Source organism: Bradyrhizobium sp. HKCCYLS1011 (genome assembly GCF_051167795.1).
GTDB lineage: Bacteria > Pseudomonadota > Alphaproteobacteria > Rhizobiales > Xanthobacteraceae > Bradyrhizobium.
Map to the genome: position 1 here is coordinate 1 of NZ_JBNPTT010000014.1, position 57,296 is coordinate 57,296.

50 protein-coding genes (1 of these 50 running past the window's edge) are annotated in these 57,296 nt (G+C 64.6%); 24 read left to right on the top strand and 26 right to left on the bottom strand.

Annotated features, from left to right (window positions below):
• The first annotated feature begins 81 nt into the window (after positions 1–81).
• The gene (locus ACQR1W_RS35420) at positions 82–462 is read left to right on the top strand and encodes a response regulator (RefSeq protein WP_434855113.1); all 381 of its coding nucleotides are present in this window, start codon (positions 82–84) and stop codon (positions 460–462) included.
• Positions 463–496: 34 nt separating this feature from the next.
• On the opposite strand, the gene ACQR1W_RS35425 is transcribed toward ACQR1W_RS35420, so the two are convergent.
• Complete coding sequence (locus ACQR1W_RS35425) at positions 497–1,930, bottom strand: DUF5939 domain-containing protein (protein WP_434855114.1); 1,434 nt, start codon at positions 1,928–1,930, stop codon at positions 497–499.
• A 126-nt stretch (positions 1,931–2,056) separates the two neighbouring features.
• On the bottom strand, positions 2,057–3,457 hold the full coding sequence (locus ACQR1W_RS35430) for a hypothetical protein (RefSeq protein WP_434855115.1): 1,401 nt from the start codon (positions 3,455–3,457) through the stop codon (positions 2,057–2,059).
• Positions 3,458–3,814: 357 nt separating this feature from the next.
• Here ACQR1W_RS35430 and ACQR1W_RS35435 point away from each other — a divergent pair, with 357 nt between their 5' ends.
• From ACQR1W_RS35435 to ACQR1W_RS35445, 3 genes are all read left to right on the top strand, one after another.
• Positions 3,815–4,642, top strand: a complete 828-nt coding sequence (locus ACQR1W_RS35435; RefSeq protein WP_434855116.1) for an EfeM/EfeO family lipoprotein — start codon at positions 3,815–3,817, stop codon at positions 4,640–4,642.
• Positions 4,643–4,726: 84 nt separating this feature from the next.
• Positions 4,727–6,166 (top strand): cytochrome c peroxidase, encoded by a 1,440-nt coding sequence (locus tag ACQR1W_RS35440; protein WP_434855117.1) that lies wholly within the window; start codon positions 4,727–4,729, stop codon positions 6,164–6,166.
• Between the two features lie 262 nt (positions 6,167–6,428).
• Positions 6,429–8,438, top strand: a complete 2,010-nt coding sequence (locus ACQR1W_RS35445) for a phospholipase C (protein ID WP_434855118.1) — start codon at positions 6,429–6,431, stop codon at positions 8,436–8,438.
• Between the two features lie 90 nt (positions 8,439–8,528).
• On the opposite strand, the gene ACQR1W_RS35450 is transcribed toward ACQR1W_RS35445, so the two are convergent.
• The 4 genes from ACQR1W_RS35450 to ACQR1W_RS35465 form a co-directional block, all read right to left on the bottom strand.
• Positions 8,529–8,996: a metallophosphoesterase family protein gene (locus ACQR1W_RS35450; RefSeq protein ID WP_434855119.1), complete on the bottom strand. Its 468-nt coding sequence runs from the start codon at positions 8,994–8,996 to the stop codon at positions 8,529–8,531.
• 7 nt (positions 8,997–9,003) lie between these two features.
• Positions 9,004–10,734, bottom strand: a complete 1,731-nt coding sequence (gene poxB, locus ACQR1W_RS35455) for a ubiquinone-dependent pyruvate dehydrogenase (RefSeq protein ID WP_434855120.1) — start codon at positions 10,732–10,734, stop codon at positions 9,004–9,006.
• 201 nt (positions 10,735–10,935) lie between these two features.
• Positions 10,936–11,442, bottom strand: a complete 507-nt coding sequence (locus ACQR1W_RS35460; RefSeq protein WP_434855121.1) for a lipocalin-like domain-containing protein — start codon at positions 11,440–11,442, stop codon at positions 10,936–10,938.
• A gap of 32 nt (positions 11,443–11,474) precedes the next feature.
• Positions 11,475–12,341, bottom strand: coding sequence for an SDR family oxidoreductase (locus ACQR1W_RS35465; RefSeq protein ID WP_434855122.1), 867 nt, complete (start codon positions 12,339–12,341; stop codon positions 11,475–11,477).
• A 99-nt stretch (positions 12,342–12,440) separates the two neighbouring features.
• Between ACQR1W_RS35465 and ACQR1W_RS35470 the strand changes: the two genes are divergently transcribed.
• Complete coding sequence (locus ACQR1W_RS35470) at positions 12,441–13,343, top strand: LysR family transcriptional regulator (protein WP_434855123.1); 903 nt, start codon at positions 12,441–12,443, stop codon at positions 13,341–13,343.
• Positions 13,344–13,370: 27 nt separating this feature from the next.
• On the opposite strand, the gene ACQR1W_RS35475 is transcribed toward ACQR1W_RS35470, so the two are convergent.
• On the bottom strand, positions 13,371–15,446 hold the full coding sequence (locus ACQR1W_RS35475) for a methyl-accepting chemotaxis protein (protein ID WP_434855124.1): 2,076 nt from the start codon (positions 15,444–15,446) through the stop codon (positions 13,371–13,373).
• Between the two features lie 141 nt (positions 15,447–15,587).
• Positions 15,588–16,445 (bottom strand): alpha/beta fold hydrolase, encoded by an 858-nt coding sequence (locus tag ACQR1W_RS35480; RefSeq protein ID WP_434855125.1) that lies wholly within the window; start codon positions 16,443–16,445, stop codon positions 15,588–15,590.
• A 167-nt stretch (positions 16,446–16,612) separates the two neighbouring features.
• Here ACQR1W_RS35480 and ACQR1W_RS35485 point away from each other — a divergent pair, with 167 nt between their 5' ends.
• Complete coding sequence (locus ACQR1W_RS35485) at positions 16,613–17,314, top strand: alpha/beta fold hydrolase (RefSeq protein ID WP_434855126.1); 702 nt, start codon at positions 16,613–16,615, stop codon at positions 17,312–17,314.
• Here ACQR1W_RS35485 and ACQR1W_RS35490 read toward each other — a convergent pair.
• From ACQR1W_RS35490 to ACQR1W_RS35505, 4 genes are all read right to left on the bottom strand, one after another.
• Positions 17,311–17,508 (bottom strand): hypothetical protein, encoded by a 198-nt coding sequence (locus ACQR1W_RS35490; RefSeq protein WP_434855127.1) that lies wholly within the window; start codon positions 17,506–17,508, stop codon positions 17,311–17,313. The genes ACQR1W_RS35485 and ACQR1W_RS35490 overlap by 4 nt on opposite strands.
• Positions 17,509–17,569: 61 nt before the next feature.
• Positions 17,570–17,905, bottom strand: coding sequence for a hypothetical protein (locus ACQR1W_RS35495; RefSeq protein ID WP_434855128.1), 336 nt, complete (start codon positions 17,903–17,905; stop codon positions 17,570–17,572).
• A 49-nt stretch (positions 17,906–17,954) separates the two neighbouring features.
• Positions 17,955–18,281 carry a hypothetical protein gene (locus ACQR1W_RS35500; protein ID WP_434855129.1) on the bottom strand — a complete coding sequence of 109 codons (327 nt, stop codon included), beginning with the start codon at positions 18,279–18,281 and terminating at the stop codon, positions 17,955–17,957.
• Positions 18,282–18,366: 85 nt separating this feature from the next.
• Complete coding sequence (locus ACQR1W_RS35505; RefSeq protein WP_434855130.1) at positions 18,367–18,948, bottom strand: TetR/AcrR family transcriptional regulator; 582 nt, start codon at positions 18,946–18,948, stop codon at positions 18,367–18,369.
• A gap of 191 nt (positions 18,949–19,139) precedes the next feature.
• On the opposite strand from ACQR1W_RS35505, the gene ACQR1W_RS35510 reads away from it, so the two are divergent.
• Genes ACQR1W_RS35510 through ACQR1W_RS35520 form a run of 3 tightly spaced genes read left to right on the top strand, consistent with a single transcriptional unit; the run spans position 19,140 to position 22,949 of the window.
• Positions 19,140–19,637 (top strand): (2Fe-2S)-binding protein, encoded by a 498-nt coding sequence (locus ACQR1W_RS35510; protein WP_434855131.1) that lies wholly within the window; start codon positions 19,140–19,142, stop codon positions 19,635–19,637.
• Complete coding sequence (locus ACQR1W_RS35515) at positions 19,634–20,692, top strand: FAD binding domain-containing protein (protein ID WP_434855132.1); 1,059 nt, start codon at positions 19,634–19,636, stop codon at positions 20,690–20,692. The genes ACQR1W_RS35510 and ACQR1W_RS35515 overlap by 4 nt, the downstream gene beginning before the upstream one ends.
• Positions 20,682–22,949 (top strand): xanthine dehydrogenase family protein molybdopterin-binding subunit, encoded by a 2,268-nt coding sequence (locus ACQR1W_RS35520; protein WP_434855133.1) that lies wholly within the window; start codon positions 20,682–20,684, stop codon positions 22,947–22,949. Before ACQR1W_RS35515 ends, ACQR1W_RS35520 begins: the two co-directional genes overlap by 11 nt.
• A gap of 141 nt (positions 22,950–23,090) precedes the next feature.
• Here ACQR1W_RS35520 and ACQR1W_RS35525 read toward each other — a convergent pair whose 3' ends face one another.
• Positions 23,091–25,079 (bottom strand): methyl-accepting chemotaxis protein, encoded by a 1,989-nt coding sequence (locus tag ACQR1W_RS35525; protein ID WP_434855134.1) that lies wholly within the window; start codon positions 25,077–25,079, stop codon positions 23,091–23,093.
• Positions 25,080–25,361: 282 nt separating this feature from the next.
• Between ACQR1W_RS35525 and ACQR1W_RS35530 the strand changes: the two genes are divergently transcribed.
• The 7 genes from ACQR1W_RS35530 (at position 25,362) to ACQR1W_RS35560 (ending at position 36,958) form a co-directional block, all read left to right on the top strand.
• Complete coding sequence (locus ACQR1W_RS35530) at positions 25,362–25,670, top strand: hypothetical protein (protein ID WP_434855135.1); 309 nt, start codon at positions 25,362–25,364, stop codon at positions 25,668–25,670.
• Between the two features lie 215 nt (positions 25,671–25,885).
• The gene (locus tag ACQR1W_RS35535; RefSeq protein ID WP_434855136.1) at positions 25,886–26,620 is read left to right on the top strand and encodes an outer membrane protein; all 735 of its coding nucleotides are present in this window, start codon (positions 25,886–25,888) and stop codon (positions 26,618–26,620) included.
• Positions 26,621–26,898: 278 nt separating this feature from the next.
• A complete protein-coding gene (locus tag ACQR1W_RS35540) occupies positions 26,899–29,037 on the top strand; it encodes a methyl-accepting chemotaxis protein (protein ID WP_434855137.1) in 2,139 nt (712 codons plus the stop codon).
• A gap of 268 nt (positions 29,038–29,305) precedes the next feature.
• On the top strand, positions 29,306–30,367 hold the full coding sequence (locus ACQR1W_RS35545; protein WP_434855138.1) for an MBL fold metallo-hydrolase: 1,062 nt from the start codon (positions 29,306–29,308) through the stop codon (positions 30,365–30,367).
• A 225-nt stretch (positions 30,368–30,592) separates the two neighbouring features.
• Entirely contained in the window at positions 30,593–31,822 is a 1,230-nt protein-coding gene (gene hemA, locus ACQR1W_RS35550) for a 5-aminolevulinate synthase (RefSeq protein ID WP_008966807.1), read from the top strand.
• Positions 31,823–32,276: 454 nt separating this feature from the next.
• On the top strand, positions 32,277–35,783 hold the full coding sequence (locus ACQR1W_RS35555) for a PAS domain-containing hybrid sensor histidine kinase/response regulator (protein ID WP_434855139.1): 3,507 nt from the start codon (positions 32,277–32,279) through the stop codon (positions 35,781–35,783).
• A gap of 254 nt (positions 35,784–36,037) precedes the next feature.
• A complete protein-coding gene (locus tag ACQR1W_RS35560) occupies positions 36,038–36,958 on the top strand; it encodes a LysR family transcriptional regulator (RefSeq protein ID WP_434855140.1) in 921 nt (306 codons plus the stop codon).
• Between the two features lie 227 nt (positions 36,959–37,185).
• Here the strand turns inward: ACQR1W_RS35560 and ACQR1W_RS35565 are convergent, their stop codons facing one another.
• The 4 genes from ACQR1W_RS35565 to ACQR1W_RS35580 all read right to left on the bottom strand — a co-directional run bounded on the left by ACQR1W_RS35565 (position 37,186) and on the right by ACQR1W_RS35580 (position 40,788).
• A complete protein-coding gene (locus tag ACQR1W_RS35565) occupies positions 37,186–37,944 on the bottom strand; it encodes an alpha/beta fold hydrolase (protein WP_434855141.1) in 759 nt (252 codons plus the stop codon).
• 28 nt (positions 37,945–37,972) lie between these two features.
• Entirely contained in the window at positions 37,973–39,355 is a 1,383-nt protein-coding gene (locus tag ACQR1W_RS35570) for an FAD-containing oxidoreductase (RefSeq protein ID WP_434855142.1), read from the bottom strand.
• A gap of 257 nt (positions 39,356–39,612) precedes the next feature.
• Positions 39,613–40,038, bottom strand: a complete 426-nt coding sequence (locus ACQR1W_RS35575) for an organic hydroperoxide resistance protein (protein ID WP_434855143.1) — start codon at positions 40,036–40,038, stop codon at positions 39,613–39,615.
• A 165-nt stretch (positions 40,039–40,203) separates the two neighbouring features.
• Positions 40,204–40,788: a DUF308 domain-containing protein gene (locus ACQR1W_RS35580; RefSeq protein WP_434855144.1), complete on the bottom strand. Its 585-nt coding sequence runs from the start codon at positions 40,786–40,788 to the stop codon at positions 40,204–40,206.
• Between the two features lie 189 nt (positions 40,789–40,977).
• Here ACQR1W_RS35580 and ACQR1W_RS35585 point away from each other — a divergent pair, with 189 nt between their 5' ends.
• Entirely contained in the window at positions 40,978–41,166 is a 189-nt protein-coding gene (locus ACQR1W_RS35585) for a hypothetical protein (protein WP_434855145.1), read from the top strand.
• A 772-nt stretch (positions 41,167–41,938) separates the two neighbouring features.
• Here ACQR1W_RS35585 and ACQR1W_RS35590 read toward each other — a convergent pair.
• On the bottom strand, positions 41,939–42,613 hold the full coding sequence (locus ACQR1W_RS35590) for a response regulator (protein WP_035980500.1): 675 nt from the start codon (positions 42,611–42,613) through the stop codon (positions 41,939–41,941).
• A gap of 401 nt (positions 42,614–43,014) precedes the next feature.
• Between ACQR1W_RS35590 and ACQR1W_RS35595 the strand changes: the two genes are divergently transcribed.
• A complete protein-coding gene (locus ACQR1W_RS35595; RefSeq protein ID WP_434855146.1) occupies positions 43,015–44,640 on the top strand; it encodes an MFS transporter in 1,626 nt (541 codons plus the stop codon).
• Positions 44,641–44,722: 82 nt separating this feature from the next.
• Here the strand turns inward: ACQR1W_RS35595 and ACQR1W_RS35600 are convergent, their stop codons facing one another.
• Entirely contained in the window at positions 44,723–45,190 is a 468-nt protein-coding gene (locus ACQR1W_RS35600) for a secondary thiamine-phosphate synthase enzyme YjbQ (protein ID WP_434855147.1), read from the bottom strand.
• Positions 45,191–45,235: 45 nt separating this feature from the next.
• Positions 45,236–45,805, bottom strand: coding sequence for a hypothetical protein (locus tag ACQR1W_RS35605; protein ID WP_008966815.1), 570 nt, complete (start codon positions 45,803–45,805; stop codon positions 45,236–45,238).
• A 390-nt stretch (positions 45,806–46,195) separates the two neighbouring features.
• Between ACQR1W_RS35605 and ACQR1W_RS35610 the strand changes: the two genes are divergently transcribed.
• The 5 genes from ACQR1W_RS35610 to ACQR1W_RS35630 all read left to right on the top strand — a co-directional run bounded on the left by ACQR1W_RS35610 (position 46,196) and on the right by ACQR1W_RS35630 (position 48,745).
• A complete protein-coding gene (locus tag ACQR1W_RS35610; protein WP_008966816.1) occupies positions 46,196–46,573 on the top strand; it encodes an AtpZ/AtpI family protein in 378 nt (125 codons plus the stop codon).
• A 72-nt stretch (positions 46,574–46,645) separates the two neighbouring features.
• Complete coding sequence (locus tag ACQR1W_RS35615; protein WP_008966817.1) at positions 46,646–47,389, top strand: F0F1 ATP synthase subunit A; 744 nt, start codon at positions 46,646–46,648, stop codon at positions 47,387–47,389.
• Between the two features lie 40 nt (positions 47,390–47,429).
• Positions 47,430–47,657 (top strand): F0F1 ATP synthase subunit C, encoded by a 228-nt coding sequence (locus ACQR1W_RS35620; RefSeq protein WP_006615622.1) that lies wholly within the window; start codon positions 47,430–47,432, stop codon positions 47,655–47,657.
• A 27-nt stretch (positions 47,658–47,684) separates the two neighbouring features.
• Complete coding sequence (locus tag ACQR1W_RS35625) at positions 47,685–48,254, top strand: F0F1 ATP synthase subunit B family protein (protein WP_008966818.1); 570 nt, start codon at positions 47,685–47,687, stop codon at positions 48,252–48,254.
• The gene (locus tag ACQR1W_RS35630) at positions 48,254–48,745 is read left to right on the top strand and encodes a F0F1 ATP synthase subunit B family protein (protein ID WP_434855148.1); all 492 of its coding nucleotides are present in this window, start codon (positions 48,254–48,256) and stop codon (positions 48,743–48,745) included. The genes ACQR1W_RS35625 and ACQR1W_RS35630 overlap by 1 nt, the downstream gene beginning before the upstream one ends.
• 136 nt (positions 48,746–48,881) lie before the next feature.
• Here ACQR1W_RS35630 and ACQR1W_RS35635 read toward each other — a convergent pair whose 3' ends face one another.
• The 4 genes from ACQR1W_RS35635 to thrC all read right to left on the bottom strand — a co-directional run bounded on the left by ACQR1W_RS35635 (position 48,882) and on the right by thrC (position 53,159).
• Positions 48,882–49,535: a hypothetical protein gene (locus ACQR1W_RS35635; protein ID WP_434855149.1), complete on the bottom strand. Its 654-nt coding sequence runs from the start codon at positions 49,533–49,535 to the stop codon at positions 48,882–48,884.
• A gap of 226 nt (positions 49,536–49,761) precedes the next feature.
• Positions 49,762–50,349, bottom strand: a complete 588-nt coding sequence (locus ACQR1W_RS35640; protein ID WP_434855150.1) for a GNAT family N-acetyltransferase — start codon at positions 50,347–50,349, stop codon at positions 49,762–49,764.
• A gap of 101 nt (positions 50,350–50,450) precedes the next feature.
• Complete coding sequence (locus ACQR1W_RS35645) at positions 50,451–51,740, bottom strand: M16 family metallopeptidase (RefSeq protein WP_434855151.1); 1,290 nt, start codon at positions 51,738–51,740, stop codon at positions 50,451–50,453.
• Between the two features lie 3 nt (positions 51,741–51,743).
• Entirely contained in the window at positions 51,744–53,159 is a 1,416-nt protein-coding gene (thrC, locus tag ACQR1W_RS35650; protein WP_434855152.1) for a threonine synthase, read from the bottom strand.
• A gap of 1,017 nt (positions 53,160–54,176) precedes the next feature.
• Between thrC and ACQR1W_RS35655 the strand changes: the two genes are divergently transcribed.
• A complete protein-coding gene (locus ACQR1W_RS35655; RefSeq protein WP_434855153.1) occupies positions 54,177–55,652 on the top strand; it encodes an amidase in 1,476 nt (491 codons plus the stop codon).
• 13 nt (positions 55,653–55,665) lie between these two features.
• On the opposite strand, the gene puuE is transcribed toward ACQR1W_RS35655, so the two are convergent.
• Together puuE and uraH are read right to left on the bottom strand one after the other, a co-directional pair.
• A complete protein-coding gene (puuE, locus tag ACQR1W_RS35660) occupies positions 55,666–57,093 on the bottom strand; it encodes an allantoinase PuuE (RefSeq protein WP_434855154.1) in 1,428 nt (475 codons plus the stop codon).
• A 5-nt stretch (positions 57,094–57,098) separates the two neighbouring features.
• Positions 57,099–57,296, bottom strand: partial view of a hydroxyisourate hydrolase gene (uraH, locus tag ACQR1W_RS35665; protein WP_434855155.1) — the 3' portion only. It continues 159 nt past the right edge of the window; 198 of the gene's 357 nt are visible here — the last part of the coding sequence; its start codon lies off the right edge, out of view — the gene reads right to left on this strand; the stop codon is at positions 57,099–57,101.

Genomic DNA, 57,296 nt, shown 5'->3' on the forward strand with positions numbered 1-57,296 from the left:
GACCACGCCGCCTCGCTGTTCGGGCTGCAGGCGTTCGGCAATATCTATACGCGCATCGGCAATCCGTGATAGGAAACCCGCATGAGCAGTATGCTGCTAGCCGGCCGATCCGTGCTCGTGATCGAGGACGATTACTACCTCGCCGATGATGCACGGCAGACGCTGGAGGACGCCGGCGCGAGCGTCTTGGGACCGGTCAGCAGCATGGAGGACGCGCTCGACCTGCTCGATCAGACCAACCCTGATTGTGCACTGGTGGACATCAACCTCGGCGCCGGCCCCAGCTTTGCGTCGGCCCGGGCGATCAGGTCCCGGAACATCCCGTTGATCTTCCTGACCGGCTATGACGCGAGCACCATTCCGTCTGAGTTCGCCGACGCGCCACGCCTGCAGAAGCCCGTGGACGCGCGAAAGCTCCTGGCTGCCGTCGCCGCACTTGTGGCCTCACTCGACCGGCGATGAATTTATCGTCCCGCGAACCGCGGAAGGGTTCCGACTATGATGTCCGCCGCGCCAGACGATAGACCGACATCGGCTTGCTGACGCCCTTGAGCTCGGCCTCGCTCCTTGTCACCTTGTATGGCGCAATGATCTCGGCCACATCAGGCGCACGAAAGACGTCTTCGGTGAGGCAGATCTCGTCGCCATCGGCAAGGTTCTGCACCCGCGCCGCGATGTTCACCGTCTGACCGAAATAATCCAGCCGCTCGTTGAGCGTGACCGCGATCGATGCGCCGCGATGCACGCCGATCTTGAGGATGAAATCGCGCTGCGGGCGGTCGCGATTGAGCTGATCCACCGCCTCCTGCATCTCGAGCGCCGCCCGCACCGCATCGGCCGAGGTCGAAAACGCGGCCATCACGGCGTCACCGATCGTCTTGGTGACCGCGCCATTGTGCCGCACGGTGACGTCGAGCAGATGCTGGAAGTGTCGTTGCACCTGGATGTAGGCATTGAGGTCGCCGATCCGCTCGTAGAGCGCGGTCGAGCCCTTCAGATCGGTGAACACCAGGGTCACGTCGAGCACCGCGATACCCTCGGTCGCGCTGATCACCTCCGAGCGGAAGAAATCGCGGAAGGTCTGTGTCATCAACAGCCGCTTGCCGGACAGCGACGGCGTGAAGCGGAGCTTCGGGCGCTGATCCGTCGCCGACGGAAGCTGCAGGATGCCGAACACGACCGGCAGCTTGTTCGAGTTGCTGATCTCGAACACGACCTTGCCGGGCGCGATGTTCGCCGCGGCGAGCACGCATGTGCCGGGGTCGAGCATGACCGGCACATGGGACGGCGTGACACTCGCCTCTTGCGTGACCGGGACAACAAACTGCGCGTCGCTGTCGAAATCCTGGCCGAGCAGCACGCCTTCGCTCGCCTCGATCTCGAGACTGGCTGCAGCGCCCGGCTCGATGCGGACGAGCGACCGCACCAGCCCTTTGGCGGTCTCGCTCCAGGGTACGCCGTCGGGCATCAGGCCGCCCGGTGTCATCTTATAATGAAAGACGTAATCCCAGGCCGACAGCGCATCCGGGTCATGGAAACGGATGCGGCGCACGGCGGGCGAGACCGTAAACGTCACCGTGATGTAGTCGTCGAGCGCGGCATCGTAATCGCTTCGGCAGAGATGGCAGTGGAAATGCGTGTGCAGCTTGCGCAGGGTGCGGAAGCTCTCGACCACGTCGGAGCACATCGGACAGACCAGCAGCCAGTCCATATCGAACAGCCCGGCCACGCAGGCATGAAGGAAAAGATCGATCGCTTCAGGCTCGGCAATCGATTTCTCGGTGGCGAACTGGATCGGATTGATGCGGTAGAGCGCCTCGTCCGGGGCCGAGCGCAGCAGCGTCTCCAGCCGCGACACGACGCGCGGGCTCCAGGATTTGGCCGCTTCGAGCGCAACCAGGCGCTCCTCGAGCTTCTTCTCGTCGATCATCGCATCACACCGCGACAAGACCCCAGCGCTTTCAGTCCGCTGCTCGCATCGTATCGCGGCCAAGCACACAAGCAAGAGGGCGGCCAGCGCTTGGCCGGCCGCCCCCCAATTGCTGATCGTCTCTCGTTACTTCTGCGTCACCACGGCGGTGTTGTGCGAGCCGTATTGCGCGGTGAACGAGGCGTTGGACACGTTGGCCCCGGTGGCCTGGGAGATCGTGGCCATGTTGCCGTAACCGGCCTGGAGCGCGACCTGGGTGTTGTTGCCGGCCACCGCCTGCTGGCCGGTGGTCTGGGCGGCGTTGACCACGTTCGAGCCGCCGATCTGGCTGATGAACGAGTTGTTCGCACCGACCGACAGCGGCACCGCCATCGCCTGCGCAACGCTGGCCTTGTTGTCGGCGCCGTGCTGGGAGGTCAGCGCATTGTTGCTGCCATTGCCGGTGCCGAGCGCCTGCGTCTTCTGGGCGACGGTCACCTGGTTGTCATAGCCGGTCTGGAACGTCGCCTGGGTATTGCCGCCGTTCTTCTGGTTGACGTCGGCGCTGTTCAGGGCGCCGCGCTGCCCCACGAACGAGGCGTTGGTGTCGTTGGCGGCCTGATCGGCGGGGGTCTCGCCGAAGTTTCCGGCGGTGCTGCCGCCCTGCTTCACCGTGACCGAGTTGGCCTCGCCGATCTGGACCGTCGCGGAGGCGTTGAACACGCCGGGGCTCGCCGAGAAGTCGCCCGCTTTCGCCGAGCCCTTCTGGTCGATCGTGGCGATGTTGTCGGCACCACGTTGCAGCGCCGTCGACGCGTTGCCGTAACCATTGGCGAAGCCGCCATAGGTGCCGCTCGCATCCGCAGTCTTCTGCGACGCCGTGATCATGTTGTTGTCACCGAACTGCGCGGTGAAGGAGGTATTGGCGCCGCCGACCACCGGCGCGTTGGCGGGCGTGATCGCCTTGTTCGATTGCGTCACCACCGCCATGTTGCCGGTGCCGCCCTGAACCGCGGCCTGGTTGTTCTGGCCGCCGGTCTGTGTAGCGTAGGTGCTGTTGCCGGCGCCGAACTGCGCGCTGAACGCGTTGTTGGCGTAGGCGACGCCGGTCGCCTGGGGATTCGGGGCCGAATTGGTCTGGGTGGTGACGGCGGAGTTGTAGTCACCGACCTGGACGTTACGCGAGTTGTTCTGGCCGTTGGCGAGGTGGCTCACCTGGGTGGTGACCACGCCGTTGGCGTGACCAACCTGGAACGTGCCCTGGGTGTTGTTGCCGTTGGTCTGCGTGATCAGCGCGGTGTTGTCGGTGCCGGTCTGGACGTTGGCCGAATTGTTGCTGCCCGGCTTGCCGCCGGTCTGCGTGCTCAGGACCGAATTGTACTGGCCGGCCTGAAGCGTCGCCTGGTTGTTGTTGCCTTTCTTCTGCGAGACTGTCGCGCTGTTGTAGGAGCCGACCTGCTTGATGAACGACTCATTGTCGAGATTGCCTGCGGCATAGGCCGCCGGCGCGCTCGCCAGCACGAGCGCGAGGGCAGTAAGCGTTTTCATGGGAAGGATGTACTCTCGTTGTCCAAGGTGGGACGGCGACAATCGCCGCCCTCGGGCGGCGTTTAAACATCGTTAACCTATCGGCCAGATGACAGATCGCGGTCTTTCATCGCGACGGGATCTGCGGCCGTGCGTCGACGCGTCCGGCAACCGGACAAGCCCTTTGTCTGACCAACTCATGCAAGTGGTTCCATGCAGCCGCACTTGACCGCGTGTCGTGCCGCACCGGACGACAAAAGGTCGACGTCGACATAATAGTGATAAGGTCCGCGAAGTAGTTTGCCGCGCGTTATCGATCGTTCGCGAGGTGCCCCATGCGCCGGCCGGCGATGCGAGAGGCAGCTGGGAACATCGACGATGCGCGGTCATCGCCTTAACGCCATCCGATCCATCCACGTGCTTTCGGTCTTGAGCGCCGCCGTGCTGTTCACGGCAGTGGCCGGGCTCGGCCCGGTCGCAGCCGACACCGCGCCGACCGCATCGTTCGATGCGGCGGTCGAGCGCTATCGCACGCAGCTCGTTGCAGACGTCGATGGCAGCATCGCCAGCGTCGAGAAGCTGCGCGACAGCGTCGCCGGTGGTGATCTCGCCCTGGCGAAACAAGCCTGGATCGAAGCCCGGGTCGGGTGGGAACGTGCCGAGGTCTTCACCAGCGGCTTTGCGCCCGAGCTCGACCGCGACATCGATGCCTGGCCGAACGGCCCCACCGGATTTCACGCCATCGAAGTGACGCTGTTCAGCGCCGGCCGCGCCGACGTCTCGCCACAGATCGACGCGTTGCTGCGCGACCTGACCGCGATGGCGGCCAAGGCGCGCCAGACCCGATTGACGCCGCAGGGGCTGCTCGACGGCCTCTCACGCCTGGCTTACGAAGTCGGCGAAAGCAAGCTCGATGGCGGCGAGTCCCGCGTCAGCGGCACCTCCCTCAACGACATCAGGCACAACGTCGAGGGCATCGAACAGGCCTACACCACGATCTTCGCCGGCGCGATCGAGAGCCGCGACCCCAAGCTCGACGGAACGGTGCACGGCCGGATCGACGAGCTGAAGCGCATGCTGGTGGCGAGCGATCTCCGGCAGATCGATCAGGATCGGCTTCGCATCGTCAGTGAAGAGCTCGTGATGACGCTGCAAGCCGCGGCGCCCGAGATCGGCCTGACGCCGCCGACGCTTGAACTCCAATAGAGGCGCCGACGGCCTGCCTGACACAGCGGCGGCGCTGCCCGCAGAAACATGGCCAATCGACATAATTCAGGGACCGGTCTGGTGATGAGACGACGAGCGATGTTCGCGGTTGCGATCAATCTGGTCCTGGCATGGGGACTCGGCCGGGTGGCCGCGTTTCCGCTCAGCGGTGATCAGACCGTGCTGCCGCCGGGCACCGAGCTGAACGAAGACGCGATGTATCGGCCCACCGAAGTGTTTCACTCCGAAGCCAGCGGCGGCTTCAAGTCCTACCAGATCGACCTCGGCGATCTCGCCTTCAACTCCCCGACCCTGCTGGGCGGCCCGGCGCGACGCGCCGGCATGAGCTGCGGCAGCTGCCACGTCAACGGCGCCGGCAATGCCAGGCTTTATATACCGGGGATGTCGACCCGGCCCGGCAACTTCGACACCACGGGTCCGCTGTTCAATCCCAAGGCCCATAATGGCGTGCTCGACCCGGTCCGGATTCCGAGCCTGCGCGGCGCGCGCTACCTCGCCCCTTACGGTCACGACGGGCGGATCGCCTCGCTGCGCGAGTTCGTCCGCAACGTCATCGTCAACGAATTTGCCGGCGACGAGCCCTCGCCCGCCATCCTCGACGCCGTGGTCGCTTATATCGAGGACATCGATTTCCTGCGCAACACGAGCCTCGACGCTCGCGGCCGCCTGACCTCGCAATCGAGCGAGGCGGAACGGCGCGGCGAGGCGATTTTCGCGCGGCCGTTTCCGCATGATCCGAACATGAGCTGCGCAACCTGCCATGTTCCGTCCGAAGGTTTCGTCGATCACAAGCAGCACAACATCGGCTCCGGCGGCCTATTCAAGACGCCGACACTGCTGAACGCCGATTTCAATGCGCCCTACTTCCACGATGGCCGCTTCGACCGGCTGGAGCAGGTCGTCGGGCATTTCGAACGCACTTATGAGCTGGCGCTGACGCCGCAGGATCGCTCCGACCTCATCGCCTATCTCGTCGCCGTCGGCGATGGCCTAGTTCCGCTGGACAGAGAGGGCGTGACGGCGCGGCTCAAGGAGATCAATGATTTCGCGACCGTGCTGGACACCGCCATTCCGGCCCATGATGTCGCCGTCATCGATCTTGCGGTGGACACCATCGGCCGCGAACTACGCGATCTGACTGAGCAGTTTCCGGATCGCCGCGACCCCACGGTGAGCGATGGCCTGCACGAACGCCTCGCCGCGCGCGCGATCCTCAAGGACACGGTGATCCTGTTCCGGCGCATCGGCACCGCTGCTGCGGCCGGACATTTCGACGACGCCGCGGCGGAACTGGCAAAATATCGCAAGCTGTCCTTCGCGGCCTTGCCGCAATTGCTCTCGAACGCGCAACAATGGTCGCTGTTCAATCCCGCGATTCACCGGGCGCACTATGCCGCGCTGTGGCAAAACCTCAGGCAGGCGGGCAAGCCGGCGCAAGCGCCGGCGGCTCCTGCGGTCCCGATCGCGGAGACCACGGCAAAGTCCGCCCCGGTCGAGCACTGAGCGGCGGACTGCCATCATTCTTGAAGGATCGTGCCGCGACCGGGCGAGGCCAATGATCAGTTGGACGCAAGAGGGACGAACTGATCCGGACTAAGTAGTCCGGATTATGGACTTCCACGGTTGAGGCGCGCGGCTGACTCGACCGGCGGTACCGGAATGCATAAAACTGTATTTCAACTTTTACATATTTCCAGAGTGTGCGTCATATTGTCCTGCAATGAAGGTATTCCTGAACGATTTGCGTTCACGGAGAAGACCTTCAATGAGTTACGCGCATTCCGGTCGTCGTCGCAGCTGGCGATCGACCACAGCTCTCTATGTTACGGTGGCGACATCGATCCTTGCCATCGCAAATGGTGCGATTGCAGCCACGACAGACCCGGCCGACGCGGTGCGGACCACGAGCCCGATCAAGCATGTCATCATCCTGATCGGTGAAAACCGCGGCTTCGACCACACCTTTGCGACCTACACGCCGAAGGGCAAGGGGCAGACCATCAGCAACCTGCTGTCGAAGGGCATCGTCAATGCCGACGGCAGCCCGGGTCCGAACTACGCGCTGGCTCAGCAATATTCGGTCACGCCGCAGCCGAGCTACTACATCGGCGCGCCGAAGATCGCCAAGACTCCCTACAACAAGTCGCTGCATCCGATGCCGCAGCCGACCACCGGCGGCGCGCCCTCGGGACCGAATGCGTTCTATCCTTACGGCGTCGGCTACTCCGCCCCGTTCTACGGGCCCGATGGCGATCCGAATTGGGCTCAGGAGGCGCAGCTGGTCCATTCCGAGGATCCGGACATCCAGGTCAGCCAGTTCGGTCTGTTGAGCGAAGGCTGGAGCAACCTGCCGCAGGGCATGCTCGATACCCGTATTCCCGGCGCCGGTTCGCTCGCCGGCCCGTTCCCGTTCCAGGGTCCGGATATCAGCGAGCACGACTACACCGGCGACCAGACGCACCGCTTCTTCCAGGCTGCCCAGCAGCAGGATTGCAGCCTGGAGAGCGCGACCCAGGCCAATCCGACCGGCTGCCTGAACGACCTGTTCCCGTTCACGATGCTGGCGACCAACCAGACCTGGGCGCTCGGCAACCCGATGGGCTTCTACAACATGGCCCAGGGACAGGTTCCGTATTTCAAGACGCTGGCCGACCGCTTCACCTTGAGCGACAATTTCCATCAGTCGTTCCTCGGCGGCACCTATCCGAACCACATGATGCTCGCCACTGGCGACGCCCTGTACTATTCCGACGGCCAGGGCCACGCGACGGCGCCGAATCCGTCCTGGGTTGCCAATCCGAACCCCTCGCCAACGCTGCCGGATCCGAACGCGATCAACAACTTCACCAATGACCAGAATTTCGTGAACTGCGCCGACAGCACCCAGCCTGGCGTGGCGCCGATCGTGAACTATCTGGCCAGGCTGCCTTACCCCGCCAAGTCGAACTGCGAAGCCGGTCACTATTATCTGATCAACAACTCGAACCCCGGCTATAACCCGAACGGCGCGTTGAGCGGCAGCGTGCCGCCGTCGTCGCTGCGCAGCATCGGCGACGAACTCAACGAGCACCAGATCACCTGGGCCTGGTTCGGCGCGGGCCTGAAGGACGCCGCCGTCGCGGCGGACAAGAACGAATGGGCCGGCAGCGATCCTGATCATGCTTGGGGCGCGGTCTACTGCGCAATCTGCAACCCGTTCCAGTATCTCAGCGCGATCATGGGCGATGCCGCCCAGCGCTCGGCGCACATGAAGGATACCCGCGACCTGGTCGCCGGGATCCAGAACGACACGCTGCCTTCGGTGTCGTTCGGCAAGCCCGACGGCTATATGGACGGTCATCCGCAGTCATCGAAGATCGACCTGTTCGAGGCCTATGTGCAGAACATCCTGACCGAACTGCAGAAGAACCCCCGCCTCGCCGCGGAAACCGCCGTGTTCATCACCTTCGACGAGGCCGGCGGCTACTACGATTCCGGCTTCGTGCAGCCGATCGACTTCTTCGGCGACGGACCGCGGATTCCCCTGCTGGTGTTGTCTGCCTATTCGAACGGCGGCAAGATTCACCATTCCTATGGTGACCACGTGTCGCTGCTGAAGTTCATCGAGCGCAATTGGATGTTGAGGCCGCTGACCAACCGCAGCCGCGACAACCTGCCGAACCCGCTGAGCATGCCGGCCAATCCCTATGTGCCGGTCAACATGCCCGCGATCGACGATCTGTTCGATGCGTTCGACTTCACGCACGGGCCGACCGCACCGAACTATCTTCCGTAACCGCATCATCGCCTGCCCGACGGGACGACCTGTCGTCCCGTCGGAGCCGCCGCGCGAAGCGGCGGGATCTTGCAGAATGGACCGTCGACCTCAGCCAGCACCGAGATCGTGGATCACCGGCTGCAGATCGCCCGGCCCGAGGTCGAGTGTTGCCAGCGTGATCGGAAGCCGAAACCGCCGCGGGCCGGCGCTTCCCGGATTCAGATAGAGCACGCCGCCGATCGTCTCGATCCGGACCTTATGCGAATGGCCTGAAATGACGGCATCGATTCCGAGCGTGGTGGGATCGATGCTGAGCGCATTGACATCGTGCAGGACATAGAGCGACCGCCCCTCAAGCCGCACCGTCGTCGTCTCGGGATAGTCCCTTGCCCATTCGCCGACATCGACATTGCCCCTGATCGCCGTGACCGGCGCGATCCGGCGAAGTCCGTCCAGCACGTCGGCGCGTCCGATATCGCCGGCGTGGATGATGTGATCGACACCTGCGAGACGATGCACCGCCTCCGGCCTCAGCAGACCGTGCGTATCGGAGATGATGCCCACTTTGAACACCATGCGACCATCACCGCGGCAGCAGGTTCTCCTTGGCGAGATCGATCACCTCGTCGCCGCGGCCGCTCATGACGGCGCGGATCACCCAGACCGAAAAGCCCTTGACCTGTTCCAGCCCGATGGTGGGCGGCATCGACAGCTCCTGCTTGGCGGTGACCACGTCGAGCACGGCCGGGCCGTTGTGGTTGAGAAATTCGGAGACGGCGCCCGGCAGATCGCCGGGATCCTCGACCCACCGACCGTGGATCCCCATCGCGTTCGCCATGGCGGCGAAATCGGGGTTCTCCAGATCGGTGCCGTTCTCGACGAAGCCCGCCGCCTTCATCTCCAGCGCGACGAAGCCGAGCGTGCCGTTGTTGTAGATCACCACCTTCACCGGCAGCTTCATCTGCTTCAGGGTGATGAGATCGCCCATCAGCATCGCAAAGCCACCATCGCCAGAGAGCGAGATTACCTGGCGGCCGGACTGCGCGGCCTGGATGCCGATCGCCTGCGACATCGCGTTCGCCATCGAGCCATGCACCAGCGATCCGACCAGGCGGCGCTTGCCGTTGACGGCGACATAGCGCGCCGCCCAGATGGTGGGCATGCCGACATCGAAGGTGAAGACGGCATCGTCGGTGGCGGCCTCGCTGAGCAGGCGCGTCAGGTATTGCGGATGGATCGGCGGCCGGCCGGGCGTGCCCACGGCGAGGTCGTCGAGCCCGCGCCGCGCCGATTTGTAGCGCGCCAGACTCTCATCGAGATGGCGGCGGTCGGACTTGTTGCTGAGCTTGGGCAACAGCGCGCGAATGGTCTCGCCGACATCACCGACCACGCCGAGATCGAGCCTGGCGCGGCGTCCGAGCTGGTTCGGCCGGATGTCGACCTGGGCGATGCGGACATCGGTCGGGAAGAACTGCTTGTAGGGAAAATCAGTGCCGAGCATCAGCAGCATGTCGCAGGCATGCATGGCGGCGTAGCCGGAGGAGAAGCCGATGAAGCCGGTGAGCCCGACGTCGTAAGGATTGTCGTATTCGACATATTCCTTGCCGCCCAGCGCGTGCACGATCGGGCTCTGCAGCGCGCCGGCCAGCGCCATCAGCTCGGCATGCGCGCCGGCGCAGCCGCGGCCGCAGAACAACGTCACGCGCGGCGCGCTGTTCAACAGCTTGGCCAACGCATCAAGCTCGGCTTCGGCCGGCCGCACCACCGGTTTCGGCGGCAGCAGGCCGGCTGCGGCGGCCGCCGGGCGCTTCGGTGCCGGTTTGAGCGCGACATCGCCAGGAATGACGATCACGGCGACGCCGCGCTCGCCGAGCGCCGCACGGATCGCATTCTCCAGCACGAACGGCATCTGCGAGGAATCCGAGACGAGCTCGCAATAGACGCTGCATTCCCGGAACAGGTTTTGCGGATGCGTCTCCTGGAAATAGCCGCCGCCGATCTCACTGGACGGGATATGGGCCGCGATCGCCAGCACCGGCGTGCGGCTGCGTTGCGCGTCGTAAAGGCCGTTGATGAGATGCAGATTCCCGGGGCCGCATGAGCCGGCGCAGACCGCGAGCCGGCCGGTGATCTGCGACTCGCCCGAGGCCGCGAACGCCGCGGCCTCCTCATGACGGACGTGAATCCAGTCGATGGTCTGCCGCCGCCGCAGCGACTCCGTCAGCCCATTGAGGCTGTCGCCGACGACGCCATAGATCCGCTTGACGCCGGCAAGCTCCAGGGTCTCGACGATATGGTCTGCTATCGTGGCCATCGCGCGGGGTCCTTCTGAAATGGGGGTAAAGCTGCGGCAGTGGAGATAGTTCGTAAAATCGTAGCTACCGCGGCCGAAACGCCCTAGTCAAAATCCCGTGCCGCACAAAGTTCCCGGACCGCAATGGTCAAAACGTGAGCAGAGCGTCCAATTCCGATTTCGGAGCACGCGATGTGTGCAGCCCTGTGATGTCTCGAAGTCTCAGCGCATACGCTGCCAGGTGATGACGATCGTGGTCCCTTCCGGCCGCAGGAAATTCTCAGACATGCGATCGCCGTCCACCTCGAGCCGCAGCTGCTTGCGCGTCCTGATGTCGCCGACCCAGTTCGGGAATGTGGAGCCCTCGACGCGATTGCCGCTGAACTCGCCGTTCTCGTCCACCTCATAGGTGCCGAAAAAGCCGATGCTTCCCGCCATCGCCGCCTGGTTCTCCTCCGCGGTGCCGTGGCCACGCGCATTCGACGCGAATTTCGGAATCGTGGAGTCGGTCAGGACCTCCACGAAATGCATCTCGGCGGTGAACACCAGCAGGCCGTTCGGCGCACGGCCATAGGCCGGCACGTTGCGCCCATCCGGATCGATCTGCGCCGATATCATCCGCCACGTGCCCAGCACCTTGTTGATCGGGGCAGACCGCGCGGATGTGGCCATGAGAACGAGCCCGAGCGAGATGATGATGCGGCGTGACACTGACATCGATACTGACATGGATTGCTCCTGGATTCGTACGCGACAGATGCTCAAGTCACCGCGTGGGACGCGCCGGCGGGCGGCGCCTCTGCATCGCGGTCGGCGGACAAGGCCACATCGCGCTGCGCTTCGATCTCGGTGAGACGGCGCCTCAGTTCGCGGGTGAGATTGACGAAAGCCGTGCTGCCGAGAGCGAGCCGGAACGGCGGCTTGCCGCTATCGGCAGCAGCAATGATCGCCGCGACCGTCCGCCCTGCGTCGCCCTTCAGCTCGAAACTGCGTTCGCTGACCGCGCGTCGCACCGCGCCGGCCGGCGTTGCTTCGTAGGCGGGGATCGGCGGCGCCATCACGATGGCCGCGCCGAAATTGGTCGCCGTGGGCCCAGGCTCGGCGATGATGAAGTCGATGCCGAGCGGGGCGACCTCCTGGGCCACGCTCTCGACAAAGCCTTCGATGCCCCATTTGGTGGCGTGGTAGAGGCTGAACGCCGGATAGGCGATCTGGCCTCCCTCCGACGACACCTGCACAATCCGGCCACCGCCCTGCGCGCGCAGATGCGGCAACACCGCGCGGATGAACTGAATGCCGCCGGTGAGATTGGTTGCGATCTGGCGCTCGATCTGCGCATCCGTCAGTTCCTCCGCGGCTCCGACCAGACCGTAGCCCGCATTGCTGACGACGACATCGATCCACCCCCAACGCCGGAACGCCGCATCGACCGCCCTGCGGATGCTGTCCGTGTCGGTGAGATCGAGCCTGATCACGGTGAGGCTGTCGCGGTGCTGAAGCTGCAGATCGGCCAGCGCATTATCACGCCGGACCGTCGCCACGACGCGGTCGCCGCGATCCAGCAGCTGCTCCATCATTGTGCGACCGAGGCCGGATGAGGCCCCGGTGATAAGCCATGTCCTGCTCATTCCCAATCTCCATGATCTCTCAACATCAGCGAGATAGGCGGGACCAACTGACGCTATAAGGCATTCGGTGTTGGATGACTCCGTGAGGAAATTTCACCAGTGGCCAAACCGACGTTCAATGAACTTGCCGCCTTTGCCGCCGTCGCCGAACATCTCAGCTTCCGCAAGGCTGCCGATGCCCTTGGCGTGTCGCGCTCGGCCCTGAGCCATACGCTGCTGGGCCTGGAGCAAAGTGTCGGCGTGCGGCTGTTGAACCGGACCACGCGCAGCGTGTCGCTGACGGAAGCCGGTGCTCAGCTGCTCGCCGGCATTCGCCCGGTGCTGCTGGACCTGGACGCGGCGCTCGACAGGCTCGCCGAGGCGCGGGGCGCGCCGGCAGGAAAGCTGCGCATCAACGCCAACAAGAGCGCAACGCGGCTGCTGCTGGGCCGGGTGGTTCCTCGGTTCCTGGCGAAATTCCCTGCCGTCGAACTCGATCTCGTCTCCGACGGGCGCCTCATCGACATTGTCGAGACCGGCTTTGATGCCGGCGTCCGCCTGGCCGAGGACGTGCCTCAAGACATGGTGGCCGTGAGGCTCGGCGGCGACGTCCGCTTCGTCGCCGTTGCATCGCCGGCCTACCTGGCGCAACAGCCGGTCCCGAACACACCCGATGACCTTCGGGCGCATCGCTGCATTCGTCATCGGTTGCCGAGCGGCAAGCTCTATCGCTGGGAATTCAGCAAACACGGTGAGGAGATGACGGTGGATGTGCCGGGCGCGCTGACGCTCGATGACAATGATTTCATGGCTCACGCGGCGGCGGATGGATTAGGCATTGCCTATGTGCCGCAGTCGTCTGCGCAACGTTGGCTCGACGCCGGGCAGCTCGTCCTGGTTCTTGCCGATTGGTGTCCGCCGATCCCCGGACTTGCGCTCTATTATCCCCGCAACCGTCACGTCCCCTCGGCGCTGCGTGCGTTCATCGACACCTTGAAAGAGACCAATGCACAGCGTGATTGACCGCTAAGCCTGACATCGGAGACTGGCTCACGCCGCGCGCACGGAATCCAGGAAGCGCGCGACCTCGCTGCGCAGGCGGCTGCTCTGGCCCGCGAGCGATTTCGCCGCCGACAACACCTGCGACGAGGCCGACCCGGTCTGGTCGGCGCCCTGCCGCACATTGGCGATATTGGCCGAGACCTCCTGGGTGCCGTGCGCGGCCTGCTGCACGTTGCGGGAGATTTCGCGCGTCGCCGAGCTCTGCTCCTCGACAGCGGACGCGATCGCCGACGCAATCTCCGACATGCGCGCGATGGTCTCGCCGATCTCCTTGATCGAGCTGACCGACTCCTGGGTCGCGCCCTGGATGCCGCCGATCTGCTGGCCGATCTCGCCGGTCGCCTTCGCGGTCTGCTCGGCCAGTGCCTTCACTTCCGAGGCGACCACGGCAAAGCCGCGGCCGGCCTCGCCGGCGCGGGCGGCCTCGATGGTGGCGTTGAGCGCCAGCAGGTTGGTCTGGCCGGCGATCGCGTTGATCAGCTCGACGACGTCGCCGATCCGCGCCGCCGCCTTGGCGAGCTCGCCGACCCGCTCATTGGTCCGGCGGGCCTGCTCCATCGCCTCGCCGGCGATCTTCGCAGAATCGTGCACCTGGCGGCTGATCTCGTCGACCGACGATGTCATCTGCTCGGCGGCGGCGGCCACCGAATGCACATTGGTCGACGCCTCCTCGGAAGCGCCGGCAACCACGGTGGCAAGCTCCAGCGAGCGGCCGGCCGTCGTGGTCAGCATGCCAGCAGAGCGCTCCAACTCGCCCGCGGCTTCCGAGACCACGCTGATGACCTCGCCGATCGCGGTTTCGAACTCGCGCGTGAAGCGCTCGACCCGCTGGCCGCGCTCGATCTTGGCCTGCGCGTCCTGCGCAGCGGCAGCCTCGGCGGCCTTCTTCGCCAGCAAGGCTTCCTTGAATGTCTCCAGCGACCCCGCCATGGCCGCAATCTCATCGTCGCGACCGCTCGCGGGGATCGCGACATCGTCGCGGCCGTTGGCCATCTCACCGATCACCGTGGTGAGGGTCACGATCGGATTGATGACGCGCCGGCGCAACAGCATGGTGACGCCGACAAGCAGGCCGAGCAAGGCGGCCACGACGGCGGCCGCAAGTGCCAGCATGAGTCGCGCCCGGTCGCGCGAGGCGCTGGCGCGCTCGAGCGCATCCGCGGTCGCCGCATCGCGCACGACAAAGAATTTCTGAATCGGGGGCACCACCACGTCAGCCAGCTGACCGGCGTCGAGCGAAAAATTGGCGTCGCCGAGCCCCGTTGCGATCTCCTTGTCCACGATGACGGCGGCGCGGTCGAAATAGCCCTGCTTGGCGTCCTTCAGCGCATCCGCAAGCCGCGCTGGACTGCCGAGCTGTTCGACTCCGGCCTCGATCCGGTCGCGATCGGACTCGATGCGCCCCTGAGCGCGGTCCATGATGGCCTTCTCGGCGGCCACCACCTGCCGGCGGGCGCTGATCGCCGGCGACAGCGTCGCGGCGCGCGCCCCCGCGGTGACGCGCAAATCCTGAGCCGTGCGGGCGACATCGAGCAGCGTCGTCAATGAAGCGTCGGTGCTTGCGACATCGTTTTGCAAGCGATTCAGGATCGGCTCGATGATCGCCACCACCTGGGCAACCCCAGGCAGGAAGCCTTTCACAACGGCCTGGTCCCGCGCGCTCATCGGCTGCGAGAGCACCCTGTCCGTCGCGGCACGAACCTCGTTCAGCTTCGCCGCGGCCTTGTTGAGGCTGTCGGAGACCGCCTGGGCATCGCTGAGTTCGGCCACCGCGCTCTGCGCCTTGGCCAAAGCCGCGTCGGTCGACTGCTTGATCTTGGTGATGGCGGCGAGCTGCGCTTCGCTGGCCGGCGGTTCGGCAAACAAAGGCGTGATATAGGGCGCGCGGTTGCCGACCACGTTCTGCGAAAACAGCAGGATGGCCTCGAACGCCCCCACCGTCTTGATCGCGTCCGACTTGTCGGCAAGCGTCCGATATTGCCCGACCACGACCTGCGCCGCCGGCAACACCGCCAGCGCCGTCACCGACAGCATCGACACCGCAAAGAGCTGACCGATCTTCATGAGCCCGGCTTCCACCACATGCTTATTGTTGTTTTGAACATGTGACCAGGACAGCTAATATTTGACTAAGCGCCCGTACCACCCGTAATTTTGCGGGCCGGCGGGCGGCGTCTGAACGTCGGTCAGTGCTGGGCGCGGCCGCTATTTGCCGTCGAGGAAGCGCAGCATCGCCGCATTGAACAGCTCCGGATCCTGCAGGAAGGCGAAATGGCTCGCATTCGGCAGGATCAGGAGCCCTGCACGTGGAATGGTGGATGCCAGATATTCGGTATGCTCGCGCTTGATCGCCTCGTCATGATCGCCGTCGACGATCCAGACCGGTGAGGTGATCGACTGTAGCTGCGCGTCGGTCCAGTTCGGCTGCTCGGCCCACATCTTGCTGATTTGGGCGACGAAATCGTCATAGGCGTTGGGCGTGGCGGAGTTGACCTCGTACTCATGTCCTGCGCGTTCGATGAAGGCCGCGAAGGTCGGGTTCTTCTCGACCCCGTCCTTGACGCCTGACGTGACCGAATTGGCGGCAAAGGCAAACACCTTGCCGACGCGATCCTTGTGGCGAAGCGCGAGATCGAGCCCGATGATGCCGCCGTCGCTCCAGCCGACGATATCGGCCTTGGCGATCTTGAGCTCGTCCATCAGCGCCACGACGTCATCGGCCATCAGATCGTAGCCATAGGGGCGCGCGTCGCGAGTGCTCCGGCCATGGCCGCGGCTGTCCATCACCACCACCCTATGATGCGGCGCCAGCGCCTCGACCTGATGGCCCCAATAGTCGGCATTCGCGAGCCCGCCATGCAGCAGGATGACGGGCGTGCCGCCTTGAACCGGGGCGTCGCCATAGACGCGATAATAGATGCTGATGCCGTTGACCGCCGCATGGCCCGCGCGCTGGGTTGCGACCGGCTGCGGCGTCGGCGGCAGCGTCTCCCATCGCTCGGCAGCGAGCGCCGGCAGCGACGCGGCAACACAGAAGAAGAGCACGAGGAACAGGCGGTGCATGGCGATTTCCCGAACTGGCTATGATAGGCTTTATGCAACATGCGATATTGCGACAGAATGTCCGCGGAATGACGCTAGGGTTGCGGCCGTAACACGCCGCCGCATCGCGCCAGAAGCTAGGCCTCTGTCGCCGCCGGATCAAATGGCTCGTGCAAGGGGGAACGCTCATGCCGGATATGCTGCCGATCGTGCTGGTGCCTGGGCTGATCTCATCCCCCCGCATCTATACGCCCGTGATCCCGCCGCTCTGGCAGCTCGGGCCGGTGACGGTGGCGAACCACATCCGTGACGACAGCGTGGGCGCGATCGCGCGCCGCATTCTCAAGGAAGCGCCGCCGCGCTTCGCGCTCGCCGGACATTCGATGGGCGGCTACATCGCCTTCGAGATCATGCGCCAGGCGCCGGAGCGTGTGGCAAGGCTGGCACTGATCAACACCCAGGCGCGACCGGACACGCCGGAGGCCAGCGCGCGCCGCCGCGACATGATCGCGCGGGCGCAAGCCGGCGGCTATCACGCCATCGTCGACGAATTGTTCGCCGGCTTCGTGCATCCGTCGCGCCGTGATGAGGCCGCGCATCGCCGGCTGGTGCACGATATGGCCGACGACGTCGGCGTCGACGGCTTTCTCAAACAACAGGCCGCGATCATGGCCCGGCCCGATTCGCGGCCCACGCTGACGGCGATCCGCTGCCCGACATTGGTGCTGACGAGCGATTCCGACAACACCATCCCGAACAGCCTGTCGCAGGAGATGGCCGACGAGATCGCCGGCTCCTGGCTCGTGATGCTGGAGAATTGCGGCCACCTGCCGCAGGTCGAGCAGCCGGATGCGACCGCGAAGGCGCTGGTGGAGTGGTTAAGGGGTTAAACAGCAAATATCCTGACGTTCGTAGGCGTCGCATTCGCAGCCAACGGCTCGACGACGTCTATCTCGGACAGCGCAACATAGGTTTGAAACAACGTCTTGCAGTCGTCCTCTGCTGACAATAGCCCCGCCTCGTTCAGGCGCTCGACAATCGACCCAAAGCGATCCGGCTTGGCGAAGAGTCCGGCGAGCAACACGGACCATTCTCCGATCACGATACAGTCCACTCCGAGAAACGTCAGGTCGACCTCGGGCGGCTCAGCTCCTTTGAGCTTCTCGAGCTCGGGGGACCAGATCGCGATGATTTCCCGATTTCGCTTCGTCCAATTGCAGCACATCTTGGGCTTGCCCGAAGCTCTTGAGGATTTCTATTCCTGAGAGGTCCCCGTTCAGACGCCGAAACTCCTGCCAAACCGGCTGGACGGCAGCAGGAAGTCGCCGATCGTAGTAGGCATGATTGAAATCTTCCCATGGAAGACGATCAAGACCCCGATAGACCTTATGTCCGATCTTCAGCCTCGGCGTGAGCATTTCCGTGGTGGCGTAGTCGGGCTTGCGGACGACCACGTAGCCGCAGATTCTCTCTCTGATCACCACTAAGCCACCTGTCGGGCCTGCGGAAGCACGGCGGACTATGCTTCGCTCATTCTGCGACCGGGGCAAAACCCGTGCAGATGATTTCGTAGCAGGGACCATCGTCAAAATAAACCATGAGATGTTGCAACGGCGGCGGAGTGGATCGCCGCTTCGAATGGAATTGCTCCACGGATCGCCTGACCTCCTCCAGCCAATCGGTGTCATCGAGTCGCACGATCTGGTCATAGGCCATACGCGCCATCCCGACGTTGCACGCAGTCATGTAGGTGCATCGGTAGGCTTCGACGTTATCGAAAATGACCGCGATCTTACGATCGCCATCGTCGGCTTCGGCGAAATAGGATAGCTCACAACGCCGCTTCGTCAGCGCCACGAAACCCGGCCCCCTCGTCCTCTGCGACGAGGGCGTAGGCAGCCTCCACAGCACGTCATATCCGTGCGACATGATCGGCTCACCGTCAGCCCTTCACCCGCAACCCATCCACAAACACATCCAGCAGCCGTAGCACGCTCTGTTGCCAGCCGGTCTGGTCGTGCATGTAGCACATGCCGATGAGGGCGCGGAGCAGGTCGTCGGCGGTGACATCGTTGCGGACGTCGCCGGCTTCAACGGCGCGCGCGAGCAGGGCGTTGATCGATGCGGTGAGATGCGCGTGGGAATAGGCGGCGAGCTCGGAGTTCGCATTCATGACGATCGCAAGCGCGGCCATCATGCCCTTCTTGGTGGCCACGAACTGCACGGTCGAGCGCAGCCAGCGCCTGAGCGCCTCGACCGGCGATGGCTCGTTCTCGAGCGCCTCGGCCAGCTCGGAGAGCTGCTCGACCTCGCGACGATAGACCGCCTCGAACAGGTCCTCGCGGGTCGGGAAATGCCGATAGAGCGTGCCGATGCCGACGCCGGCCTGCCGCGCCACTGCTTCGAGGCTCGCGCCCGCCCCGCCCGCCGAGAACACGGTCTTGGCCGCCTCCAGCACGCGGTCGCGGTTGCGGAGCGCATCGGCCCGCGGCTTGCGCAGCCGCTCTTGTGATTTGGTCGACATCTCACCAGCTCTTGATTGCCCGTTCGTAATGTCCCCTTGATAAACGGAGGCATCCTCCGTATAAACGGACACGTCACCCGGGGCCAGCCACTCCCTGCCCAGCTCCGCGGGTGCCGGATCGGACGGACCGACAGCCCGTAAGGCGTTTCCGTTGCGATCCGATTAGGCCATAGCTTCGATCGGAACAACGCATGAATTGGACTGTCAGACTCACCGTCAACGGTGAGCCGCGAACCCTTGCGCTCGACGACCCCCGTGTCACGCTGCTCGACCTCCTGCGTGAACGCCTCCACCTCACCGGGACCAAGAAGGGCTGCGACCGCGGCCAATGCGGCGCCTGCACCGTGCTGGTCGACGGCCGCCGCATCAACTCCTGCCTGACCTTGGCCGCGAGCCTCGACGGCGCCGAGATCACCACCATCGAAGGCGTGGCGGATAGCGACCACCTGCACCCGGTGCAGGAGGCCTTCATCGCCCATGACGCGCTGCAATGCGGCTTCTGCACGCCGGGTCAGATCATGAGCGCGATCGGCCTGATCAATGAAGGCCAGGCCGGCGACGAGGCTGAGCGCATCCGTGAGGGCATGAGCGGCAATCTGTGCCGCTGCAGCGCCTATGTCGGCATCGTCGAGGCGGTGCAGGACGCGCAGCAGACCCTGGCGAGCAAGAAGACGGAGCGCGCGGCATGAACCGGTTCGACTATGTGAAGCCGGCCAGCATCGCAGAGGCGATCGCCGCCGCAAGCCAGCCCGGCGCCGCCTATCTCGCCTCCGGCACCAATCTCCTGGACCTGATGAAAGGCAATGTGGTCAGGCCGGCGCGGCTGGTCGACATTTCCCGCCTGCCCGAGCTCAACCGAATCGAACAGCTCGCCAATGGCGATGTCAGGATCGGCGCGCTGGTGCGCAATGCGGACCTCGCCCATCATGCCGACGTCGCGCGCGATTTTCCGGCAGTGGCGGAAGCGCTGCTGTCGGGCGCCTCGGCGCAGTTGCGCAACGCGGCGACGGTTGGCGGCAACCTGCTGCAGCGGACCCGCTGCGCCTATTTCTACGAACCGGCCTCCGCCTGCAACAAGCGCAAGCCCGGCACGGGCTGCGATGCGCTGGACGGCGAGAACAGCCAGCACGCCGTGCTCGGCTGGAGCGAGGCCTGCATCGCCACCAACCCGTCCGATTTCTGCGTACCGCTCGCGGCGTTCGATGCCGTCGTCGAAATCGAGGGCAAGGCTGGAAAACGCGAGGTCGCGCTCGAAGCCCTGCATCTGTTGCCGGGCACGACCCCGGAGCGCGAGACGGTGCTGGAGCCCGGCGAGATGATTGTCGCGGTCAGGCTGCCGGCGGCGGCGCGCAGCTTCGCCAAGCATGCGCGTTACCTGAAAGTGCGCGAGCGCAATTCCTACGCCTTTGCCGTGGTGTCCGTCGCGGCCGGCCTCGTGATCGAGAACGGCGCGATCAAGCAGGCACGGCTCGCGCTCGGCGGCGTCGCGGCGAAACCGTGGCGCCCGCGCGAAGCCGAAGCGCTGCTCGCCGGCCAGCCGGCTGACGCGAGCGCGTTCCAACGCGCCGCCGACGCCGCGCTCGCCGGCGCAAAGCCATCCGGCGACAACGCCTACAAGATTCCGCTGGCGCACAATCTGATCGTGCGCGCGCTGCAAGCCGCTCACCAGGGCACCCCCGCGCGCATGCCGGCGCTGCCCGCCTCGCCCTTCTCCTCCGTTCCCGGAGTTCTTCATGACGCCTGAACTCAATCTCTCCCGCGATCCCGCCCATCTCAGGCACGGCTCGAATATCGGCCAGCCAATCTCCCGCCGCGACGGCGTGCTGAAGGTCACCGGCGCCGCACGCTACGCCGCTGACAGCAATCCGCGCGGCCTGCTCTATGCCGTGCTCGCCGTGAGCAGCATTGCGCGCGGCCGCGTCGCCTCGCTCGATGTCGAGGCCGCGAAAGCGCATCCCGGCGTGGTCGAGGTGATGACACAGGCCAACCGGCCGCCACTCGCCGACGATCCCGACGGCAAGCCCAATCCGTTCGCCTTCAGGTTCGAGGCGCTGCAGAACGATCGCGTGCGCTATGCCAACCAGCCGATCGCACTCGTGATCGCCGAGACGCTGGAGGCCGCGACCGAAGGCGCGGCGCTACTCGCACCCCGCTACGAGGCCGAGCCGGCGCGCATCGGTCTGGACGCCGACAAACCTTACGTCCCGCCGGTCGTCGGCATGGGCTTCCCCGCGGAAAGCCGTCACGGCGACGTCGATGCGGCGCTGGCCTCGGCCGACAAGACGATCGAGGCCGTCTACGAGACGCCGCCGCACTACCACAACGCAATGGAGCCGCATGCGATCGTGGCGGAATGGCAGGGCGACAAGCTCGTGATCGACACGCCGACGCAGGGACTCGTGATGATGCAGGCGCGCATCGCCGGCCTGTTCGGGATTCCGCCTGAGAACATCCTGATCCGCAGCCCGTTCCTCGGCGGCGGCTTCGGGGGCAAGGGCCTGATGGCGGGGCCTCAGGTGCTCGGCATCCTCGCCGCAAAGCTAGTGGGGCGCCCGGTGAAGCTCGTGGTCCGTCGCGAGCAGCTCTATGGCCCGTTCGGCCACCGCTCGCCGACGCGGCAGACGCTGCGCCTGGGCGCGAATGCCGAAGGCCAGCTCTCGGCGATCCATCATCACGCCAGGGTTGTCACCTCCAGCTTCGAGGATTTCTACGAATCCGCGGCGCACCTGACGCATACACTCTACGCCTCGCCGGCCATCGCGACCACTTACGACGCCGTGCGGGTCGACACCGGCACACCGCTGTTCGTGCGTGCGCCCGGCATCGCGCCGGGATCGATCGCGCTGGAAAGCGCCGTCGACGAGATGGCAGAGGCCTGCGGCCTCGATCCGCTCGCCTTCCGCGTCAAAAACTACGCCGAGATCGAGCCCGGCACCGGCAAGCCGTTCTCCTCGAAAGCCCTGCGCGAATGCTACACGCAAGGTGCCCAGCGCTTCGGCTGGTGGGAGCGGCCGCTGAAGCCGCGCATGATGCGCGACAAGGACGGATTCCTGGTCGGCTGGGGCATGGGGACGGCGACCTTCCATGCGCTGATGTTCGCCGGCCAAGCGCGTGCGGTGATCCGCCGCGACGGCACCGGCGCCATGGAAACCGGCTCGCATGACATGGGCCAGGGCGCCTGGACGGCGCTGGCGCAGATTGCCGCAGATGCGCTGGCACTCGATATCGACCAGGTCGCGTACAAGGCCGGCACCTCCGACTTGCCGGACGCCGGCATCGCCGGCGGCTCCGCCCATACGGCGACCGTCGGCACCGCGATCCACAATGCGGGTGCGGCGGTCATCGCCAAGCTGGCCGAGCTTGCGACCTCGGACCAGCGCTCGCCGCTGTTCGGGGCCGGCAATGCCGGCGTGATCGCGCGCAACGGGCGGCTGTTCCGGCGCGACGACGAGAGCCGCGGCGAAGCCTATGGCGATATCCTCGCACGCGCTGGCCTTGCCGAGATCGACGCCTCCGGCACCGGCGCGCCAGATGCGGCGGCCAATGAGCAATATGCCATGCACTCGCACGGCGCGGTGTTTGCCGAGGTCAAGGTCGATCCCGATCTCGGCCAGGTGCGCGTCAGCCGCATGGTCGGCGCGTTTGCTGCGGGCCGGATCATCAACCCCAAGATGGTGCAGAGCCAGTTGCTCGGCGGCATGATCTGGGGCGTGTCGCTGGCGCTGCACGAGGAAGCGATCACCGATCACCGCACCGGGCGCATCATGAACGCCAATCTCGGCGAATATCATGTACCCGTGAATGCCGACATCCCGGCAATGGAGGCCTTCACGGTCGAGGAGCACGACCCATACGTCAACCCGCTCGGCATCAAGGGGGTCGGCGAGATCGGGATCACCGGCTCGGCCGGCGCGGTGGCCAACGCGGTCTGGCACGCCACCGGCGTGCGGGTCCGGCGCTTCCCGGTTCGGATCAGCGATCTGGTCCGGCGGGCCGACTAACAACAAAATTCCGGGACGCCGCTCGCGACAACACGGCAAAGCCATTTTGCCGCAGCGGCGACCCCGGGGCCTGTCATCGGGCGACCTAGAGCGCCGCCCCTTTGAAGCCGCGCTGCAATGACGGACGACAAGACGGCGATCTCACGCCGCCTGCTTCTTGAAGTTGGCGTCGAACCATTTCTGATACGGCAGTTGCTCTACGCCGAGTTCAAACTCGACATGCAGCGCGTCCTGATCGCTGGCGCGTACGACGTAAGGAAGCTGCCGATCGAAACCGTCAATACGGATCGTGCCCGTCGCGCCGATCTCGGGATTGTGCTGACAGCGGATCCAGGCCCCGCCCTCGGAGATGTCGATCAGCACGGCCTTGATCCGACCGGTGCCGGACCCGCTCAGCTCGACCGGCAAATTCGACTTGAACCTCGGCCATTGGCGGCGATTGGCCTCGGCGGTTGTGGTGCGCACCACCTTGGTCAGGGTCGAGCGCAACGAGGACAGGCTGGCGCCGACTTGGCCGATTGCCTGACGAACCTCGGTCGCGCGAGCATCGACCGCCCCGGCGTCCCGGCCGACGTTGGATATCTTGGCCGAGACTTGCTCGGCGCCCGCGGCCGCCGCAGTGACCGAGCGACTGATCTCGGAGGTCGCCGCATGCTGCTCCTCCATCGCCGCCGACACCGATGCTGCGACCTGGTCGATCTCCGAGATCTGGCTGCCCATGTCCTCGACCGCGCTGACCGCAGCGCTGGTGGCGCTCTGCACCTCCGAGATCAGCCGCGCGATCTCGTCGGTCGACTTCGCAGTCTGGTCCGACAACGATTTGACCTCGGCCGCGACCACGGCAAAGCCGCGTCCGGCCTCCCCGGCGCGCGCGGCCTCGATGGTGGCGTTGAGCGCCAGCAGGTTGGTCTGCTCGGCAATGCCGCCGATCATGTTCGAGACTTCCGCGATCTTTGCCACCGCGCTCGACAGCATCTCGATCGTTGTCCTGGCCTTCTCGCGGCCGGCAACGGCGCTCTTGGTGATCGCGCTGGCGCGGGCGACCTGGCCCGAGATCTGGCGAATCGCCGAATCCATCTGTTGGGCCGCCGCGGAGACGCTTTGCGCGTTGGACAGCGACTGCTTGGACGCGGCCGCCACCGCCTGGGCTTCCGAGGACAACGTCCGGGCAAGCCCCGACAACCCCGAGGCAGCCTGTTCGACGTCACGCGAGGCGCCGGCGGCGGCCTCGACCGAGGAGCCGGTTTCGCGCTCGATCACGTCGGCCATGTCGAGCATCGAACGGCGCTTCTGCTCGTCGAGCTCGTTTCGATCCTTGTCCTGGCGCTCCCGCAGCCGCGCATTCTCGATCGCACTGGTCTTGAAGACGGCGAGCGCTCCGGCCATCGCGCCGATCTCGTCGCCGCGCTCGGCGAACGGGATCTGCACGTCGAGATCACCGTCGGCGAGCTGGCGCATGGTCCTGGTCATTTGCGTCAGCGGCCGCACCACGCCGCGGATCAAGCCGCCAAGACCGCCGATCACCAGTACAAAGACAAAACCCGCGACACCCCACACGATCCACGACATCGAATGGTCGCGCTCGGCCGCGGTCGTCTCCATGTCTGCATTGAACTTGTTGGCGCGCGTGACGATGTCGTCGATCACGCTGCGATGCGCCGTGTAAGCCTCCGTCAGCCGGGCATAGGCGACCTCGGCTTTCGCGCCATCCCCGGCACGGAGCGCCGGTAGCAGATCAGAGTCGAGCGCCTGCCAGAACTTGCGTACCTGCGCATCCGACGTCTCAACCAGCATCGTTCTCAAGGACGGCTGCAATGCCGACGACGTCCAATACGCCTTGCGCTCGTCGTAATCCTTCCTCAGCTGGGCCAACTTTGTCTGGTGCGCTTCAAGGTTCTTCGGCTCGCGCAGCGCCAAGGTGGATTCCAGATAGGCCTCGATCACATATTCCGGCGGCGGCAGGATGTCCGCGACCAGATCGTTGCCGAGCTTGATGTCGGAGTAAAGCGGTCCCCCGACCCTGAGCTCGCCGAGCGCATAGGCCCCGGTCAGAACCACGGCGGCCAGTCCGACGGCCACAAGCAGGCCGAATGCAGCGATGACGGCGGAGATCGACAGGCGGGTTTTCATTGCGGACCACAAACACAATTTCGGAGCGGCCGATGCGGCAACCGGCCTCGCTCCTAAAATGGCATTTCCATTCGGCCGACGACGGCCGAGCCGCCATTTCCGAATCGCCGCACGATACTGGCTTCGATTGTCATCCCAACCCGTCTGCAGAAGGGTAAACATTTCATTCCGTAGAATTGCGGAGAAACACGACGGCGCCCAAGCGCCGAACCAGCAGACATGATCTGGCGCAAGGCGGAGCGAAGCGGCTCGGCGATGATGCCGACCTCCAACGAGGGCATCATGTCCAAACCGGTTCCCGACAAGGCCGAGATCGCGCTCGAATATCCCGACAAGTTCTATGTCGGCACCTTCGAGCATTCGTCCCGCTTCCAAGCTCGGCTCGAGCCGACCGGGTTGGCGCTGACCTTGGAACGTCCGGGATCCGAGGACGTCCGCAAATCAGTTCACCTGCATCTCAACTACGGACTGCTGGCCGCGATCCTGCGCGAGATTGCCGCCGATGCAGGCGCGATTCCCAAAGACGACCTGCACCGTGTTCAGTTGGCTGACGCGGTCGCAACCCTTCACGCGGCCCTTAACGAACCTTAACCCTGATGTCTCAAAGCGACACGAGGCGAGCCGATCTTAACGCTCGCTTCAGGCTTCGTTAAACCTCCGCTAACCACGAAAAAACGTTTGCCTGCCAACAGGTTGGGTTGGAGGCCACTGTGTTGCGGCAGTGACAGCATTTGATTCAAAACCGATCTATCAGCTGACGCATCGATTGCGCCGCAGGTGGCGCTTGTATGCGTTGGAGATGTACGATGAAGAAGTTCCTGCTCGCGACTGTCGCGCTCGCGGCCCTGGCCGGAGCTCAGTCCGCTCGCGCCGCCGATCTCGGCGCCCGCTCCTATCCTTATGCGACCAAGGCTCCGGCCTATATGGCGCCGATCTACAACTGGACCGGCTTCTATGTCGGCGCGCATATCGGTGGCGCGTTTTCCAGCGACAACAATTTCTCCGGCCTTGCCACCGGCAACAATTCCAACGGCCGCTTCCTCGGCGGTCTGCAGGTCGGCGCCGACTGGCAGTTCGCCCCGAGCTGGGTGATCGGTGCCGAAGGCCAGTTCAGCTGGGTCGGCGGCAGCGTCGGCGCCGTGTTTCCGGGCGGCTACACCTATAAGAACAGCCAGCGCGGGCTCGGCTCGATCACCGGCCGCTTCGGCTACACCTGGGGCCCGGGCCTGGTCTATGTGAAGGGCGGCTACGCCTATTCCGACAACAATGAGAGCGTGACGCTGGCCGGCCTGCCGGTCGGTTTCGGCACCACCGGCGATCATCGCAACGGCTACACGGTCGGCGCCGGTCTCGAATACATGTTCGCGCCGAGCTGGTCGGCCAAGGTCGAGTATGACTACTACAATTTCGGCAGCGCCAGCTTCACCGCGCCGCCGGCGCTGGTGCCGACCGGCAGCTTCACGACCGACGACCACACCTTCAAGGCCGGCGTGAACTATCGCTTCAACTGGGCGGGCGCTCCGGTGGTCGGGCGCTACTGAGCTGCATCCAACCATTTAACAGGGCGGCGGGGGCCGGCAGCAATGCCGGCCCTTTTAATTTGCAACGGTCACGCGGGGTTTGCGGCGCCTCGAGCTCGATCGTCGCGCTGCGCGGAAATGAGAAGCCGTTGCTTTTCGGTTAAATCCCGCCGGGTGAAATGCGAAACGACGCAAATTCTCGGCTGTACTCCCGTGATTTCCCGGAATTTGTTAACTCGCCACCGCGATACTGCCCGCAAAATTCAGGCGCGCAATCGTTGCGTCGCGGGGGAAACAGAATGGCGGTTCGCTTCAGCATCGGCAGGATGTTCGGCCACCTGCGGCCGCAATGGGGCATCAAGGGCAGCCTGTTCGCGGCTTTTGCCGTGATCGCGGCCATGACGATCGCGATCAGCGTCGGAGCCGGCATGGCGCTGCGGCATGTCGGCGCCACCATGGTCGATCTGTCGGACCGCGACATCCCCCGCCTCACCGCCAGCCTGCAGCTGCTGGCGCAGAGCCAGAGCCTCGCCAGCCTGGGCCCTGCGCTGTTGGGATCGCAGAACAACGACGCGCTCAATGATCGCCTCAAGAAGATGCAGGAGATCCAGAAGCTCACCGAGCAGCGGCTGAACGAGATCGCAAGCCTCGGCGCCGACAAGAGCGTGCTGGGGCCGCTCGCCGAGACCATCAAGAACATCAACGAAGCCAATCAGAGCCTGGTCTCGGCCGCGCGCGAACGGCTGGAGGCGGTCGCGGCCCATAACAGGCAGTATGACGCGCTGCGCCGGGCTCAGGCCGATTTCACCGAGGCCGCAAGCGCGCCCATGCTGGACGCCCAGACCGGGCTGAACGCGGTGGTCGGCGCGCTCGAAATCTCCGTCGACGACGCCACTGCGGCGGCGCGCTTCGTCGAGCAGATCGGCAACGTCATCGCCAGCGGCAATCTGATCGCCGCCCAATTGGCCTCCGCTTTGTCCGCGAACGACGCCGATGCGCTGGATGCGACGGAGAAGGCGTTCAAGCAGGCGGTGGCGCAGCTGCAATCGAATCTCGAGCTGCTGCCCAATACGCGCACCACAGCGGCGTTGCGCGACGCCGCAACAAAGCTTGCCGCGCTGGGCGAAGGCAAGACACGCGTTTTCAAGCTGCGCGAGAAGGAGCTCGACGCCTTCGATTACGGCCAGACCGTGCTGGAGGAGACGCGCAAGCTCAATGTCGGCCTTGAGATCAGCGTGCAGCAGCTGGTCGAGGGCGTCCGCAATGCGACCGCGACCGCAACCACGACCGCGGGTCAGGAAATCAAGCTCGCAACTCTTGTCATGATCGGCGCGGGAGCTGCGACTCTGATCGGCTCGGCGCTGTTCGTCTGGCTCTATGTCGCCGGCAGCATCCTGCGCCGCATCAGCCGGCTGCAACAGGCAATGCAGCGGCTCTCGAGCGGCGATCTCGACACCGAGCTCCGGCACGTCGGCCGAAGCGACGAAATCGGCGCGATGGCGGCAACGCTGGAGGTGTTCCGCGAGAGCATGATCCGTGCCCGCACCCTCGCCGCCGCGCAGGACAAGGACCGTGCCGCGAAGGCCGAGCGCGCCGCCCGCATGGAGGCGCGCATCGCTGAATTCGAAGCCGCGGTGCGCGGCACGCTCGCCAATCTGCAGAGGTCGGCCGGCGCGATGCAGACCACCGCGCAGGGCATGTCGGACACCGCCGCGCAGTCGAATTCACTGGTAAGCGCCGTGGCAGCGGCGGCGGAACAGACCTCGACGAACGTGCAGACGGTCTCGGCCGGCACCGAGGAACTGTCATCCTCGATCGCCGAGATCAGCCGCCAGGTCGTGACCTCGGCGGGGATCGCCAAGAAGGCGGTGGCCGAGGCCGGCGCGACCGACGCCACCATGCAGGGCCTGGCCGACAATGCGAGCCGCATCAGCGTGGTGGTCGACCTGATCCAGGTGATCGCCTCGCAGACCAATCTGCTCGCGCTCAATGCCACCATCGAAGCGGCGCGCGCCGGGGAAGCCGGCCGCGGCTTCGCCGTGGTGGCCTCCGAGGTGAAGAGCCTCGCCAGTCAGACGGCGAAAGCCACCGACGAGATCCGCAGCCAGATCGCCCGCATGCAGCAGGTCGCATCATCAGCGGTCACCGCGATCCGCAACATCGGCGGGACCATCGCCGAGATCAACGATGTCACCACCTCGATTGCCGCCGCGATCGAGCAGCAGGGCACGGCCACGCGCGAGATCGCCCGCAACATCCAGCAGGCGGCCGGCGGCACCACCGAGGTCTCCGGCAATATCACCGGCGTCGCCGGCGCGGCGGCCAAGGCCGGCAGCTCGGCGGCCGACGTGCTGAACGCATCGGAAGCGCTGCGGCGCGAGGCCGACGGCCTGCGGGCGGAGATCGACGCCTTCCTCAGCAACATCAGGGCGGCGTGATCCACCCTCACTGTCGTCCCGGCGAACGCCGGGACCCATAGCCACCGAAGGCGGCTTTCCGAACGGTATCAGCCACTGAGCCCTCAAGATGGATCCCGCGGTATAGGTCCCGGCTCAAGGCCGGGACGACAGCGAAGATGGAGTTGTCACCCCAAACCTCGTCTCCAAGCCTTGTCTCCAAGCCTTGTCTCCAAGCCTTGCGCAGAGCCGCGACCCGCCCGCGAATTTTCGGCTGGCGCTCGCCCGCCACGGCGTTTAAGCCGATGGCATGCATTCCAAAACACACCCCGTGCACTCCTCGGCGGAGGCATTGCGATACCCCTGGGAAAGCCACCCCGGGGAGGATCAGGTCGTCGAGGTCGCGCCGGGCGTGCTTTGGCTGCGGCTGAAGCTGCCGTTCCGCCTCAACCACGTGAACATCTATCTGCTGGCCGATGGCGATGGCTGGACCGCGGTCGATTCCGGCTTCGGCAATGAGGAGTCGATCGCAGCCTGGACCAGGCTGCTCGAGGGGCCGCTGCGGCATGTGAAGATCGCCCGGCTGATCGTCACCCATTCGCACCCCGATCATGTCGGGCTCGCGGGGTGGATCGTCGAGCGCTTCAACTGCCCGCTTCTGATGTCGCAGGTCGAGTACCTGCAATCGGTCTATCACCAGAACCGCGGCAGCGAGGAGCGGCTGAACGCGCAGCGCCAGTTTTTCCGCCGCCACGGCATGGATGAGACCCTGACCGACAAGCTGCTCGGCCGCGGCCAGGACTATCTGAAGCGGGTCTCGATCCTGCCGCCATCCTACCGGCGCATCTCCCATGGCGACGAGATCCAGATCGGCAGCCGCCGCTTCAAGGTGATCACCGGTGGCGGCCATGCGCTCGACCAGGTGATGCTCTATTGCGCCTCGGACAAGCTGTTCCTGTCCGCCGATCAGGTGCTGAGCAAGATCTCGCCGAATGTCAGCGTCTGGGCGGTCGAGCCGGATCAGAACTCGCTGGGCGAATATCTGGCCTCGCTGGCAAGCCTCACCACCACCCTGCCCTATGATGCCCTGGTGCTGCCCGGCCATGGCGTGCCGTTCTACGGGCTAAAGACGCGGATCAAGCAACTGGCCGACCATCACGAGGAACGCTGCCGGATGATTGCGGAAGCCTGCCTGCAAGAACCCAAAACCTCGGCGCAGTTGGTGCCGGTGGTGTTCCACAAGCACGCGCTCGATCCGCACCAGATGGGCTTCGCGGCCGGCGAGCTGATCGCTCATGTCAACTACATGCTGGTGGAAGGCCGCCTCACCGCGGAAGCGATCGACGGCGTATTTCACTATCGCACAACCTGAGCAGCGGACCGGCGGCTCGAGCGGCTCCGACCTCGCCGCAGCGCCGCCGCAATGCGAGCGCGGTTCAGTCGCAATCATCCCACCTTGGACAAATCGCCCACGGCCGGCCCGGGGATTCCAACTCGACAGCCCGACTGGAAACGCTCTAATAAGTCTTCCAAAGCCCCGCCGCCGCGAGGGTCCGTTCCAGATGCTGCATTGCAGCGCGCCACGTCAGGTTTCGCGATGGACTACAGCCAGTATTTCAGTGCCGCCCTTGGTCGCCTGCACGACGAGCGCCGCTACCGCGTGTTTGCGGATCTGGAGCGCCTCGCCGGCCGGTTCCCGCACGCGCTCTGGCATTCGCCGAGCGGCGCTCGCAACGTCGTGATCTGGTGCTCGAACGATTATCTCGGCATGGGCCAGCATCCGAAGGTGGTCGGCGCGATGGTCGAGACCGCGACCCGGGTCGGCACTGGCGCCGGCGGCACCCGCAACATCGCCGGCACGCATCACCCGCTGGTGCAGCTCGAGGCCGAGCTCGCCGACCTCCACGGCAAGGAGGCGGCGCTGCTGTTCACCTCCGGCTATGTCTCCAACCAGACCGGCATCGCCACCCTCGCCAAGCTGATTCCGAACTGCCTGATCCTGTCGGACGCACTGAACCACAATTCGATGATCGAAGGCGTGCGGCAGTCCGGCTGCGAGCGCCAGATCTGGCGCCACAACGATGTCGGCCATCTCGAGGAGCTTTTGATCGCGGCCGGCCCTGACAGGCCCAAGCTGATCGCCTGCGAGAGCCTGTATTCGATGGACGGTGACGTGGCGCCGCTGGCTGCGATCTGCGACCTCGCCGAGCGCTACAACGCGATGACCTATGTCGACGAGGTTCATGCTGTCGGCATGTATGGCCCGCGCGGCGGCGGCATCGCCGAGCGCGACGGGGTGATGCACCGGATCGACATTCTCGAAGGTACGCTCGCCAAGGCGTTCGGCTGTCTCGGCGGCTATATCGCGGCCAAAGGCGAGATCATCGACGCGGTGCGCTCCTATGCGCCGGGCTTCATCTTCACCACCGCGCTGCCGCCGCCGATCTGCTCGGCCGCCACGGCTGCGATCCGCCACCTGAAGAGCTCGAGCTGGGAACGCGAGCGCCACCAGGACCGCGCGGCCCGGGTCAAGGCCATCCTGTCGGCCGCGGGCCTGCCGGTGATGTCGAGCGACACCCATATCGTGCCGCTGTTCGTCGGCGATCCCGAGAAGTGCAAGCTCGCCTCGGATCTGCTGCTCGAAGAGCACGGCATCTATATCCAGCCGATCAACTATCCGACGGTCGCCAAGGGCACCGAGCGGCTGCGCATCACGCCCTCGCCCTATCACGATGACGGCCTGATCGACCGCCTCGCCGAGGCGCTGGTGCAGGTCTGGGAACGGCTCGGCCTGCCGCTGAACAAGAAGGCGCTGGCGGCGGAGTAGTTCGGTGGGTAGCCCGGGTGAGCGTCAGCGACACCCGGGAGATATGACTCAATTGTCCCGGATGTCGCTTCGCTCATCCGGGCTACGCGCTCGTTTGTGAGCCTCGTAGAGCCAGCCGACGGTTCAGGAGCGCGGCTGATTTTGGGACCGGGCCGCGTCATTTTCGCTGTCATCGTCCGCGCAGGCGGACGATCCAGTACTCCGAGACGCCTGTTCTAATCGAGAGGCCGCGGCGTACTGGATGCCCGCCTACGCGGGCATGACGCCCAGGGTTTTGGAACCAGCTTGCCCCTTTTCAGACATCGCTCGAACAACGGCCGCCGCTAAGCATGAACAACGTTCTGCGGCGCCCGCGCCAAGATCGCTGTCGCCTCGCCCCGTGCAAAGGGCTAGATTTCCGGCACTAACGGGACAAGCCCGAAGCCCTGAGGAGATGTCGGGAGACACGCAAGCGATGCTGCATGACTGGGCTGTGATCGCGGCCGCCTTCGGCTATATCGGCTTCCTGTTCCTGGTCGCCAGTCACGGCAACCGGCGGCCTTCGGACGGGCGCGGCCGTCTCTCGCGGCTGATCTATCCGCTGTCGCTGGCGATCTACTGCACCTCCTGGACCTTCTTCGGCTCGGTCGGCTTCGCCACCCGCACCAATATCGATTTCCTCGCGATCTATGTCGGGCCGGTGCTGATGGTCGGCTGCTGCACGCCGCTGCTCCGCCGCGTCATTCACCTGGCGAAATCGCAGAACATCACCTCGGTCGCCGACCTGATCGGCGCCCGCTACGGCAAGAGCCAGGCGGTGGCGGCGACGGTGGCGCTGATCGCGATCATCGGCTCGGTGCCTTATATCGCGCTGCAGCTCAAGGCGGTCGCCTCCTCGCTCGAAACCATCCTCAGCGAGGATCAGGCGTTCTCGCGCATGCCGCTGGTCGGCGACATGGCGCTGCTGGTGACGCTCGCGATGGCGACCTTCGCGGTGCTGTTCGGCACCCGCCAGACCGACGCGACCGAGCACCAGCACGGGCTGATGCTGGCGGTCGCCACCGAATCTATCGTGAAGCTGGTCGCCTTCCTCGCCGCCGGCGTCTTCGTCACCTTCATCATGTTCTCGCCGCACGAATTGATCGAGCGCGCGATGCGATCGCCGGAGGCCGAGCGCACCATCGAATACATTCCCGGCATCGGCAATTTCCTGACCATGACGCTGCTGTCGTTCTGCGCGGCGATGCTGCTGCCGCGGCAGTTCCATGTCAGCGTGGTCGAGAACGCCAGTGATGCCGAGGTGACGCGGGCGCGCTGGCTGTTCCCGCTCTACCTCGTCGCCATCAACCTGTTCGTGATCCCGATCGCGCTCGCCGGGCTCATCACCTTCCCGTTCGGTGCCGTCGACAGCGACATGTTCGTGCTGGCGCTGCCGATCGAGGCCAACGCGACCGCACTCTCGATCCTCGTCTTCGTCGGCGGCCTCTCGGCGGCCACCGCCATGGTGATCGTCGAATGCGTCGCGCTCTCGATCATGGTCTGCAACGACATCGTGGTGCCGCTGGTGCTGCAGCGCCAGCAGGACACCCGTGAAGCCCGCGGCTTTGCCGGCTTCCTGCTCGGCACCCGCCGGATCGCGATCTTTGCCATCATGGTGATGGCCTATCTCTATTATCGCGCGCTCGGAAACACCCAGCTCGCCGCGATCGGGCTGTTGTCCTTTGCGGCCGTCGCGCAGCTCGCGCCGGCGTTCTTCGGCGGGTTGTTCTGGCGGCGCGCCACCGCGCGCGGCGCCATGGGTGGCATGATCACCGGCTTCGCGGTCTGGCTCTACACGCTGTTCATCCCGAGCTTCCTCGACACCTCGACCGCGGGCATCCTGTTCCTGCAGCACGGCCCGTTCGGGATCGACGCGCTGCGGCCGCAGGCGCTGCTCGGCACCGATCTGCCGCCGCTGCTACACGGCGTGCTCTGGAGCCTCTCGCTCAACTTTCTGGTCTACGTGCTGCTGTCGCTGGCACGCCAGCCGTCATCGATCGAGCTCTTGCAGGCCGATCTGTTCGTGCCGGCCGAGCTCACGCCGATCGCACCGAGCTTCCGCCGCTGGCGCTCCACCGTGACCGTGCAGGACCTCCAGAGCACGGTGGCGCAATATCTCGGGCCCGACCGTGCCCGCGACTCCTTTGCCGCCTTCGCTGCCAACCACCATACGACGCTCGATCCGGCAGCCCCTGCCGAATTCGAGCTGCTGCGCCACGCCGAGCGCCTGATCGCGTCCTCGATCGGCGCCGCTTCCTCGCGGCTGGTGATGTCGCTGCTGCTCCGCAAGCGCACGGTGTCCGCGAAGGCGGCGCTGAAGCTGCTCGACGATTCCCACGCCGCGCTGCATTTCAACCGCGAGATCCTGCAGACGGCGCTCAATCATGTGCGGCAGGGCATCGCCGTGTTCGATGCCGATCTGCAGCTGATCTGCTCCAACCGGCAGTTCGTCGAGCTGCTCGGTCTGCCGCCGCATCTGGTGCAGATCGGCAGCCCCTTGAAGGAAATCCTCGAATTCATGGGCTCGATCGGCGCGCCGACCTCCGAGGACAGTGAAGCGCTGCTGGAGCTGCGGCTCGCCGCCTACACCACCGAAGGCAAGCCCTATCTGGAGCGACTGGCCGATCGCCACATGGTGATCGAGGTGCGCAGCAATCGCATGCCCGACGGCGGCCTTGTCATCACCTTCACCGACGTGACCCCGTCCTTCGAAGCGGCGGAGGCGCTGGAGCGCGCCAACGCCTCCCTTGAAAAGCGTGTACGTGACCGCACCGAGGAGCTGACCCGGCTCAACTCGGAGCTGGCGCTGGCCAAGAGCGCCGCGGAAGACGCCAATATCTCCAAGACGCGCTTCCTTGCCGCTGCCAGCCACGACATCCTGCAGCCGCTCAACGCGGCGCGACTCTATGTCACGAGCCTGGTGGAGCGGCAGAAGGCGAGCGAAGAATCCCGGCTGGTCGAGAATATCGACGAGTCGCTGGAGGCGATCGAAGAAATTCTCGGCGCGCTGCTCGATATTTCCCGCCTCGATGCCGGCGCGATGACGCCTTCGATCTCGAGCTTCAAGATGGCGGACCTGATGCGCTCGCTGGAGATCGAGTTCGCGCCCGCCGCGCGCGCCAAGGGATTGAAGCTGAGCTTCGTGCCGTGCTCGCTGCCGGTCGAATCCGACCGGCTGCTGCTGCGGCGGCTGCTGCAGAACTTCATCTCCAACGCGATCAAATACACCCCGCACGGCCGCGTGCTGGTCGGCTGCCGCCGCCGCGGCCAGTCGCTGCAGATCGGCGTCTACGATACCGGCGTCGGCATTCCGCCGCAGAAGCGCGGCGAGATCTTCAAGGAATTCCACCGGCTCGAACAGGGCGCTCGAATCGCGCGCGGCCTCGGCCTCGGTCTCTCGATCGTCGAGCGCATCGCGCGCGTGCTCAACCACGGCATTGCGCTCGACTCGCAACCGGGCGGCGGCTCGGTATTCTCCATCACGGTCCCGATTGCCAAGGCGGTCAACCACACCGCCGCGGTGACCAGCGCCACGCCGCTCGCCAAGACGCCGATCTCCGGCGCGCTGATCGTCTGCATCGAGAATGACCCCGCCATTCTCGACGGCATGAAGACCTTGCTGACCGCCTGGCACGCCGAGGTGATTGCGGTCCCCGATCCCGACTCCGCGATCGAGGCGATCGAAGCGCGCGGCGCTCCCGTCACCGGGCTATTGGTCGACTATCATCTCGATCGCGGCAACGGCATCGCCGCGATCCGCGACATCCGCCGCCGCTTCGGCGCCACGCTGCCCGCCATCCTGATCACCGCCGACCGCAGCCCGCACGTCCGCGCCGCCGCGCGCGAGGAGAACGTCGCCGTGCTCAACAAGCCGGTCAAGCCGGCCTCGCTCCGCGCCCTGCTCGGGCAATGGCGCATCCAGCAGATGGTGGCGGCGGAGTAGTCCTGACCGTCATCTCCGAGGCGGCTCGCAGAGCCGAACTCAGAATCTCGAGATTCCGGGTTCGACATTCACCGTAAACCATAGAAGGCACGCCATGGCGCACAACCCCATCCATCCGGGCGTTCATCTCGCTGAAGAACTCGACGAACTCGAGATGTCAGTCACGGAGCTGTCGCGCCAGCCTGATCAATAGCGTTGGACATCGTTCGAGGCCAATACTATAGGTATTGGGGCAGACCGTTTTGGTATGAGCGATGGAATTGCGGCAGCTCCGATATTTTGTGGCCGTCGCCAGGACGCTCAGTTTCACCAAGGCGGCCGCCGAGCTCAATATCGCCCAGCCTCCACTCAGCAGGCAGGTAGCAAACCTTGAGGCAGAGCTTGGCGTCGGGCTGTTCGAGCGAAGCCCCCGGGGCATCAAGCTCACCCCGGCCGGCGCGTTATTGGTTGAACGCGCGAACGAGATCCTGGAGAAAGTGGAGCGGACCACGCGTGAGGTAGCGGCGTTCAACAAAGAACGCAGGCGTATGTTCAAGATCGGCTTCGACCTCTCGCTACTATACGGACGGGCCCCACGGATCTTTCGATATCTGCGCGAGAGCTATGCTGAGTATGACTTCGAATATGCCGAGGTCGCATCTGCGGACCAGGTGCGGGCTGTCCGAAACGGAGAGATTGATCTGGCCCTCGGGCTGACCCTCCTGGTCGACGACCAGGTCGAGCAGATTGTCCTCCGGAACGAGCAGCTGATGCTCGCGCTCGCAATCGGCCATCCGGCATTCCGGGGGCGCGACCAGCCGATCAAGTTGTCGGAGGTCAGCAATGAGACGCTGATACTATACGATGAGCGGGCGTTAGGGGGACCGCGTCATCCTGTCATACGCTTCATCGAACATGTCGGGTTCACACCTGCCAACACAATGACGATCAGCGGACTGGCGGCTGCGCTCGGCCTGGTCGCCGCGGGGGTCGGCATCAGCATCGTGCCGGCCAGGGCCCTTCTCATGCGTGGACAGGATATCTGCTTCGCGCCGCTGGCCGAAGATGGCGCAAGCTCACCTGTGGTCGCGACGACCCTGCGGGGAACGAACGGCGAAATCGTGGCAGGTATTCTCGCGGAGGTGGACCGGCTGACCAGATTCGATCTGTCCTCATCGATACGCACTATTCTCTGATGCGGCTATCGCGCAGCTGAGTGGTCTTGGTTTCGACGCGCCGCTCCCAAGCCCTGCGGACCGGCACTTAGTTAGCCAGCATGGTCGTGATCAAGCGCAGTTACAGCACGATACGTGCGCTGGTGATCCAGCGGGTGAGCGATGCGGAGAGGCGGTCAGATCGTATAATCGGCGACCGCGCGTCCAGGATCAAAGCATCAGGACGCGGTCGCCGCTTTGACAGGGCGTTATTTCGTATTCTCGCCCGCGGCCGCCTTCTTAATCAGGTCCGCGATCGCTTTGGGCTGAGAGACATACACCGCGTGGCTTCCCTTGACCTCGACGGTGACGCTTCCGGCCCGCTTCGCCATGAAACGCTCGAAGTCGGGATCGATCTTTTTGTCCTCGGTCGCGACAACATACCAGCTCGGCTTGGACCTCCATGCGGCCTCCTTGACGACCGCATTCAACGCCTTCTCGCTCACGGGGACCTGCGACAGGGCCATGAAATCCGCATCCGCCTTCGGAAGGTCCGCCGCGAAATCGTGGTGGAAGGTTTCTTGATTGATCGTCAGAAAGCCGTCGGTGCTCTTCACCACATTGTTGGTCGACGGCGGAAACTTGCTCCGGACCTCCGCGATATTCTCGTTTGCATCAGGTGCCAAAGCTGCGACATACACCAGTGCCTGCACTTCGGGCAGGTTTCCCGCCTGCGTGATCACAATGCCCCCGTAGCTGTGGCCGACCAAGACGACCGGTCCCCCCGCCTGCTTGATAGCTCGCCTCGTGGCCACGACATCATCTTCCAACGATGTCTCCGGCTCTTGCACGACGGTCACCCTATAGCCATCGCGCGAAAGGATATCGGAGACGGCCCTCCAGCCCGAACCGTCCGCAAAGGCTCCATGGACCAGCACCACGTTCTTGACCGGCTGGGCGGCGTGAGCCGTACCGAAAGACGAACCAAGGCCGATGACGATTGACGCGATGAACAATGCACTTTTCATGAGATTTCCCGTTTGAGATGAAGACTGACTACGGCGAGACTTTGAGATCGAGAAGAATGGTCGGGATCAGTTCGGAAACAGTCGGGTGGATCGGCACCGCCCAGCGGAGCGTATCGATGGACTGATCGGCGTTCATCATGTCGAGGATCCCGTGGATTGCCTCATCGCCGCCAGTGCCGAGGATCGCTGCGCCGAGGATGCGTCGCGTGTCCGCATCAGCCACGACCTTCATGAAGCCGTGCGTCTCGCCCTTTTCGACCGCGCGACCGACGCGTGTCATCGGGCGCTTCGCGCGCAGAAGCCGACGGCCGCTTCGAGCAGCCTCCGCCTCGGTCATTCCGATCCGGCCGAGCGGCGGATCGATATACAGCGCATAGCCGGTAAGGCGCTCGCTCACCTTACGATTATCACCATCCAGCAGGTTGGCCGCGACGATCTCGAAATCATTGTAAGCGGTGTGCGTGAACGCGCCCCGACCGTTGCAGTCGCCCATTGCGTAGACGCCAGCGACACTGGTCTGCAATTCGTCGTTCACGATTATGTAGCCGCGGGCGTCAGTCTCGATCCCGGCGTGGTCGAGACCCAGGTCATCGGTATTGGGTCGTCGCCCGACTGCCATCAGCACATGGCTGCCGATCACCGGCGAGCTGTCATTTTCGCAATCGATGGACACTGCGACACCATTCTCGTGTCGGGCGAAGCCGATGCAATCCGCACCCGTACGGACGGTGATCCCTTCGTGTTCAAGGATTGCGCGCACCTCTTCCGAAATATCCGGATCCTCGCGCGCAATCAGCCGATTCATGCGCTCGACGATGGTGACCTCCGCGCCGAAGCGGCGGTACATCTGCGCAAATTCGAGGCCAATATAACTCCCGCCGATCACAACGAGATGCCGAGGCAACTCATCGAGCGCGACCATGTCGGTATTGGTGAGCACCGTTACGTCCTGGACGCCCGGCATATCGGGCACGACCGCGCGGCCGCCGACATTGATGAAGATGCGCGGCGCAGTCAGTTGCTCGCCATTCACCTCGACGCTCTTCGTACCGGTGAAGCGAGCATGCCCGCGGATCAGCTCGACGTTTTGCATGGCCCCCAGCCAGTTTTCGTTGGCCGACCGAGAGTCCAAGATGACCTTTCGTGCTCTGGCAGCGACGGCGGGCATGTCGATCTTGACCGCTCCATCGACCTTGAACCCATAGTCTTCTCCGCGCCTGGCCGTGTAGGCGGCATAAGCACTCGCGACCAGCGTTTTGGTCGGCTTGCAACCCGTATTGACGCAGGTTCCGCCCACGAGATGGCGCTCGATGATCGCCACCTTCATGCCGGCATCGTTCAGCCGGCCGGCGAGCGAAGGGCCTGCTTGCCCGGCACCAATGATGATGGCATCGAACTCACGTCCCTTCATCGAATATGCTCCGTTCAATAGGCTGTCGGCCGATGCGGTAGGTGTCCGGTGATACCGAGGCTTTGCCATCGATGCTCATTCGAGATCTTCAAGCCCCGGCGCTAAGAATTGCACGGCACCCAATGGCGTTCGGGCGGCGAGGTGCCAGATCGGAACACAAAACGGTGAGCCACATGGATGGTCCTCTTCGCAGGCGCTTTGCCGGCGGAGCGCGACGGCTCCGCCAGCAGCCGTTGGACCCACAACGGCGTGCCGGCTCACGCGATGACGATGTGCACGTCAACATTGCCGCGGATGGCATTGGAATAAGGGCAGATCTGATGGGCTCCCGCGACGAGCCGCTCCGCACTCGTCCGCTCGACCCCCGGAAGGCTGGCCGAGAGCTGGACGACCAGGCCAAAGCCGCCCTGACCGTTCGGGCCGATCCCCACGGTCGCCGAAACCGACGAGTCGGCTGCAATGTCGATCTTTCGTTTGCTGCCCACCAGCTTCAAAGCGCTCAGGAAGCAGGCTGAATAACCGGCCGCGAACAGCTGCTCCGGATTGGTGCCCGGGCCGCCGGTGCCGCCAAGCTCCTTCGGCGTGCTCACCTCGAGGTCGAAGGTCCCGTCTTGCGTATAGGTACGTCCATCACGACCGCCGACTGCGGTGGCCGTCGTACGATACTTAGCTTCAATTGTCATAGCTGCTCCTTGGATCGGTAAGGGGATCGGTGTCATGCTTTGCCCTGAGGCGTGAAAGGGTGGCTCTGCCGCTTGAGGGACGTGAGCGGCAGCGCATTTAGACAGCTGCGCGGTGCCCGAGGAGGCGCTCGGACGCGCCGACAAGCGAGGATACTTGCCGCGGCGTCAGAGTGCCGCGCGCGATGCCCCTCGCCGGGCCTCGCTAACGGTCAGCCAGATGGCCGAAACGAGGAAGTAGAAAGCGCCGAATGCGACATAGGGAGCGATGTCGGCGATGCCGACCGGTGTCGGGCCATACGCTATCTTGACCATGAAGATGCCTGCCAGGGCGGATTGCGCGCCGCTCAGGATCATTGCCCATTGCGCGCCATAGGATTTCCAGCGGCCGACGGCGGTGGCGAGCTGGAAGATGCCGGCAAAGCCGGCCCAGATACCGAAGACCAAGAGCACGCTTGCCATGCTGTCGCTCAGCGCGACGGCGACGGCAATGGCCGTGATAATGCTGACGACGAAGTTGAGGAGCTGCGACCTGTTACTGGTGATACCGCCGCTGCGCTGGGCGTCGACGAAGTTGGCGATCGCGTCCCAGGCCGGATAGCCGACCAACATAATCGCGGCGAACGGCGGGTTGTTCTTTGCAATGCCGAGGGCGACCGCCACCCAGGCTGCCGAAAACGCGAAGCGGGTGAAATAATATATCTTGAGCCATTCTGAGGTCGACCAGGGAGGGTCATTGTCGATGTGCGTCACAAAACATCTCCACTTATTCAGACGTGTCCCCAACCTAGGGTTCACGGTGCGAGTTCGTTCGCTCTCGCTGCAGGATCGAATATTGATCAAACAGCGATCGAGCCAATACTTTAGGTATTGGTGCCAAGACCTTTATGGTATGACGAGCGGCACGGCCTGTGGTGTCACCGGCAGAAGTTCGCGCCACCGATGGAGCCCGTCGGCGGCATCGGTGTCACGCGTTTATTCACGCTGGGCTTGGCGCAGGTTGATGCCCTCTTTCGAGTGCCCGGCGTTCCGCTGGCAAAGCTGCCAGCTCTCACACGCGAGCGCGAGCGGGGCCTCGTTGATGTGGCCGATCCAACAGATTTCGCGAACGACAATCGCCAAGCCAGCTGAGCTGGTAGTAAATCGCTCTTGCGAGAAATCTTACTAGTCGGCGCGCATAGTCACTATGATCGGCAGGATCTTCAAGATCCCACCATCCCTCGACACCTCGCCAACACTGAAGTTGCTCACTAGGGATCAGCAGGTAAGGACTGCCGGCGGGGCCTATCCAAGTCAGGGTCGCAACATGCGTCGGAAGATAGCAGTTGTTTCGGCTGTTGGCCCCAGCGTAAACCCTCGAATAATTGGAAGCGGAATTTCCGTCGTTCCGGCACAAGAATCCTATTTCTTTTTTTCAGAAATCATGCTAACCATTACGTCGTCCCGTGCTCGCCATGAGGGGCGCTTCGCGATCGTCACGAACGTTGGGCGCGGGATGCGGTGGGCGCGTCGGGTCGCAGCGTGATTTTCATGCCGACGAACGATCTGGCGCGCACGGTCAAGCCGTGTGGTCCTGGCATCCCGGTGCTGATGCCAAGTCCGTGACGACGGTGTTGCGGATGACGGGGGCAAGAACGCCGGTCCCCGGGGAGAGCTCGGAGCAGCCGTTAAAACCATCGCGCGGGGAAGGCCGGGCGATTCGGCCGGACCTGTGGTGACTGCCGCCTGCATTCTTTTCTGCAGGCGGGCCACGGGCGCGGCCAGCGCCCGGCCTTCCCTGCGCCCTCTGACTTCAAGAGGGCCGATCGTTGGAAAAGCTCGGACGCACACGCGCCGCGAGGTCGTCACGGTGCGTCGTTAATGAACACGAATGAAGCAAAGGGACGCTTTGCGCGAGCTTCGCTCACTTCCCCGTCGGTGCGTCCTGCCGCCAGGCAGAGCCTGCGATCTTCGCCGCGGCAATCACGGCCTGGGTACGGCTTTCGACCCCGAGCTTCTGCAGGATTGCCGAGACATGCGCCTTGATGGTCGCCTCGGAGACACCGAGCTCATAGGCAATCTGCTTGTTGAGCAGCCCTTGCGACAGCATCATCAGCACCCGCACCTGCTGCGGCGTCAGGGTCACGAGGCGATCGCGCAATTTCGTCACGTCCGGGTCGGCCGGCGCCGATAGATCGGTGTCGGGCGGCACCCACACATCCCCTGCCATCACCTTGACCAGCGCATCACGCAGCGCGTCGACGCCGAACCGCTTCGGGATGAAACCCGAGGCACCGAAGTCGAGCGAACGGCGAATCGTGGCGCCATCATCGCTCGCGGAGACGATCACCACCGGAATCGCCGGATATTGCGCCCGCAGATAGATCAGGCCGGAAAACCCTGAAATGCCCGGCATGGTCAGATCGAGCAGGATCAGGTCGACTTCGGAATCCCGCTCCAGAAGCGCGGTCAGATCCTCAAACGAGCCTGCCTCCTCGACGACGGCGTCGCTGACCACGCTCGCAACCGCTTGCCGCAGCGCATTGCGGAACAGCGGGTGATCATCGGCGATGACGAGATGGGTGCTGGCAGCCGCCATATTTTGAAATCTTGCAAGCCTCTCAAAGAGCTGGCGATGCGCCGATCCCGACCATCGCAAGCCGTCCTGGAAATACACACCCGACCGATGGTCGCATGCAAGCACCCAATTCCACACGCCGAAAAGGCGGTTAATCTGTCCCTTGTGCGACGCAGCATCGATAGCGCGGCGCCGACAGCCGATCTTGATCCGCCGCAATGTCCCCATGTTTTGTACGCCACGGCCGGTCAGGGCCGAAAGTCGTATTGGGGCCGGTTTCACTGCGATGTTACTTAGGCGGCAATGTCCTTCGCGCGCGGCCGCATGCGGCCCGGCGTTTCGGGCGAAGCGAAAGTAACCAACGATCTGGGGAGCGAATGCCGATGTCAACAATAGTAGCCACACAAGCGCGAGCACGAGGGATGACGAGCGACGAGCGCTTCGTCATTCTGGCGTCATCCCTCGGGACCGTCTTCGAGTGGTATGACTTTTATCTCTACGGGTCGCTGGCCTCGATCATCGGCGCCCAGTTCTTCAGCGCGTATCCGCCGGCCACCCGCGACATCTTCGCGCTGCTCGCCTTCGCCGCCGGCTTCCTGGTGCGCCCGTTCGGCGCCATCGTGTTCGGCCGCATCGGCGACATCGTCGGCCGCAAATACACCTTCCTCGTCACCATCCTCATCATGGGCCTGTCGACCTTCATCGTCGGCCTGCTGCCGAGTGCCGCAACAATCGGCTTCGCGGCGCCGGTGATCCTGATCGGCCTGCGGCTGCTGCAAGGCCTCGCGCTCGGCGGCGAATATGGCGGTGCTGCGACCTATGTCGCCGAGCACGCGCCGGACGGCAAGCGCGGCTATTACACGTCCTTCATCCAGACCACCGCGACCTTGGGCCTGTTCCTGTCGCTGCTGGTGATCCTGTTCACGCGCACGCTGGCCGGTGAAGAGGCGTTCGCGCAATGGGCCTGGCGCATCCCGTTCCTGGTCTCGGTGCTGCTGCTCGGCGTCTCGGTCTGGATCCGTCTGCGGCTCAATGAGTCGCCGGTGTTCCAGAAGATGAAGGATGAGGGCAAGAGCTCGAAGGCGCCGCTGACGGAAGCCTTCGCCAACTGGAGCAACGCCAAGATCGTGCTGCTCGCCTTGATCGGCGGCACCATGGGCCAGGGCGTGGTCTGGTACACGGGCCAGTTCTATGCGCTGTTCTTCCTGCAATCGATCCTGAAGGTCGACGGCTACACCGCCAACCTCCTGATCGCCTGGTCGCTGCTGCTCGGCACCGGCTTCTTCGTGGTGTTTGGCATCCTCTCCGACAAGATCGGCCGCAAGCCGATCATCATGGGCGGCTGCCTGATCGCGGCGCTGACCTTCTTCCCGATCTTCAAGATGATCACCACCAACGCCAACCCGGCACTGGAAAAGGCGATCGAGGCGACCAAGGTCGAAGTAGTGGCGGATCCCGCCGGCTGCGGCGACCTGTTCAACCCGGTCGGCACCCGGGTCTTCACCGCCGCCTGCGACACCGCCCGCGCCTTCCTCGCCCAGTCGTCGGTCAAGTACTCGACCGTACCGGGCCCGGCCGGCTCCGGCGTGAAGGTGACCTTCAACGGCAAGGAAGTGCCCTACACTGACGCCAAGAGCGGCAACCCGGCGCTGACCGCGGCGATCGCGGAGGCCGGCTACCCGAAGGCGGGCAACCCGGCGATCGTGAAGATGGCGCATCCGTTCGACATCTTCCGTCCGCAGGTGGCCGCGATCATCGGGCTCCTGTTCATCCTCGTGATCTTCGTGACCATGGTCTATGGCCCGATCGCAGCGATGCTGGTCGAGCTGTTCCCGACCAAGATCCGCTACACCTCGATGTCGCTGCCCTATCACATCGGCAACGGCTGGTTCGGCGGCCTGCTGCCCGCGACCGCGTTCGCGATCGTGGCCTCGACCGGCGATATCTATGCCGGCCTCTGGTACCCGATCGTGTTTGCGCTGATCACGGCAGTAGTGGGCTTCATCTTCCTGCCGGAGACCAAGGACGTCGACATCCGCTCGACCTGATCTCCTGCTACCCGGCGGATCGATACCACTCAGGCAAACGGCCGCGGATCATTCCGCGGCCGTTTTGTTTTTGAACGGTCGATCAGACGGCGCCGATGAATTGCAGCACGACCTCGCGCCGGTGCGGCCGGGCGCGATGCTCGATCAGGTAGATCGCCTGCCAGGTGCCGAGCAGCATCTCGCCGCCCACGACCGGAATCTGCAGCGAGGTCCCGCTCAACATCGTCTTGATGTGCGCCGGCATGTCATCGGGCCCCTCGGTGTCGTGGGCCCAGCCGGCATTCTCCGGCGCCAGCCGCGACAGCGCCGTGGTGAGATCCTCCAGGACGGACGGATCGGCATTCTCCTGAATCGTCAGCGAGGCCGACGTATGCCGGATGAACGCGGTCACCGCGCCCTCCTTGGCGTCGGTGTCGCGCAAGAACGATGCGACCTTGTCGGTGAGATCGGTAAAGCCACGGCCCGTGGTCTGAATGGTCAGGAGTGACGTCGTCACCGTATTCACGGTGACGGTCGACGGCGCGCTTCGGGATAACGATCTGAGTGGCATCGGCAACTTGCTCACAACGGCATGATCCAAGCAGACGAGGGGCTTTCAGATCTTGCCCGAAACGTCCTTCTGCACCCGCATCGCCATCTCGATCAGCCGGCGCCAAGCCTGCTCCAGAAAGGCCATCGCCCGATCCATGTCCTGATCGCTCGGCAGCGGAATCTCGAGCTTGCGCGAACCGTCGGCGGATCTGGGATCAGGGGGATTGGCACCGGGCTTCGGCTCGGCCCTTTTCAACTGATCGGATTTCGGCAGCGCCTGATCCTTCGGCAGCGGTTCGTCGATCTTGCCGGTGACGGTCTGGTCACGCGCGGCCAACTGGCCTTTCAACCGTTCATTCTCCGCCTGAAGACGACCGATCTCGGTATCCATTGCCGCGCGCTCGTCCGGCACGGCGTAGCAGGACCAACCGGCGCCCGCACTGTTGTTGCAGGTGGAGATCGCGCCGGTGCGCGTATCGAGCCGGACCACGCCATCGGCCGTGGGCGACATGGTGTAGCGGCCGTTCTCAGTCTCAGGCGCCGCCTCTTCGGCCGCGCTCAAAGGTCCGGACAGGCAGACGGCGGCGATCAACGACGCGGTAAGGTTGCGCAGAGACGACGTCATGAGGGTCATGCTGACCTCCGCCTTTGTGAAGCGGCCGGGATAAAGTGTGCGAACGCAGAAATTGTGTCGGGCTCGGGCTTTCCAAAAAGGAACTCATACACCGCGACATTGCGCCTCACTTCGCTGCATCTGGACGTAGGAACAAGGCCGCTGGAAATCAACACGAGTCTCGAAGCAGTTGGTCCACGCAGGCATCACGGCGAAACGCTGTTGATGCAGCGCGGTGACAGACGCCGACTGATCTGGCGCAAGCTCAAGAAAATGAGTAAAATCAGGGAGCTAACGCATCCACACGCAATCTTGACTTGGCAGGATGCGGTCAGTATGGTCCGCGCGGCTTTAAAGGGCGATGGGGCGCAATTCCTTAAAACCCGCGGCAGCTTGTCGGGTCTCCACATCATGGCGGAAGGCACCAACGAGAGCGGCGGACACGGGGATCGCGAGAAGTCGCCCGATGAGGCTGCGCTTTCCGCAAGGCTCGGAAGTCTGGATCAGCGGTTGTCCGAATTTCGCGACAGCCGCAGGGTCGGGACTGACCAACCGGGAGACGGGATCGGGGATACCGCGGCCAGGGCTTCGGCGATGGCGCGAGGTCTTCGGTTGTCTTCCGAGTTGATCGCCGGCGTCGTTGTCGGTGCGGTGCTCGGCTGGGGCTTCGACCGGTTGCTGTCGACATCGCCCTTCGGTTTTATCGTGTTTTTCCTGCTCGGCTTCGCCGCCGGCGTGTTGAACGTGGTGAGATCTGCAGGCGTGGCTCCGGACCAAACCCGCCGATAAGGCCACGCGGAAGCCATCGAGTGATTTGCCCAAGGCGCCGGCGTGGCCGGTGAACAATGAGACGCCGCGCGGATGATCGATCCGATCGAACAATTCGACCTCACCAAGATCTTCACGATCGGCCATATCGGCAATCAGGAGATCGCGTTCACCAATTCGACCGCCTACATGCTGCTCGCGGTGGCGGTCATCGCCATCATGACGCTGGGCGCAGGCCGCCAGCTGGTGCCGGGCCGCTTCCAGTCGGTGGTAGAGCTGTCCTACGAATTCGTCGCCAACACCATCAGAACCAGTGCCGGCGCCGAGGGCATGAAGTTCTTCCCGCTGGTGTTCTCGCTGTTCATGTTCATCTTCGTCTCGAACATCGTCGGCATCATTCCCTACACCTTCACCGTCTCCAGCCACATCATCGTCACTTTCGCCCTGGCGATCCTGGTGTTCCTGACGGTCATTCTTTACGGCTTCTACAAGAACGGCCTGAAGTTCTTTAAGCTGTTCGTGCCCTCCGGCATTCCGGTGGTGATCCTGCCGCTGGTGGTGCTGATCGAAATCATCTCCTTCTTCTCCCGCCCGATCTCGCACAGCGTCCGTCTGTTCGCCAACATGCTGGCCGGCCACGTCACGCTGAAGGTCTTCGCCAGCTTCGTCACCATGCTTGGCGCGCTCGGTTTCGTCGGCAAGGTCGGCGCGCTGCTGCCGCTTGGACTGACCGTCGCCTTGACCGCGCTCGAGCTGATGGTCGCGTTCCTGCAAGCCTACGTCTTCACCATCCTCACCTGCATCTATCTCAACGATGCTATCCATCCGGGCCACTGATCCGGCCCCTCTTACCAAACCCCTCAAAGGAGTTCGTTTCATGGATCCGGTCGCAGCGAAGTACATTGGCGCAGGCATTGCCTGCATCGGCATGGGTGGCGCGGGCGCCGGCATCGGCATCATCTTCGGTAACTATCTCTCTGCGGCGCTGCGCAATCCGTCCGCGGCTCAGGGCCAGTTCGGCAACCTGATCTTCGGCTTCGCGGTGACCGAAGCGCTCGGCATCTTCTCGCTGCTGATCGCGCTGCTGCTGCTGTACGCCGTCTAAGACGGCCCGAGCCGACAGGAGAAGCCCGTGGCTGAAAGTCATGGCGGGCCCCAAGAGGCTGCCCACGGCACGACGGCACATACCGAGGCCGAGGGCGGGCATGGTTTCCCTCCGTTCCAGACGGGAACCTTCCCCTCCCAGCTCGTTTCGCTGCTGATCGCCTTCGTCGCGCTATACGTGATCGTGTCACGTCTCGCGTTGCCGAAGGTGGGCGGCGTCATCGACGCCCGCCAAAAGGCGATCGAGAACGATCTTGCCGAGGCGCAGCGGCTGAAGGACGACTCGGAGGCCGCGCTGAAAGCATATGAGAGCGAGCTCGCGGCAGCCCGGACGCGTGCCCAGGCGATCGGTGCCGAGGCCCGCGAGAAGCTCACGGCCGCCTCGGACGCGGAACGCAAGAGCCTGGAAGACAGTCTTGCGGCCAAGCTCGACGCCGCCGAAAAGTCCATTGCGACGACCCGTACCGCCGCAATGAGCAACGTCCGCACCATCGCCGCTGATGCGGCCGGTGCGATCGTGCAACAGCTCACCGGCAAGGCCGCAAACGGCAAGTCCGTCCAGGCCGCCGTGGATGCGTCCTTGAAGGGAGCGGCCTGATGCATCTGCTCGCTGATCCCGAAACCTGGGTCGCGATCGCCTTCATCATCCTGATAGGGCTGTTCGGCTATCTCGGCGTCCACCGCATGTTTTTGGGCGCGCTCGATCATCGTGCCGAGCGCATCAGATCCGAGCTGGACGAGGCCAAGCGCCTCAAGGAAGAGGCGGCGAAGGTGCTCGCGGAATACAAGACCCGCCGCGCCAGCGCCGAACGCGAGGCCGAAGACATCGTGACCAGCGCCAAGGCGGAAGCCGAGCGCATCGCCGCGGATGCCAAGGCCAAGATGGAAGACTTCGTCGCCCGCCGCACCAAGGCCGCCGAGAACAAGATCGCGCTCGCCGAGGCGCAGGCGCTTGCGGACGTCCGGGCTGCTGCGGCAGATGCCGCGGTCCAGGCCGCCGCGACCGTGCTGTCGAAGTCGGTCAAGGGCGATCTCGCCGATGACCTGATCGCCAAGGGCATCACGGAAGTCCGTCAGAAGCTGAACTGAGCCATACACGGCCGATCCAAATCCTCGAAAGCCGGCGCGAGACGATCGCGCCGGCTTTTTGTTTGAGCTTGGTTTCGGTCCGGCGTCAGGGGCGAGAAGCCCCCCTGTCGCCGCCTCGTTCAGCGCCCCCAGCCGCTCATTTCCTTTTCTTGCCACGCGACTTCGGCTCGGGCGCCAGCGACTGCGGATCAAACCCGATATAGAAGATGTAGTTGTCGGGGTTGCTGCCCGGCGGCGGCACCGGATACACCATGTCCTCGGCCACCAGGCTGAACGGCACGCTGCCGTCCTCTGCCATCTGCACGGTGGTGCGGTACGCCTTGGTCGCAATCACCTTCTCGCCGACGCCGCCTTCGACCACCGCGATGCGCATCGGAATTTCCACCGTGGACGGCGCGCCGGCGGCGCCGGCGATGACGCGGCCTTGGATGCCGATCTTGGCCGTGATCTCTCCGCCGTTGAGCGAGCACTCGCGCGCCGTCTTGGTGATGGTGGCCTGGAAGCGCACGTCGTTGCCGACCGCCTGCTTGCCGGGCGCCGCCACCGCGTAAGTCGAGGCACCGGACCGAATCGAGACCGGCGGACAGCTCAGCCCTTCCGTCGGGTCCACCGGCGGACCTGCGGTGACCGGCGCAGTCTGCTCGGCCGGCTTGTCACTCGAGCCGCCAAACAGGCTCTTGAAGCGGTCGGTCAGCGATTGCGCGGCCGCCGGCGGCGCCCAGCCGGCCGCGCCCAGCGCCAGCCCGGCAGCGGCCAACGTCGCAAACCTGATTACACGGAAGTCATGCATTTGATGTCCCTGGCTCATCATCGCCCGGCCACCGCCTTTGCTTTAACAGCGTGATCGCGGCAAGGCCAAGGCACCTATTTCTCACCTAAAATTCACCGGTAGCCGCCGCCGCGACCGACGACAGGCCAGATCATGATGCGATTAGAAGGAACCGCATCATGATCTCATCTCCTTGATTGAGCATGATCTTTTCGGAAAACCGGTTTCCACTTTTCCGGATCATGCTCTAGCCGCGAAAATCCTCGTTCAGGAGGCCGTAGAGGTAATGATCCTGCCAGACCCCGTTGATGCAGAGATAGCGCCGGGCCAGCCCCTCGCGGGTGAAGCCGCATTTCTCCAGCACCCGGATCGAGGGCGCATTGGTCGGGATGCAGGCGGCCTCAACCCGGTGCAGGTTGAGTTCGCCGAACAGCGTCGGCAGCAGCAGTCGCAGCGCCGCCGTCATATAGCCGCGGTGGGCGAAAGGCTGCCCCATCCAGTAGCCGATCGTGCCGGCTTGCACGATGCCGCGGCGTACATTGGCCAGCGTGATGCCGCCGATCATGGCGCCATCGGCCTCGCGAAACACCATGAACGGATACGACCGATCGGCGGCGATATCCTCGGCATAGCGCCGCAGCCTGCGCCGAAAGCCGGAACGGGTGAGATCGTCGGACGGCCAGATCGGCTCCCACGGCGTCAGATACTCGCGACTGATATCGCGCAGATGCGCCCATTGCGCATAGTCGGCCATCTGCGGCGCACGCAGCAACAGCCCGACACCGCGCGGGGCGAGTGCGGTCGGACCGCTGGATGGCAAACGAAACAGGGCCACCTGTGATGCTCCCCCTGCGCTTCAACGTGGTCGCCGTACCAGCGCCGTCAACGGGCCCCCCGGCCCGTCATTGCGCCTGACATCGGCGAAGGCGCGCCGCATCAGTGCAGCTGCGCCTTCGATTTCGATCCGCTCAAACCTTCGGCGAAAGTGACCGCCGTGTCCAGACCCCGGCCGCTGCCGAGTGCGACCACTGCCGGCCGGCTGCGCGTGAGCAAGGCGCGGGCTGCATCGCGCGTGCTCTCGACGCTGACGGCATCGATCTTGGCCACCATCTCCTGCAAGGTCTGCGGCCGGCCATAGGCCAAAATATGGCGCGCGAGCTGCTCGGCACGGGCGCTGCAGCTTTCCAGCGCCATCAGCAGTCCCGCCTTCATCTGCGCCTTCGCCCGCGCAACCTCGGCCTCGGTCAGCGTTTCCACGGCGTCGCCGATGATGTCGACCACGACCTCCATCATCTCCGGCGCGTCGGCCGGGTCGGTGCCGGTGTAGAGGCCGAAGAAGCCGGTGTCGGTATAGGGGGCATGGAAGGAGTAGATCGAATAGCAGAGGCCGCGGTTTTCGCGCACTTCCTGGAACAGCCGGGACGACATGCCCCCGCCGAGGATGTTGGTGAACACCTGCAGCGAGAACAGCGACGGGTCGTTCTGCGGCACGCCTTCGAGCGCAAGCGTCAGATGCGCCTGCTCGAGATCGCGATGCACCACGCGCGAGCCCCCCGCGCCGAAATTCGCCGGCTGCGGCTGCGGCGCGGGCGACCCGTTGAAGCTCGCAAAGCGCTGCGTCACCTCCTCGACCACCCGCTTGTGGTCGACCGCGCCGGCCGCCGCCACCACCATGTCGGGCCCGTGATAATGCGTCGCCAGATATATGCGCAGCTTGTCGCGGTCGAAGGTCTTCAAGGTCTTGGCGGTGCCGAGCAGCGAACGGCCCATCGGCTGGTCCGGATAGCAAAGCTCGTTCAGATGCTCGAACACGACGTCATCGGGCGTGTCCTGGGCGGCGCCGATCTCCTGCACGATGACGTTCTTCTCGCGCTCCAGTTCCTCCGGCACGAAGGAGGGATTGGCGAGAATGTCGGCGAGCACGTCGAGCGCAAGCGGCACGTCCGCCTTCATCACCCGCGCGTAATAGGCCGTGGTCTCGGTCGAGGTGCCGGCGTTGAGATCGCCGCCGACGGCCTCGATCGCCTCCACGATCTCGCGCGCGCTGCGGGTGGTGGTGCCCTTGAAGGCCATGTGCTCGAGCAGATGCGAGATACCGTGCTCATCCGGCTTTTCGTCGCGGCCGCCGACACCGGCCCAGACGCCGAGCGCGGCAGTTTCCAGATGCGGCATCGTATCGGTGACGACCGTCAGACCCGAGGGAAGCTTGGTGACTTCGATCGCCATGGTTCAAGCGACTCCTTGCTTTGCCGCTCGGCTCACCGAGAGGATGAATTTCTCGATCTCGGCCTGATCGTTGCGCATGATTCTGATGTCCTCGCGCTTGGTCATCAGCCCTTCGAGCCAGACCGGCAGATGCGGCCGGACCCCGCAGGCGGTCTCGACGGCATCGGGGAATTTGGCCGGGTGCGCGGTCGACAGCACGATGTTCGGCACCGACGTATCGGCGCTGTCGCGGTCGGCCACCGCGAGCGCGACGGCGGTGTGCGGATCGACCAGATCGCCGGCCTCTCGGAACGCGGCGCGGATCGCCGCCGCGGTCTCGGTCTCGTCGGCGCGGCCGGCATCGAAATCGGCGCGAATCGACGCCAGCATCGCATCCGGCAGCACGAAGCGGCCGGACTGCTTCAGGCTCTCCATCAGCCGCCGCACGGCGGCAGCATCGCGACCACCTGCCTCGAACAACAGCCGCTCGAAATTCGAGGAGATCTGGATGTCCATCGACGGCGACGTGGTCGCGTGCACCTCGCGCACCTCATAGATGCCGGTCTTCAAGGTGCGCGGCAGGATGTCGTTGACGTTAGCCGCGATACGCAGCGTGCGGATCGGCAGACCCATGCGCTTGGCGACGTAACCGGCAAAGATGTCACCGAAATTGCCGGTCGGGACGGTGAAATCGACCTGGCGCGCCGGCGCGCCGATCGCAACCGCCGAGGTGAAGTAATAGACCACCTGCGCGACCACGCGCGCCCAGTTGATCGAGTTGACGCCGGACAACGCGACCTGGTCGCGGAAGCTGTGGTGATTGAACAGACCCTTCACGATCGCCTGGCAGTCGTCGAAGGTGCCTTCGATCGCGAGTGGATGCACGTTGGCCGCAGCCGTTGTCGTCATCATCCGCCTCTGCACCTCGGAGATGCGGCCATGCGGGAACAGCACGATCAGGTCGGCATTGTCGCGGCCGGCAAAGGCCTCGACCGCCGCGCCGCCGGTATCGCCCGAGGTGGCGACCACGATGGTGGTGCGCTCGCCGCGCTTGGCCAGCACATGGTCCATCAGCCGCGAGATCAGCTGCATCGCCACATCCTTGAAGGCGAGCGTCGGACCATGGAACAGTTCCAGCACGAACTGGTGGGGCGCGACCTGGTCGAGCGGCACCACGGTCGGGTGGCGGAAGGTCGCATAGGCCTCATTGGCCATCCGCCCGAGCTCGGCATCGGAGATCTCGCCGGCGACGAATGGCTTGATGACCTCGACCGCGACCTCCCAATAGGGCCGGCCGAAGAACTGGGCGATGGTCTCCGGGGCGAGCTGCGGCCAGGTCTCAGGCACGTACAGCCCGCCATCGCGGGCGAGCCCGGTCAGCATTACATCGCAGAAGGAAAGCACGGGGGCTTCGCCCCGTGTCGACAAATAGCGCGTCAAACCGTTCTCCAGACCCGCATCGACCGCCCTAAAACGTTGAAATCATTAAACATCACAATCGCTCGGCGGCAACATGGTTCGGCACCATAATGGTTTTGCCAGCGGGGGGAAACCGGTTGTTGCCGCAGTGAATGGTCGCGCCCGGATGACATCCAGGGCATGACGCCGCGCGACCAGCACAGGCGCGAGCGCCCTCGCGGCAGGTCATGCCCGAGCGATGATCGGTGAGTTCGCCCCCTCATCGGTGGAGGGCGCAGGGAAGACCGGGTGCCGGCTGGCACCCATGGCCCCCGTGCGAGCAAGAATGCACGGGGCAGGAACCACAGGCTCAGCCGAGATGACCCGGCCTTCCCTGCGCGACGGTTTACGGCTGCTTCGCACTCTCCCCGGGGACCGGCTTTCTTGCCCCCGTCTGCGACGACGCTTGCGCGCCGCGCGGCATCAGCACGGGGATGCCAGGACCATGCGACTTGACCGTCCGTGCCGGCCGCACTCGTCAGTTGCGCCTTGCACGTCCATCGCATCCCGCACCCAACGCTCGTGACGATCGCGAAGCGCCCCTCTCATCGAGGCGGGACGCGACGAACAGACCACAAATTCTGAAAAAGCGAAACGGGAATATTTTTCGCGCGAGGTCTGGACAGGGGTGATCGGATTGAAGCCACGAACGAATTCGGTTTTTCCGCGCACGCGACCATGCACACCGAAAGCTCAGCACCGCGCTGCACAAGCACGCGAACCAGCCTGTCGGGCAAACCACCTCGCTGCCCCTCCCCCAACCCTCTCAGCGCGAGCGAAGCTCGTCGCGGCGCCGAAAAAGGGGGAGAGCGAGCACACCGAGTTCGCCGCGCGAGCCTCCGATACGTTTGATCGGGACATGTGTGCATGCTCGGGTTCCTCATAACGGGACCAGCTGGCGCGGCATGTCCGGGTCGTATGCGGCGCATGCTGTCGCGGTTGATTGACTTGCCGTGTTGCGAACTCCAGGGTGCATGCATCTTCGAGAGGGATCGACGTATGACTTTGGCGATGAGCTGGGAGGAATGGGCCCGGCATGACGGCGTGGCGCTCGCAGCACGCGTGAAAAGCGGCGAGCTGACCGCGACAGAATTGGCTGCTCAGGCCGCCGCCGCCATCGCCAAGGTCGATCCCGCTTTGTCAGCCGTGGTCGAACTATTTGACGATGCGCTCGCCGATCCGGTCAAAGCCGGCGCCAACCTCGACGGCCCGTTCGGCGGCCTGCCGTTCCTGGTGAAGGATCTCGGACCGACCATGGCCGGGCGGCTGCAGGAGATGGGCTCGCTGTTGATGCGCGGCAATCGCGCCACCGCCGACACCTTCCTGACCACCAAGATGCGCAAGGCCGGGCTCAATCTGATCGGCCGTACCACGACACCCGAGTTCGGCGTCTGCAGCTCGGCGGAGAATCCTGCGGTCTACATCACGCGCAATCCCTGGAATACCGACTACACCACCTGCGGTTCGTCGGCCGGCAGTGCCGCGATGGTCGCGGCAGGCGCCGTGCCGATTGCCCATGCGACCGACGGCGGCGGCTCGATCCGCATCCCGGCGGGCGTCAACGGCAATATCGGATTGAAAGTCTCGCGCGGCGTGTTCTCGATCGCGCCGCATCTGTCCGATCTCAGCGGCCTGGTCTCGATTCAGGGCTGTCAGTCGCGCAGCGTGCGCGACACCGCCGCCTTCGTCGATGCCTGCCGCGGCGGCGCGCCGGGCGAATTCATGCCCTACTGGACCGTGCCGGAGCCGTATGTCGCGCAGATCAAGCGCGATCCTACCCGTCTGAAGATCGCCCTGTCGCATCAATGGGGCGACTATCGCGCGACGTCGCAGATCGTCTCCGAGCTTGAACGCATCGGCCGCTTCCTGGAAAGCCTCGGCCATGAGGTCGCCTATGCGCAGCCGCAGATCGACTATACGGCCGCCTTTGCGGCGCAGACCACCTGCTACATCTCGAACTTTGCCATCGTCATCAACAATATGCTCAGCCAGCGGGGACTGACGCGTCCGCCGGCCGAGCTGATCGAACCGGTCAACATCCGCATCTGGGAAGCGGGCAAGGATACCAGCTTCGCCGAACGGGCGGCGATGCAGGCGGTGTTCAACACGACGTCGCGCGGCTTCGGCGCGTTCTTCGAGGATTGGGACATCATCCTGACCCCGATCACCGCGCTGCCGACGCCGAAGATCGGCACCACCGAATATCTCACCATCAGCGACAATCGCGATGTGCTCGACTGGTTCGGCAATCTCTGGCGCAATTTTGCCTTCACGCCGCTCGCCAATCTCTGCGGCATTCCCGCGATCTCGCTGCCGCTGGCGAAAAACGAGCACGGGCTGCCGCTTGGCATTCAGGCCATCGCGAAGCAGGCTAATGACGGGCTGCTGCTGCAGCTCGCCGCCCAGATCGAACGCGCGATCGACGGCCGGTGGAACGCCGGCGAGACGCCGGCGGTGCATGTGACGACGCGGTGAGTGCCGCCGACGCTCAGGCCGCCTCGAACTTCCGGATCAGCCTTGCCTTGGTGAGGTGGCCGATCTGGTCGATCGCGTTGGCGATCTCGGCCTCGCTGTCGTTGCCGATCCGCCGCTCCATCGCGGCGATCACCGAGTCCCGATCCCCGTGCAGCGCCAGCGCCACGATCAGGGGCATGGCGAATTTTTCGCGGTAGCGGCGGTTGATGTCGGCCACGCGATCGAACTCGGCGCGTGACAGCGCAGTGAAGCCGAGTCGGCCCTGCTCGCCGATCGAATCGGCCGTCATCTCGCCCGCGATGGCCTCACGTCCTGCGAGCTCCGGATGGGCGCGGATCAGAGCGAGCTTCTCGTCACGGCTCATGGCGCGGACCACGCCCATCAGCGTAACGTGCAGGCCTTCCGGCGTGTCGTCGAGCGGCGAAAGGCCGGCGCGATGTGCGCGCTCGGCGATCCCTGGCGTGTGCTCGAAGACGTCGCCGAAGCGCTCTACGAACAGCGCGCGCGGCATCTGCGTCGGACGATAGCCGCCGGCGGGCGGATGGGTCCTGATCCAATGCCGCGCGATGTCGAGCCGTGTCGCGACCCAGACCTTGTCGTGGCTTATGATGTAGTCGAGGAAACGCGCCAAGGCGGCCGCGCGTCCGGGACGGCCGACCAGCCGGCAATGCAGGCCGACCGACAGCATGCGTGGCGCCTCTACGCCTTCGGCATAGAGCGCATCGAAACTGTCCTTCAGATAGGCGAAGAACTGGTCGCCGGAATTGAAGCCCTGCGGGGTGGCAAAGCGCATGTCGTTGGCGTCGAGCGTATACGGCACGATCAGCTGCGGGCCGTGCGGGCCCTCGACCCAGTAGGGCAGCTCATCGGCATAGGAATCGGCGCCGTAGAGAAAGCCCTGCTCCTTCATCACGATGTCGAGCGAATGCTCCGAGGTCCGGCCCTGGTAGAAGCCGAGCGGCCGCGCCCCGGTCAGATCGGCGTGGATCCGGATCGCCTCCTCGACATGCGCGCGCTCGGCCTCTTCAGTGTAGTCGCGGTAGTCGATCCATTTCAGGCCATGGCTCGCGATCTCCCACTGCGCCTCCTTCATCGCCGCCACCGCGTCCGGATTGCGCGCCATGGCGCTCGCGATCGCGAACACCGTGACCGGCAGCTTGCGCGCGGTGAACATCCGCCACAGCCGCCAGAAGCCGGCCCGCGCGCCGAACTCGTAGATCGACTCCATGTTCATGTGACGCTGCCCCGGCCAGGGCTGCGCGCCGACGATCTCGGACAGGAACGCTTCCGATGCGGCATCGCCATGCAGGATGCAGTTCTCACCGCCCTCCTCGTAGTTGATGACGAACTGCACGGCGATGCGGGCCTCGTTCGGCCAGCGCGGATGCGGCGGCGTGCGGCCGTAGCCGATCAGGTCGCGCGGATAGATCTCAGCGGTCATGTCGTTCAGCTTCCGCGATAGGTCGAATAGCTCCAGGGCGTGGCGAGCAGCGGCACGTGGTAATGCGCGTTCTCATCGGCCACGGAAAACCGTAACGGCACCACGTCGAGAAACGGCGGGTCCGCTATGGCGACGCCCGCGGCCTTGAAATAGGCGCCCATGTGGAAGGTCAGCAGATAGGTGCCGGTGCTGAGCTCGTCGCC

What these genes read in the sequence shown, in the direction of transcription:
- ACQR1W_RS35655 (WP_434855153.1), top strand. Translation starts at nt 54,177, where the DNA reads ATGACTTTGGCGATGAGCTGGGAGGAATGGGCCCGGCATGACGGCGTG.
- ACQR1W_RS35525 (WP_434855134.1), bottom strand. Translation starts at nt 25,079, where the DNA reads ATGAAAACCCGCCTGTCGATCTCCGCCGTCATCGCTGCATTCGGCCTG.
- hemA (WP_008966807.1), top strand. Translation starts at nt 30,593, where the DNA reads ATGGACTACAGCCAGTATTTCAGTGCCGCCCTTGGTCGCCTGCACGAC.
- puuE (WP_434855154.1), bottom strand. Translation starts at nt 57,093, where the DNA reads ATGACCGCTGAGATCTATCCGCGCGACCTGATCGGCTACGGCCGCACG.
- ACQR1W_RS35610 (WP_008966816.1), top strand. Translation starts at nt 46,196, where the DNA reads ATGGCGGAAGGCACCAACGAGAGCGGCGGACACGGGGATCGCGAGAAG.
- ACQR1W_RS35590 (WP_035980500.1), bottom strand. Translation starts at nt 42,613, where the DNA reads ATGGCGGCTGCCAGCACCCATCTCGTCATCGCCGATGATCACCCGCTG.
- ACQR1W_RS35530 (WP_434855135.1), top strand. Translation starts at nt 25,362, where the DNA reads ATGTCCAAACCGGTTCCCGACAAGGCCGAGATCGCGCTCGAATATCCC.
- ACQR1W_RS35535 (WP_434855136.1), top strand. Translation starts at nt 25,886, where the DNA reads ATGAAGAAGTTCCTGCTCGCGACTGTCGCGCTCGCGGCCCTGGCCGGA.
- ACQR1W_RS35605 (WP_008966815.1), bottom strand. Translation starts at nt 45,805, where the DNA reads ATGACCCTCATGACGTCGTCTCTGCGCAACCTTACCGCGTCGTTGATC.
- ACQR1W_RS35565 (WP_434855141.1), bottom strand. Translation starts at nt 37,944, where the DNA reads ATGAAAAGTGCATTGTTCATCGCGTCAATCGTCATCGGCCTTGGTTCG.
- ACQR1W_RS35630 (WP_434855148.1), top strand. Translation starts at nt 48,254, where the DNA reads ATGCATCTGCTCGCTGATCCCGAAACCTGGGTCGCGATCGCCTTCATC.
- ACQR1W_RS35420 (WP_434855113.1), top strand. Translation starts at nt 82, where the DNA reads ATGAGCAGTATGCTGCTAGCCGGCCGATCCGTGCTCGTGATCGAGGAC.
- ACQR1W_RS35615 (WP_008966817.1), top strand. Translation starts at nt 46,646, where the DNA reads ATGATCGATCCGATCGAACAATTCGACCTCACCAAGATCTTCACGATC.
- ACQR1W_RS35475 (WP_434855124.1), bottom strand. Translation starts at nt 15,446, where the DNA reads ATGAAGATCGGTCAGCTCTTTGCGGTGTCGATGCTGTCGGTGACGGCG.
- ACQR1W_RS35595 (WP_434855146.1), top strand. Translation starts at nt 43,015, where the DNA reads ATGACGAGCGACGAGCGCTTCGTCATTCTGGCGTCATCCCTCGGGACC.
- ACQR1W_RS35425 (WP_434855114.1), bottom strand. Translation starts at nt 1,930, where the DNA reads ATGATCGACGAGAAGAAGCTCGAGGAGCGCCTGGTTGCGCTCGAAGCG.
- ACQR1W_RS35465 (WP_434855122.1), bottom strand. Translation starts at nt 12,341, where the DNA reads ATGAGCAGGACATGGCTTATCACCGGGGCCTCATCCGGCCTCGGTCGC.
- ACQR1W_RS35485 (WP_434855126.1), top strand. Translation starts at nt 16,613, where the DNA reads ATGCCGGATATGCTGCCGATCGTGCTGGTGCCTGGGCTGATCTCATCC.
- ACQR1W_RS35560 (WP_434855140.1), top strand. Translation starts at nt 36,038, where the DNA reads ATGGAATTGCGGCAGCTCCGATATTTTGTGGCCGTCGCCAGGACGCTC.
- ACQR1W_RS35540 (WP_434855137.1), top strand. Translation starts at nt 26,899, where the DNA reads ATGGCGGTTCGCTTCAGCATCGGCAGGATGTTCGGCCACCTGCGGCCG.
- ACQR1W_RS35645 (WP_434855151.1), bottom strand. Translation starts at nt 51,740, where the DNA reads ATGGCGATCGAAGTCACCAAGCTTCCCTCGGGTCTGACGGTCGTCACC.
- ACQR1W_RS35505 (WP_434855130.1), bottom strand. Translation starts at nt 18,948, where the DNA reads ATGTCGACCAAATCACAAGAGCGGCTGCGCAAGCCGCGGGCCGATGCG.
- ACQR1W_RS35600 (WP_434855147.1), bottom strand. Translation starts at nt 45,190, where the DNA reads ATGCCACTCAGATCGTTATCCCGAAGCGCGCCGTCGACCGTCACCGTG.
- ACQR1W_RS35575 (WP_434855143.1), bottom strand. Translation starts at nt 40,038, where the DNA reads ATGACAATTGAAGCTAAGTATCGTACGACGGCCACCGCAGTCGGCGGT.
- ACQR1W_RS35620 (WP_006615622.1), top strand. Translation starts at nt 47,430, where the DNA reads ATGGATCCGGTCGCAGCGAAGTACATTGGCGCAGGCATTGCCTGCATC.
- ACQR1W_RS35440 (WP_434855117.1), top strand. Translation starts at nt 4,727, where the DNA reads ATGAGACGACGAGCGATGTTCGCGGTTGCGATCAATCTGGTCCTGGCA.
- ACQR1W_RS35635 (WP_434855149.1), bottom strand. Translation starts at nt 49,535, where the DNA reads ATGCATGACTTCCGTGTAATCAGGTTTGCGACGTTGGCCGCTGCCGGG.
- ACQR1W_RS35570 (WP_434855142.1), bottom strand. Translation starts at nt 39,355, where the DNA reads ATGAAGGGACGTGAGTTCGATGCCATCATCATTGGTGCCGGGCAAGCA.
- ACQR1W_RS35450 (WP_434855119.1), bottom strand. Translation starts at nt 8,996, where the DNA reads ATGGTGTTCAAAGTGGGCATCATCTCCGATACGCACGGTCTGCTGAGG.
- ACQR1W_RS35445 (WP_434855118.1), top strand. Translation starts at nt 6,429, where the DNA reads ATGAGTTACGCGCATTCCGGTCGTCGTCGCAGCTGGCGATCGACCACA.
- ACQR1W_RS35520 (WP_434855133.1), top strand. Translation starts at nt 20,682, where the DNA reads ATGACGCCTGAACTCAATCTCTCCCGCGATCCCGCCCATCTCAGGCAC.
- ACQR1W_RS35480 (WP_434855125.1), bottom strand. Translation starts at nt 16,445, where the DNA reads ATGCACCGCCTGTTCCTCGTGCTCTTCTTCTGTGTTGCCGCGTCGCTG.
- ACQR1W_RS35545 (WP_434855138.1), top strand. Translation starts at nt 29,306, where the DNA reads ATGCATTCCAAAACACACCCCGTGCACTCCTCGGCGGAGGCATTGCGA.
- ACQR1W_RS35460 (WP_434855121.1), bottom strand. Translation starts at nt 11,442, where the DNA reads ATGTCAGTATCGATGTCAGTGTCACGCCGCATCATCATCTCGCTCGGG.
- ACQR1W_RS35585 (WP_434855145.1), top strand. Translation starts at nt 40,978, where the DNA reads ATGGAGCCCGTCGGCGGCATCGGTGTCACGCGTTTATTCACGCTGGGC.
- poxB (WP_434855120.1), bottom strand. Translation starts at nt 10,734, where the DNA reads ATGGCCACGATAGCAGACCATATCGTCGAGACCCTGGAGCTTGCCGGC.
- ACQR1W_RS35515 (WP_434855132.1), top strand. Translation starts at nt 19,634, where the DNA reads ATGAACCGGTTCGACTATGTGAAGCCGGCCAGCATCGCAGAGGCGATC.
- ACQR1W_RS35430 (WP_434855115.1), bottom strand. Translation starts at nt 3,457, where the DNA reads ATGAAAACGCTTACTGCCCTCGCGCTCGTGCTGGCGAGCGCGCCGGCG.
- ACQR1W_RS35435 (WP_434855116.1), top strand. Translation starts at nt 3,815, where the DNA reads ATGCGCGGTCATCGCCTTAACGCCATCCGATCCATCCACGTGCTTTCG.
- ACQR1W_RS35555 (WP_434855139.1), top strand. Translation starts at nt 32,277, where the DNA reads ATGCTGCATGACTGGGCTGTGATCGCGGCCGCCTTCGGCTATATCGGC.
- ACQR1W_RS35510 (WP_434855131.1), top strand. Translation starts at nt 19,140, where the DNA reads ATGAATTGGACTGTCAGACTCACCGTCAACGGTGAGCCGCGAACCCTT.